We start from the raw sequence: 57,671 nt of genomic DNA, 5'->3' as shown, positions 1-57,671 counted from the left end.
AGCCGGCACCGTGATGCGTACGTTCGGGTTCAAAATAACCAATTCGATGCCTTCGTCCGTCAGCAGTTTCGAAGCCGCGTTCGGCACCGTCAGATCCCATTGCGAGACTTCGTCCGCCGTGTCCGGCAGCACGATCGCCGCCGTTTTCGAACCGGACGTTTTGAGCAGATTGACGATTTCCGTCGCTTTGGCCGGCGTCAATTGAAGAACGTCTTTGGTCGTTCCATCCGTGCTTTTCGTTCGCGTGATCGCTAGCGACGAAACGACCGCGCCGTTCGCCGCTTTATTGTTTTGCACGTTGACGTTGATCGTCGTGGTGTTCGACTGCGGCGCAGGCGTCGATACGATCGGCGTCGAAGAACCGCCTCCGCCCGTCGATGGCGTAGAAGGAGTCGACGGCGTCGGATTTACAGGCGTCGTAGGTTCCGTCGGGTTAGTTGGAATCGTCGGCTCTGCCGTTTGGAAAGCAAGCAGCACCGGATAACCCGCACGTTTCGTATCCTTTGTTTCTTTGGTCCAAATGTTTTGGAAATCCCACTCTTTGAAGCTGAGTTCGTTTTTCATTTCGTCGGCTGTCAGTTCGGAAGCGAACACCGATGCTCCCGCTTTACCGTAAATCGTACTGTCCCAGTAATTCGAAACGCCGCTGACGCCGATGTCCGCTTCATTTTTGCCTTCGAACGGACCCATGCTGCCTTCTTCAACAACGTCCGTAGCTTGAAGATCGCCGTTTTTCATGAAAATGATAGCGGAAGCCACACTGGACGAAGCATAGTTATTGCGGAAAGTCGGCGTGTTCGCCACGATTGGACCCCCGCTGTTGAACTGCTGCTGTTCAGTGCTGACATTGCCTACAAAGCCGCCCGCACGGTAAGGAACGTATTGCGTATTAACGAATGGGCTAGGATAGATGCTCAAGTCGGCCCAAGCGTAGTTATCGGAAATCCGATTGTACTCGGATACGTCCGCTTGCCCGATCAGGCCCCCCAGGTTGGTCGAACCTTGAACCTGGCCTCTGAAGCTGCTTTGTTCGATATTCGTGTCGCTCAAACGACCGATTAATCCGCCAGCGTATTTCGTGCCGAACACGGTGCCTTCGACCGATACTTTTTCGATAGTCGAAGCATAATCCTGAGCCGTCAAACCGCCTGCGGCGTAAGTCGAGCCCAACTTGACGTTCGTAAGACGAAGATTGCGAAGTTCGGCTTTATAGGTCCCTCCGAACAATCCGGCCAATTCGCCTTCGCGGTCTTTCGATTTCACCGTCAAACCGTCGATCGTATGTCCGCCGCCGTCCAAGGTTCCTCCGAAAGGCACTTCATCGTCGCCGATCGGCGTCCATCCGTTGTTGTACGTGTTTTGCTTCGCGCTTTTTTGAGCCAAATAATCGTTTAGCTCGCTCGCCGAAATATCAACCGTCAACCGGTAATTGGTCGCCGAATTTCCGCTGTCGCGCATATGGTCCAGCCCTTCGGCATTCTCGACCAAGTTCCAGACCACACCGTTTTCGTCTTTGACTTGCTTGTAAAAGAACTTATCTTTGATTATTTGCAAGTATTGGCGATCCAAAACAAACACGCTGTCGTTCTGCGGGCTCACGGCCACGCCTCTCGGTTGATTCAGCGAGGTTTGCGCGGCGGGAACGCCCTGGTGGAGCTGCATGTATTCGCCCGTGCCGGCAATCACCTGGACCTGTCCGGTAACGGCATCCACTTTTTTAACCTCGTAATTGTCTGTATCGGCGATATATACGTTGTGCGCCGAGTCGACGTCGATCGATTGCGGGTCGTCCAAATCGCTAGCGACCACTTCAAGCTGCGGGTTCGGCACGGCAAGATTGAGTTTCACGACGCGGTTCGAACCGGCATCGGCCGCGTACAGATAGCCTTGATCGTAAACGACGTCCGTGACGCTCGTGCCGATTTGCGTTGCTCCGTCCGCGTATTCTACCGGTTCCGCCGCATACGGCCAGATCATGCCCTGTACGCTCACGGAATTTGGGTCGTTATCGGAATTTCCGTTAAGCTCATACTGCCGGGTCAATTTCCAGACCTGTCCGTCGCTGCCGCCTGCCACGTAGAGCGTATCGGTTTCGTTTTCGAAATCAATGCCTTTCGGGTCGGAAATGGTTCCCGGCGCGACCAACGTTTCGGAAACCAAATTGCCGTGTTGTTCAAACAATTGATAAACGCCTGACTCGTTTTGCTGCAACTGTTCGCCTGTTCCGAAAAGCTCGGGCATTTCGTCGTTAATCATCGGTCCCATGACCAGATCGCGTATTTCGAGATTTCCGTCATCCACAGTAGACTCTGCAAACGCGCCGGACGCATATTGTTCCGAGTATGAACCAAAGTAAACTTTTTGGCCTGACGGATCGTAGAAAGCAATCAGATCTTTGGGATCGTTTGCGATCGTTCCGCTTTGAACCGTCAATCCTCTGGCTCTTCTGATTTCCGCTTGCGTGACGTTGCCTGCGCCGTCGAACATAAGGATATCGATATTTTGAAGAGCAGGCTGCCATCCGCCTTTCTCAACCAGCGGCTTAACTACTTCGATAGGCGCCGCTTGAGTTAAGCCTGCCAGCCCCGGCAGTGTCCCCAGTACCGTCATTCCAACCAATGAGCCGACTGCCGTCTTTTTCAACAATCCCGCCATGTTGAAGCGATTGGCTCGCAAAAACTTCGAATCTTCCTTAACCATTCACATTCATCCCCTCTGTCTGTGAAATACTTGATTGACAATCATGGTTCACCCATAGAAAGCAATATAGCATTTACCTCTGAACATTTTCTGAACAAGGAACTCCTTTTCGGTCGATGACTCCGTCCTGATGAAAATGAGTTCCCGCGCCAAGCGAAATCTTTTTTTAGAGAGCAACCCTGCTCTCCAAAAAACCAAAGACGTTAGCCAAACAACCGTCTCAAACGTCTTTAATGCTTAATTTTTAATGTTTAATTTTTTCTTTTCCTCTCGATTCTTTTTTCGATTCTTTTTCTCGATTTTCATTCCTTAATTTCTATCTTTCTCCCATAAAAAAAGACCGGGCCGCAGGCCGATCTTTAAAATGAATTCTTTTATCTTTTGAAACTTTTGAATCTTTCAAACCTTCAAACTCCCCAGCCCTTTTATCGCTGCATCGAAGCCGCCCGAATCGCTTCAGACGCCCAATACGCGTCCGACACGTCGCTCCATGCCGCAGCTCCCGGCAGTGCCGTCGAACCGTCCAGCCCCACCAGACGGTTAATCATCGCCACCGCTTCGGCGCGCGTCACGTTTCGCTCCGGCTTGAAGCTGCCGTCCGCGTAACCCGTCACCACGCCTGCCGCTTGCAGCTCCGCCGCTGCCGTCGCTGCCCAGTTGCCGGCCGGCAGATCGTTGAACCCGGACGCCGCTTGGCTGGCGTCCAATCCGCTTTGCGGCAGCAGCTTCGCCAATGCCGCAGCCAATTCGCCGCGCGTGATCGGCGCGTTCGGCTTGAACGTGCCGTCGCTGTAGCCGGTCATCACGCCCGATGCCGCAGCCGGTCCGACGACCTCAGCGGCCCAGCTTCCGCTTTTCACGTCGCTGAACGTCGCCGTGCCTTCCGTCACGCCCGTGATGCGGCCGACGATCGCGGCCAGTTCCGCGCGCGTGATGTTTTTCGCAGGCTGGAAGCTACCGTTCGCGTAGCCCAGAATATACGGCGACACGATCAACGTGCTTCCCCAGTTGCTGACGTTCACGACCGTGAACGTACTGAAATGATTCGTCGTAATCTCAAGCCCCAGCTTGCCGTCTTCCTGCGTCACGACCGTACCTCGCACCAACTGCTTCGTGCCGTCGCTATGTTCGACGTACACGCCCAGCTTTTTCTGCTGCGCCGCCGTGAACGTTTGACCGGACGGAAGCGGCAGCACCAACGTAACCGGACGGTCTTGCAGGTTGGTTTCGATCGTCATCGGACGACCGATGACCGCGATGTTTCCGCCGTTCGCCGCGCTCACGATCGCCGGATTTGCCAATGCCCGTGATTGAATCTCGGCGCTCGTCGCCGAACTTTTCACCGGGATCAGACGGAAGTACAGATCGTCGGTCAGACCCGTCAACGACGAAGCCGGTACCGCGATGCGTACGTTCGGGTTCAAAATAACCAATTCGATGCCTTCGTCCGTCAGCAGCTTCGAAGCCGCGTTCGGCACCGTCAGATCCCATTGCGAGACTTCGTCCGCCGTGTCCGGCAGCACGATCGCCGCCGTTTTGGAACCGGACGTTTTGAGCAGATTGACGATTTCCGTCGCTTTGGCCGGCGTCAATTGCAAAGCGTCTTTCACGATGCCGTCCGTGCCGCGAGTGCGCGTGATCGCCAACGAAGCGACGACCGATCCGTTTGCGGTCTTGGCATTTTGTACGTTTGCGTTAAAGACCGTCGTGCTCGATGTCGGAACGGTCGGCGTCGAAGTCACCGGAGTCGACGTTCCGCCGCCCGTCGACGGGTTCGTCGGCGTCGGATTCGTTGGGTTCGTCGTCTGCTTGATAAAAGCTTTCAGAATCGGATAACCGCTGACCGTATCCATCGCCCACACGTTTTGGAAATCCCAGTCTTTGAAGCTCGCTTGGGTTTTCATTTCGGCCGTCGACAGTTTCTGCGCGAAGTCCGACGTCTGGTGGGAAGGCATCACGTACGTGCCGTCCCAATAGTTCGAAACGCCGCGCGCCGCGTCCGATTCAAGGCTCGGACCTTCGAACGGCCATGCGTCCGCATAGTATCCGATATCGGCAATGCTGATCTCTTGGCTGTCGATTCCCATGATCGCTTTCACTTCGGAAGAACTGTAGTTGTTAGTGAAAATGACCGGCGTGACCGACAGGTTTGCCCCGTTGGACGGCGCCGCTTGGTAATACACTTCACCCGCGAACCCTCCCGACAAGGAAGCGGCGGAGCGAGCGAAGTAACGCGGCGCGTCCGGCGTAACTTTCGCCCATGCGTAGTTGTTCGAAAGCGAATAATTGCCGTTGCCTCCGTTTAATCGGATCGAGCCGACCAGACCGCCCAATACGCCGTACCCTTGCACGGTTCCGCGGAAATAGCTTTCGCTGACCGAGCTGTTATCCACTTGACCGATCAGGCCACCGACATACCCGTTTCCACGAACGGAACCTTCGACGCCGACTTTGTCGATCACAGACCGATATACGGAACCTGCCAAGCCGCCGGAGAGCTGCGAAGGCGCGATATCCACGTTCGTCAGGCTCAGATTACGGATGGTCGCTTTGTACACGTAAGCGAACAATCCGCCGTCGAACGATTTTTCTTGATCGCCGTCCACTTTGAGACCGTCGATCGTATGGCCGCCGCCATCGAAAATGCCGATGAACCGTTCTTTTTCGTTACCGATCGGTTGCCAGGAAACGCGATTTTGCGTCGCTAGGTACAAGGTTAACTGATCTTTGGTAATATCGGCGTCCAGCACGTACAGCGCGCTCAGATCGTCCCGAACATGGTCCAGATCGGCTGCCGTTTTCACGACGTTCCAAACGAAGCCGTCTATCTCTTTTTGTTCATACGTATATTTGTCGGCGCTTTTCGGCGTTACCGCGCTCGAAGCCGCGGACAACTCCGAAGAAGCCGAAGAACCGACCGCTTTCACCGCGAACACATACGGTTTGCCGTTTTCCAAATTAGCGGCCGTATACGTGGTCGAAAGCACGTTTTGCGCGATTTTCACCCATTGGCCGGCTTCTTGGGGAGCGGTCTCGCCTTGGAATTGATACACGTCGTAGCTTTGAGCGTCGAGAACGCCGGTCCAACTGATTACCGCTTTCGCGTCGGAAGCCGTAGCCTGAACGTCGCGCGGTTGCTCGAGCGTCGGAGTCACTTCTTCAACATAAGGTCTCAACGTCGGATACGAAGATTGCGGCGCGTCCATGATCCATACTTTTTCGAAGTCCCAACCGCTGTCGACGAATGCCGCAGCCGAAACGAAGTCTTGTTCGCTCAGGCCGGACGCGACCGGATTCTCGTCGATCAGGAATTTTTTGGATGTATTCCAATAGTTTCCGCCGAAGTTCGAAAAATCGATGCGCTTCGGATCGCTCTGGCCGATAAAACTTCCGATCCGATCGAGCTGCATCGTATCCGCGGCGCTCAGGTCCACGTCGTTGGCGCTGTAGTTGTTGCGGAAAATGAAGCCTGTCATCAGTTCGTCCGTTTCGTTGGTACTGAAAGCCGCTCCGATAAATCCGCCCACGCGGTCCACGTCGGTCTCGTAGAATAGGCTCGAGATCGTAAGCGCTTTGACGTCGCTCCACGTGTAGTTGTCGGAAAGGACGGTGTAACTGCTCAATCCCAACTCCCCGATAAATCCGCCGATCCGGTAGTTGCCTTGAACGGAGCCTTTCACGGCATTCTGCTGGATAGATTGACCGTTATACAAAGAACCCGCCAATCCGCCGATTCCTCTGTTATTCGGATTTGCGGCCACGCTGACTTTGGCATTCACCGTATTGGAAATCAGGAATTCGCCTTGGCTGCTGCCAATCAGTCCGCCGAAATGAAACCCAGGGTATCCGCCGGAAGAAAGACGCGCTTTCACGATTCCCGCTACCTTATTGTTGAGGTACACGCTTCGCAACGAGTCCCCGACCAACAACCCCGTCGTGCGAACGCCCGATGCGGAGCCCTGGATTTGCACGTTTTTGATCTCGGACCGATCGGCGCCGCCGGCCAGTATCCCGACGTAAGCGCCTCCCGCCACATTGGCATCGGACAAGGTCAGATTGCGGATTTCGGACGCGAATACCGCTCCGAACAACCCGACGTATGTCGAAGACTCGTCAAACTGGATATTCAGATCCCGGATCGCATAGCCGTTCCCATCGAATCGGCCGGTAAAAGAAATATCTTGCGTGCCGATCGGCACCCATGCGTTGAGCGACGACATCGACACATCGTTCGCCAAGCGATAATTGCCGCCCAGATCGTCGCGAACATGATCCAGATCGGTCGCGGTTTCGATCAGGTTCCAGATCACTCCGGCTTTGTCGGTGTACGTCTTGTACGTGTGCTCGTCCGCAGGTTTATCCGCGATTTTCAATACTCGGTGATTTCCGGTATCGGAAATGTAAAGCGTTCCGTCCGCAGCGACCGCTACCCCTTCGGGCGCGTTAAGCGCCGTTTGCAACGGATCGCCTCCCGCTTCGCCCATTGCTTGAACGTTCGTTCCGGCAACGACCTGACCGCTTCCGCCCAACATGGCATCTATTTTCAGAATCCGGTTGTTTCCGGTTTCCGCCACGTACAAGTTGCCCTGGCCGTCAGCCGTCAATGCGGTAGGCCGATTGAGTCCCGCAGACAGAGTCGAAACATTACCTGCCGCATCGCTTTGCCATATCTCTCCGTTCGATTCGCTCGAAATATACAAAATGCCGTTCGCAAAAGCGACATCTTTCGGTTCGCTTATTTTTCGGCCGTCCAAAAACACTTCGTTTTCCGATAGGAAAGTACTGCCGCTATCGCGGGTCAGTGTGGACTTCACGATCCGGTTCCCGGCTTTGTCGGCGACATAGACCGTGTTGGAAGATCCGTCGAAAGCGATCCCTTCAGGCTGCTGCACATAGACCGAATCGACCACGGTTTGCGCCCGATACGTCGTGACTCCGGTTTGCGACGACGCTCCTTGCGTAGGAACGAACAGTTTCGCTTCCGGCGCCGACGAAGTCAAAAAAGGAAGGTTGCCCAACTGCACATTCATCGCCGCATCGTTGACCGAAACCACTTGATCGTTTCCGTCGCGAACCTCGAACGAACTTTTCAACGTCTCGATCGAATCTGCGGAAGCCGAATTGTTTTTGCCGAACAACAATACGTTATTTTTTTCTTGATCATTGACGACAAGCATCGCTTTGCCGTTCGATTCCGTGTAATTCAGTTCCGTAGGCTTGCCCAGCAACGAAGAATCGCCCGGAATGTCCGCCCCGTATACTTTAACTAATACTTTTTCCGAAGTATGCACCATTGGGTCCGCTTGGGCGATCTTCGTTCCTACAAATGGCAGCGTGCTCCCCAGCACCATCATGCCGACCAACGCGGCGATGCCGCTTTTTTTCCATCCTATTCTTCCGGCACGTTCATTCGATCCATTTCGTGTCAAATCTTCTCATCCCCTCTGTGTTGATCGTTCAAAACCTGCTCCCGTTTGTATCGAAAACACTATACCAACCCGCCATAAACAAATTCTAAACAAGCAAGGCGGCACGGATCGGAAAAGACGCAACAGTCCCTCCTTTTTTCCGCCACAAAATCTCCATTGAACACCGCTATCCGATCTGCCATAATAACTCATAACTTAACGCGCTAACGCATTACCGAATACCGGAAAGAAACCGTATTCCGCACATGCCAGCGCATATAAACAAGGGGGATTTCGCTGTGAAAGGCATCATTACCGTACTCGGCAAAGACCAGGTGGGCATTATAGCCAAAGTCTGCACCTACCTCGCGGAGCAAAACGTCAACATTCTCGATATCTCGCAAACGATCGTGCAGGACTATTTCAACATGATGATGATCGTGGACATTTCCAGCCCGGCCAAAGCGTTCGAAAATCTGATTACCGACCTGCACGACCTGGGCCTGACGATCGGCGTCGAAATCAAGCTTCAGCACGAAGACATTTTCAACAGCATGCACCGGATTTAGAAAGGAGGCTTAACCCATGATCTCGAAATTCGAAGTCCAAGAAACGAACACCATGATTTCCGAAATGAAGCTCGACGTGCGCACGATCACCATGGGCATCAGTCTGATGGATTGCGGACACCCGGATCTGAAAACATTCAATCAAAAGGTATACGATAAAATCACCCGTTTGGCCGAGCATTTGGTCAAAACGGGCGAGGATCTGGAGCGTCAGTTCGGCATTCCGATCATCAACAAGCGTATCTCCGTCACCCCGATCGCCATCGCGGCGGGACCGACGGAAGCGACCAGCTACGTCAGCGTCGCGGAGACGCTTGACCGCGCGGCGCGCGAAGTCGGCGTCAACTTCCTCGGCGGATTTTCGGCGCTCGTGCAAAAAGGCTACACCAACAGCGACCGCATCCTCATCGACAGCATCCCGGAAGCATTGGCGGTGACCGAACGTGTCTGCTCGTCGGTGAATATCGGCTCGTCGCGCAGCGGCATCAATATGGACGCGGTAAAAAAGATGGGAGAGATCATCCGGCAAACAGCCGAGCTGACCGCCGACCGCGATTCGCTGGGCTGTTCCAAGCTGGTCGTGTTCTGCAACGCGGTCGAAGACAACCCGTTCATGGCGGGCGCGTTCCACGGGCCGGGCGAGCCGGAATGCGAGATCAACGTCGGCGTCAGCGGTCCCGGCGTCGTGAAAAGAGCGCTTGAAGACGTCAAAGACGTCGATTTCGAAACGCTGTGCGAAACGATCAAGCGCACGGCGTTCAAAGTCACGCGAGCGGGTCAACTGGTCGCGCAGGAAGCGGCGAAGCGACTCGGCGTTCCGTTCGGCAGCATCGACCTGTCGCTCGCTCCGACGCCCGCGGTCGGCGACTCCATCGCGGAAATCTTCCGCGTGATGGGTCTGGAAGAAGCGGGTGCGCCGGGCACGACGGCGGCGCTGGCGATCCTCAACGACAACGTGAAAAAAGGCGGCGTCATGGCTTCGTCTTACGTCGGCGGTTTGAGCGGCGCGTTTATCCCGGTCAGCGAAGACCAGGCGATGATCGAAGCGGTGCAGCGCGGCGCGCTGACGCTGGAGAAGCTGGAAGCGATGACGTGCGTCTGCTCCGTCGGTCTTGATATGATCGCGATCCCGGGCGACACCAGCGCGTCGACGATCGCAGGCATTATCGCGGACGAAGCGGCAATCGGCATGGTCAATAACAAAACGACCGCCGTCCGCCTGATCCCGGTTATCGGCAAAGGCGTAGGCGAGATCGCGGAATTCGGCGGCCTGCTCGGCTACGCTCCCGTGATGCCGGTCAACCGGTTCGATTGCGCGCCGTTTATCAATCGCGGCGGGCGCGTTCCGGCTCCGATCCATAGTTTTAAAAACTGAGCACGTCGCGCCGACAAAAACCAAAAGACCTCGTTTTCCGCCGCAAGCCGGAAAACGAGGTCTTTTCGTTAGTCTGTTCGTGGGTCTTTTTCGCTGGTTGTTATCGGAGCGGTTCCGCAAGAAATCGCGCTTATTCGCCTCGCCACGCCGTCAACACGTCCCACACCGAAGCTTCCTGTCCGCATGCCGGACAAGAAGCCCGTCCGTCGAGCGACGGGATCGCCGCCGCCAAACGGTTTGCGCCGAGCCGGAGAGCTTCCTGCTCCAATGCCCGCAGTTCGGGGCGCAGATCGTCCGGCTTGCACGGACGGACTTCCGCCGAAGGCTGGTTCTCCGTTCCGTGCGTTACCGGTTCGTTCACGTAAACCGTTTTGGCGCCCGGCTTCGTATCGGCCGCTTCGCTCGGCCAGACGTACCAATCGGCCGCGCAAAACGGACACGCTCCGGCATATTCGTCGCCTTCCGGAAACTCGAACAACAGTCGGCCGACATGGCTTCGTCCGGCATACATCGTTTGCGCGGCGAGCAAGTAGACGCTCTCGGGATCTTCGTCCGATCCCGCAAGCGCCGCGTCCGAGATCGGCCGCGCCGCGCGTTCATGCAGCGCGGACAGCCGCGCGATACCGTCGCGGTACCCGTCCGCGATACGCCGTACCGCGTCATCTTCCAACTTCTGCTGGCGATCCCGCCCGAACTCTCGGGAGTGCTCTACATCTTCGCCGTCCGCTCCTTCGCGGCTTGCGTGCATCAGCCCGCACATGATGTACAGGTCGACCAGCGCCTTTTGGCCTTGCGTATACTCGGCCATATTCGCCAAATAAGGCATGGCGGCCAGCGTAGCGGTGTAAATCGTGTTTTGATGCAGCAGCAGCTCGATCAGTTCCTGCCTCAGTTCGCTATCCGCCGCGTCCGGTTGCAACCGCAGCAGCAATTCCGCCGCTTCTTCCCCGGTTCCGTAAGCTGTCGTCAGTTTGCTCCATGCCGGATCGTTCAATGCCAACATCTACCTGTTCCTCCTTCGACTTGATCGCTGGAATCACTATAGCACGACTTATGGATGTGAATGATTACGAAGCCGAACGGTAAGGATTCATCGAGCGTTTTTTTCTAAGTATAATCCAGTACGTGATTCCCGCTACGACGGCTTGAAGAACCAGCATCAGAACACTTACAAAAATCAGGGTCTGCTCGGCGGATAACGGTTTGAAAAACGCGTCCAGCGTGTCTCCCTGCATTTTTCCCACAAAATAAAAAGATACGGCGAACGAAGCGATATTGCCGATCAGCAGCGCATAAACGGAACCCAGCTTCATGCTCGCAAAAGCCAGCAGGCCCATAACCGCAACCATCGCGACGTAGCCGATCGGCGATTGATGCCCATAGTCCTGCTGCATACCGAAATAAACGAACGGCAAAGCGTAAACGATAACGATTAATACACTCCACGGATATTTTCCCATATGATAAAGCTCCTCTCTGTGGCTCTTGGGCGAGCACGGCTTATGTATAGAACGCTTGGAAAACACAATAGGTTAACGTATTCATTTGTGTAAGTTGATGATATGATAATATATGCCTGAAAACAGATAAAAAGGCAAATTAATCCGTCGAGTTTTATACATATGCGTGGGCTAATCAGGATGAGTGCAGAAAGGATGAATGTAATCGATGTATTGCGCGAAATGCGGAAGTCTGGCTCAGACGGGCTGGAAGTTCTGCGAAAAATGCGGGGCACCGCTTGAAGTTGCTCCAGCAGCGGCTTCGCAAGTTCGGACGGTGCCACCGATTCAACGCGGCAGCGAAGCTGCTCCGGCATCAACGAGCAAGCCGAAAGTTTCGATGTCCAAAAAGACCAAATTATGGGCAGGCACAATCGCCGGGGTGGCGGTGTTGCTTGTTGCCACGTTTTTGATGCTACGCATGACGTACGGACCTTCTAGCCCGGATTCTTTGGCGGAAAAGCTGAATGCGGCAATCGACAGCAAGGATTCCGCAGCGTTCGCCGGTTATTTGTCCGATCCGGAATCGCCTCTGCTGGGCCAGGACCGGATGCAAGCCTTTCAGACCTCTCTTGAAGCGGAAGACACACGAACTTTTTACAAGCAAAGCATTCTGAACGCAATCGAGCTGGCGAGTGTCGAGGCTCCTGCACAATCGGATAAGGAAACCTTTAGCGATCAACTCAGAAAAGAACTTGAAGGACCTAATGCTGATTTGCCTGCTTCGGTAATGACTTTTGTCGAAGATCGTTCTTGGCGCGGCAGCAAGTGGAGCGTACGCATAGCGCCGGTATCTTTGACAGCCGTAAGCACCGATCCAACATCCGACGTCGATACTTCTCTTCAAGTCGGCGAGCTACACGGAAACGAACAGGCGGCGATCGAGAATATGTGGCCGGGCATTTACGACTACAGCGGAGCGCTCACCAGTGAATACGGCAGTCAGCCTTTCGAAGGCAATTTTCAGGCTTTCGAGTATGCAGAACCGAATATGATCTTGTTCGAAGCTTCGATGATGAACAAAGTGGCTTTGGAATTTCCGGCTTTTGAAGCTACGGTAACGTTGAATGGCAATCCGATTACAGGAACGCCAGGCGAATATGTAACTTTCCGACCCGTTCCCCAACAGTTGGATTTGAAAATCGCAGCGAATGTGTATGGGGTCGATCTGAGTGGAGAAACCACGATTGACGTAACCGAGCACCCGGAATACGTATTAAGCGAGTTGATCCGACAAGAAGCAGCCGAAAAAGTCGCTGATCTAGCCTACTCCACCATGAATGATTGGGTAAAAGCAACCAATACGGGAGATCGCAAGATGCTTACAGGCTTTGATCCAAACGGAGGGTTCGGCGATTACCTGACATGGAGCCTGGATAATCAATCGGATACCCGATACGCGTTAAAAAAAATCATCGTGAATCCTGTGAACATCCGATTTGATCAGAGCGATTTGAACGTGAATGTCGCTTACGAATTCTCCGACTCCGATAATCCGGAACGGGTGACGCAAGAAGTACATCAGCTCGCCATCGCACAAAATACGGAGAAGAACGGCTGGTGGATCAGCAATTACGCTTGGGGGTATATCCCGGATACGGACACCAATATCGAGCGGTTAAATCCCGAATTCGATACGGAACGTGCCGCCTTATCCAAAAGCATCGCCGTCGATTCACCAAGCATCACGAATAGCACCATAGCATCGGGCAATGATAAGATGCAAGCGTCTGCTTCCGGCTCCGTAGCCTTTGCGCAGGATGACATCCAAGCCTTTATGCTGAGTTATCTCAGCTCTTCCGTCACAGCGATTAACGGCCGGGAATTTGCCCAGGTGGCGAATCTGATGGACCCCGCCGGACCCGCAGCTCAGGAGTCCGCCGATTATATCGAGTATCTGGACAGCAAAGGCATTACCGAAAGCTTCGAGGATGCTAGCGTAACCGGATTCGAAGACAACGGGGATTCGACGTACACCGTGAATACCCGCGAATCCTATATCATTTTTAATAAAGATGAAGAAGCCACAGCCAAAAGCTTCAATTCCGTTTATAAGCTGAGCGTGATCGACGGCCAGTTGAAGACGCACACGTTGATCAGCACGAAAGAAATTAAATAATAACGAGTCGACTGTATGCAAAAACCTCTCGATCATCGCTTTTGTGATGGTTGAGAGGTTTTTCGCTTGTTTATAAGGCTATATTCTTTTTTTCACATTTTAAGCTTCGGTGTGGAAAGCCTTCTCCCCTCGACTTTTACGCCGACGCAGACTTTCGATAACGATCAATGCAACAGCTTGTGCAATCAACAAAATGCCCGTGTACAAAAAGAGAGCCTGAAGGGTAGACAGCGGCTCGAAAAAGTCGGCCTTGCCCGTCGTTCCCGCCCAATTCTGAATAAAACGATAAGAAAGAAAAGCCGAGATCACATTGCCGATCAGCACCAGATAGATCGAACCGTAAATTCGGGCTGTGATAGCCAACAAGACCGTGATCCCAACGATCAACAGACCGCCTAAAAGCAGCATCCCCCGATAATGTACTTCCATGAACAACGACGCGTATGGAAAAACGTAAAGCACCAATGCAGCCGCAGCCCATTTTTTCTTGCTCAAAACCTTTTTATCCGTCTGAATAGATCTCTCCTCCGTTCAACTTGTCAAAGCTTCCCAAACCGCTACCTGAACCCCGCATTCCGGGCAAACGGCGTGTCCTTCCTTCTTTGCCGACACAGGATCTTCCGTATATACAACCAGCTCTCCCGTCGTCCCCTCACCTTCCTGCGGCCATACATACCAATCCGTCTCGCAATTCGGGCAAGCTCCGCAATATTCATCACCTTCCAGAAAATTGAATAACAGCCGCGCCACCGCGATCTCTCCGGCATAAGCCGCATGCGCCGCCAGCAGATAGATCGCTTCGGGATTCTCGTCTGCTTCTGGATTATCGGCCGACTCTGAATCGGTGCTGTCAATCAGATCCTTCTTCTCCAAGCCCGGTCCTACAGCTCGTTCCTACAGCTCGTTCCTACAGCCGACTTAGCCGCTCCAGTGCATCTCTATATCCTTCTGAAATTCTGGAAATGACTTCATCCGAAAGCCGAAACTGACGCTCTCTGCGAAACTCGCCCGAGGACGGGATATCCAGACGATCCGCACCCTGCTCCCGGCCACTCTCCATCCAACCGCAAGAGATATACAGATCGACCAAAGTCTCCATATCCTCGGTCCGCTCGGCCATTTTAGCCAGATACGGCATAGCCGCCAACGTAGCACTGTAGGTCGTGTCCTGATGCAGCAATAACTCGAACAGCTCTTGCCTCAGCCCTGCATCTTCCGCATCCGTACTTAGACGACGCAGTAGCTGCGCCGCTTCCTCTCCATCCCCGTAAGCGGTGACTAGACGACTCCAGACCGGATCGTTCAGCTCCAGCATTGCTTGTCCTCCTGATCGTTTATGTCGTATCCTACGCCCGATAATGCGAAATATCCCCATGCAGTTCCACATTCATCCCGCCCGGCCCGTACACCACTTTGCACAGGCAAGTCGATTCCAGAATCGGCGGCTTCCACATTTCGGAGATCGCCTGTCCGTGAAATGCCGTCATAAGCAAGTTCAACACCGCCGCATGCGTCACCACCAAAATGCTGCGCCCGTGGTTTTCGTTCAAAATACGCTCGATCGCCGGAACGACCCGGTTTCCCAGCTGGACAAAAGACTCCCCGCCGTTCGTCGGTTCGTACCGATGCGGTTCCTTCCAAAATGCTTCATATTCCTCCGGCGATCCCGCTTCGATCTCTTTTCCGGTGCGACCTTCCCAATGCCCCATGTCTACTTCTTGCAGATCATCCGCCGCATGGAGCTGAATCGGCCTTTCCCCTCGCAAAATCTCTGCTGTCCGCATCGCGCGGGGGCTTGAGCTGCTGTAGATGGCGTCGAGCGGCACGTCCGCAAGCGATTCGCCGAGCCAACTTGCATGCCGTTCTCCTTTTTCCGTCAATGGCGAGTCTTTGCGTCCTTGCAGCCGGCCTTCCAAATTCCATTCCGTTTGGCCGTGACGCGTTAGATATAATGTAGTGATGCAAGGTTGTTGGTTCATTATGTAGACCTCCTCATTCTTGCCGATAACCGAACATCTCGTCTTCCAGCACGGTTCCGCACTCTGGCTCTGAACGTTCGAATCCTACCATCTGCCCAAGCTTGGCTTGAACGCTGCGTTTGCCTCCAACCAGAATCCGATTGGCGGTATCACGCGGATCATCCGGCGGCAACGCAAATCCTTGCGTGTACGCAAAAGCTTCCGACAGCCCCGCCCATATCGCGTCGACAAAAGAATCTCTTTGCCCCCGACCGAACACGTTCAGCAGAATCACGCCTTGCTCGTTCAGCTTCCGGTCTGCCAGGCTCCAAAATTCCCGCGTAAATAGATGCCAGGGCGTTCCTTTTTCCGTAAAAGCATCCAACACGATATAATCCAGCGATCCATCCGTTTCCCGGTTCAGCAACTGTCGTCCATCGCCTACGTTCACTTCCGGTCCCGCGTAGCCAAAATAAGTCCGGCTAATCGACGCAATCGCCTGGCTGATCTCGGCTGTCCTTATATCATGCTGCGCAAAATATCCGGCTATCGTTCCGATCCCGTGCCCGATAACAAAAGCCCGCTCAAAGCCAGGTTCGTTGTGCTCCATCAGGTGAATGATCGCCCTTGGATATTCAAGCACGATCCGCTGCGGATCATCCAAATCCATCGCTCCCTGCACGTCGCCATTGGCGAAGCCCAGCACCCTGAACCTCCCTTTTTCTTCATATAAAATATTCGTATCCGTTACTATGATTTCGCTACCGTTTTCTTGGATTCGCGTTAAAATTTCTTCCTGTATATTCATTGCTTCGAGACTCACCTACTTAGAAACGCATTTTTATTCATTATAAGCGATGCGGACAATGTAGCTCAAACCGGCTGTGCCCTTCGTTTCGTATCGCGTAATACTCTAATCATTGCGATTCCTGCCGGGATTTGATAAGATATTGACCGAACGTTCAGTATAGAACCGACGTTTCTCGCAATGAAAACAATCAAGCGCCTGTCCGGGAAAAGGTAGAAAATATTCCGGGGTGGGGGCTTTTTATAAGGAAGTCAGGGTGATGACATGTGAATAAGAAACAAATCCAAAGCGGGCAGACTCGCAGAAAAATCGCGGACGCGGCTCGCCATTTGTTTGTGCAAAAAGGCTATAAAGCGACGTCGATCGAAGAGATCACGGCCGCGACGGGCAGCAGCAAAGGCAATCTGTATTACCATTTCAAAAGCAAAGAAGGCCTGTTCCTGTATCTGCTGGACGAGTGGGACCGGGATTGGATCGCCAAATGGCGGGAAAAAGAACATCTGTATACGACCGCCGCGGAAAAAATGTACGGCTTTGCGGAGCAGATGGTACGCGAAGACCTGAACCATCCGTTAACCAAAGCGGCCGACGAATTTTTTATCGGCGACGACAAAACATGCGAGGTCGAAGACCGCTTGGCCGAGATGGTCTCCGAACATCTGTCTTTTAACCGCACGCTCATTCAGCAAGGGATCGACAGCGGCGAGTTTCGCGAGAACGATATTCAAGGTTTGGCTCTTGTGCTGGAAGCTTTGGTCATCGGGCTTAGCCAGGTATCGCGACGCGCCGATCTGACGCAGGCGCTTCAGACGTACCGTTTGGCGATCGAAGTATTTTTGCACGGCATCGCGGCAAGGCCGGAGACATAGCGGAAATCCGGTAGATGCCGGGCCATCGTCTTCACGCGTTAATACAAACCGAACATTCAGTATGTAAAATAAACAAAAACGAATAACGAAAGAACCCTGGAGGATGTCCTTATGTCTTTGATGCTTCGCAACCGGGCGGCGCTCTTGCTGCTTATGTTCAATATTTTCCTTGTCTTCACCGGCATCGGGCTGGTCGTTCCGATCATGCCGACCTATATGAACACGCTGCATATCGGCGGCAGCGTCGTTGGTCTGCTGACCGCTACTTTTTCCGTATCGCAATTGATCTGTTCGCCGATCGGCGGCCGGGTATCGGACCGTCTGGGACGCAAAAAAGTAATTATCGTCGGCATGGCGATTTTCGCCGTGTCGGAATTTCTGTTCGGCGTCGCCGACGCGCCGTGGCTGCTGTTCGTGTCGCGGATCTTGGGCGGCATCGGGGCCGCTCTGATCATGCCCGCCGTTATGGCGTATACCGCGGACATCACAACGAACGAAGAACGGGCCAAAGGCATGGGCTTTATCAACGCGGCGATCACGACCGGCTTTATCATCGGTCCCGGAATCGGCGGCTTTCTCGCCGAATTCGGTATTCGCGTACCGTTCTTCGCCGCCGGCATCGCGGCCTTGATCTCCGGCGTGATCACCTTGCTCGTCTTACCGGAGTCGCTCAGCGTCGAGCGGCGTGCCGAGATCGCGGCAGCCAACGTCGGCAAGCGCGACAGTCTGTTCAAGCAGCTTATGACTTCGTACCGGACGCCGTATTTCCTCAGTTTAGTGATTGTATTCGTCAGCGCGTTCGGCCTGGCTAACTATGAGACGGTATTCGGACTGTTCGTCGATCACAAATTCGGCTTCACGGCACGGGATATCGCAATTATTATCACTTTCGGTTCCATCGCCGGGGCTGTCGTGCAAGCGACGATCTTCGGTTGGCTGCTGAACCGTTTCGGCGAGCAAAAAGTGATCTCGATCTGTCTGGCGGCAGCGGCGATCTTTGTATTGATGACGCTGTTCGTACACGAATATTGGATGATCGTGACGGTAACGTTCATCGTCTTCCTGTCCATCGACATCCTGCGTCCGGCGATCGGTACGCAAATCTCCCGCCGCGCGGGCGAGCAGCAGGGCTTTGCGGCCGGACTCAACTCTGCCTACAGCAGTCTGGGCAATATCGCGGGGCCGATTGTGGCCGGAGCGTTGTTCGACGTTAACATCAACTATCCATATGTCTCGGCCTCTATCGTATTGTTCTTGTGCTTCCTGTTGGTGCTTGGGGTTGGACGTAGCGATCAAAAGCGCGCGGACAAACTGACCGGCGCGCAACCCGTCGAGCACTCGTAAATCAATAAACGGCATTCGAAAAAGACTTGGCTTTTCCGCTTGAAGGCGGAGGCGCCAAGTCTTGTTTTGATTTCAGGCATACTGGGGTTGGCAATACGTCGAGCGATACCGACAGCTTTGCGTTTGGCTATGCTCGGGACATCGGACATGCTTCAGCTTTCGGTTTGGGCCACCCGGATCTCCGGAAGCTGCTGCTGGGTCCGCGCGACATGCCCGATACGGGACGCGATTTTGCGCAGCGGCCCGAAGCTGGCGATGCGAATTACGGTCCGAATCGTGCCAACGCCCATTTTCGTTTGCGGATAAAACAGATCGGGCGTGCCGGGCGGCAGCTTTTGCGCGTCGTCGACGATCGGCCGCATCCACTTTTCGTAGCGTTCCAGCGCTTCGCTGATATTGAGATTGTCGGCTTTTTGCGTTAGCGTCGAAGATCCGTGCGAAGACTGCGACAGGAAAGCCGCCAGCACGTATCCGCCGATCAGCGCGAGCGACGATCCGCCTCCGCCTAGCGGCGTCACGCACCAGGCCGCGTCGCCGGTGACGCAGACTCTTTTTTTCGACCAGCCCGGCATCTTGATCTGGGTCAGATAGTCGAAATACACGTCCTGCGAAGTCGAAAAGCCTTCGATTACGCGATCCGTTTGCCATCCGGCGCCCGCGAAAATATCGCGCAGTTCGGAGCGCGCCTGATCGGTCGACAGGTCGGCGATGCTGCGCTCGCTGCCGTAAGCGAGCATCGCGCGGATCGTCCCCTGATTGTCGGGACGCAAGCAGACTTGGCGTTTTTCCGTCGCGGTGTACCAGCGCCACCAATCGTCGTCTTCCGGCTTCCGCTCGATCGTGCCGTAAGCGATATTGAGCTGAAGCTCGCGCCGCGACACTTCGTTCGCGAAAACCATCTCGCGCGTTTTGGATCGCACGCCTTCCGCGATAATCAACAGATCATAGGTTTCCGTCGCTCCCGAGCGCAAAGCGACCTGCACATAATCGCCCGGATCGGACACGCTTTCGATCCGTTCGCCGTACCGGATCTCGACGCCAGACGGCAGCGCGTCCAGCACGATGCGCGCCAGTTCGTCGCGCAAAATTTCCAACTCCGCCGTCAAGCCGTCGGAACCTTCCACCGGGAAAGCGCCGACGACCTCTCCTTGATCGTTCACGAAGGCGGTGCCTTTTTCGGTCGTCGTCTGGGCGCGAACCTGATCTTCCAGCCCCATTTTACGAAGCACTTCCCGCGCTGCGCCGCGTACGTCGATATTTTGCCCGCCGTCGCGAAAAGCCTCTGCGCGTTCGATTACGGTCACATCCCAACCTGCTTTTCCCAACCAGAACGCGGTGCTCAGACCTGCTATGCTCGCACCGGAAATCAGCGCTTTCGGATTCTCCATCATCTGTGCTCCTTTTCGAAATCGGGGATTGTTTGCTGCTTCTTTTTACCCGAAGATCGAAGGCGGCAACCGCAATGCGAAAGACATATTTATTCTTTCGGTTCCACGTGGACGCTGACAAAATAAATGGAATGGTTCTCTTTCATTTCATGCTCGACCCGATCCGCGATGTCATGGCCTTCCACGATACTCAAATCGCGCGGAACTTCGATCGTCACGTCCAATACCGTCTGACTACCGTTAACCCGGGCTTTCAGTTCGCGAACCTCTTCCACGCCTTCCACCTGCGCAATCGCTTCGCGAATTTCGGTCAATTCTTTTTCGTCAAATCCATCCGTCAAACGGTGCAGCGATTCGCGTAAAATATCCCAGGCTGTTTTGCAAATGATTAAGCCTACGATAAACGCTGTCACCACATCCAACCACGGCATGCCGAACTGCGAACCCAGAATGCCGACGGCGGCGCCGATACTGACGAGGGAGTCGGACAGGTTATCTTTGGCCGCAGCCATCAGTGCCTGACTGCCCGTTTTGATCGACAGGTCGCGGTTGTACCGATAGACGCCGTACATCGCGACCGCACACACGAAGGCCACCGCCGCTACCCAGGCCTGCGGCGCTTCTTCGGTGCCGCTCGCAAGCGATTGCGCCGCGCCGACCAAGACTTCGAGACCCACAAAAGCCATAATGACGGACGCCACGAGCGCCGCTACCGTTTCCGCGCGAAAATGGCCGTAGGCATGGTCTTTATCCGGCGGTTTTTGCGAAATGCGCAGCCCGATCAATACCGCAATCGAGGCCACGATATCCGTCAAGTTATTCAATCCGTCCGCTTGAAGCGCGCTGGACAGGAATACATATCCGACCGTTAGCTTAAGCGCGGACAAGATCAGATACGCAATAATGCTGACCCAGGCTCCACGCTCGCCTTCTTTGATTTTTTCGTAAACGTCAACCATTTCCGCTGCCCCCAAAACCTTTATTTCCTGAACGTTGTCCATCATAACAAGCCGGTTTGCAGTGGGTCTACAGAAACATTATAGCCGCGGGGGAACGTTGTAAGCCCTGTGAAATAGTCTGATAGCAGCCAAACTTTGTTGACCTTGGGCAAGAGTAAGATCATCCCGCTTCCTGTCTGGGTTGAGACGAGTATGGGGAAAGGAAAGGCTAATGTTTACCTGTAGTTTGAAAAATGCTTAAGCGGAAACTTTTTTAAAATAAAAAGACTCGCCCGCGGAATCGCGGAGCGAGTAAGGAAACAGAGATAGAACACAAACCGAAAACAAAGACTCCAAATTGCGATAAATTTTTGCGTTTTAGCAATACGCAATATCGAGTGAGCCACATGCACAACTCGAACGTTTTAAATCACAGCGATGCCACTTTGCCGATCATCGGCACTTCCGCAAGCCCTGTCGGGAATTGCTTGAGCGGCAGATAGTGCATGCTGCGAATATAGCGCACAGTACGACTGCTGGCGCGCATAATGACGGAGTGAGTCTCAGCGCGGTCTTTGCCGATCATGCGAACGCCATCCAGGAATTCGCCGCTTGTCACGCCGGTAGCTGCGAACAGGACGTCGCCCGTGCCTGCCATGTCCTCCAGCGTCAACACGCGGGAAGGATCTTCGATGCCCATCGAGATGCAGCGCTGCTTCTCGAACGGGCCATCCGGCAGCAGGCGTCCTTGCATATCGCCGCCGAGGCAGCGCATAGCAGCGGCAGCCAACACGCCTTCCGGCGCTCCGCCGGAACCGAGGTACAGATCGACGCCGCTGTCCGGCAACGCTGCCGCGATCGCGCCCGCCACGTCGCCGTGACCGAGCAACTTGATGCGTACGCCCGCTCCGCGCAGACGGGCGATCAAATCTTCGTGTCGCTCGCGCTCCAGCACCATGACAGTCAGATCGGAAAGCGCACGGCCTGTGTAATGTGCAGCCTTTTGCAGAGTCAGCTCGACCGGATCGTTCAGACTCAGCTTGCCCGCGAGTTCCGGGCCGCAGGCCAGTTTTTCCATATAAATATCCGGCGCGTGCAGCAGACTGCCTTTTTCCGCGATCGCAATGACGGCCTGGGCATTATGCAAACCAGCCGCGACGACTTCGGTTCCTTCGAGCGGATCGACCGCTACATCGACTTCCGGGCCTTCTTTGGTTCCGACCTTTTCGCCGATGTACAGCATCGGAGCGTCGTCCATCTCGCCTTCTCCGATCACAACCGTACCGTTAATCGATACGGAATCGAACATGGAGCGGATCGCAGTCGTGGCCGCACCGTCCGCCGCATTTTTGTCCCCTCTGCCGATCCATTTCGCTGCTGCCAATGCACCTAACTCCGTTACTCGCACAATCTCCAGGGTCAATTCGCGTTCCATGGTCAATTCCTCCATTCGATTTGTCGGCTCTTTTTGAACCAATCCGCGTTAAAGTTACAATCCGTTCAAGATCAAGCTGGACGTCTCTTCGATCGCCCGATCCGTGATATCCACTACCAGACAGCCAAGCCTTGCATACAGCGTCTCGGCATAATCCAGTTCTTCCTTGATCCGCTCCAAGCTGTCATACTGCGAACCGACGGGAAGCCCCAGGGAGCGAAGCCGTTCGGAACGGATCTTGAGCATCGCCTCCGGCGCGATCGTCAAGCCGACCAGACGTTCTTTCGGCAGGCTGAGCAATTGCTGCGGCGGCGCGATCTCCGGGACGACGGGATAATTGACGACCTTTTTGCCCCGGTGGGCGAGAAAAATGCCCAGCGGCGTTTTGGACGTGCGCGAAATGCCCATCAAAACGATGTCCGCTTTGAGCATCGCGCCCAGATCGCGGCCGTCGTCGCTGGCGACGGTGAACTCGATCGCTTCCATGCGGCGGAAATAGTTCTCGTCCATCTTGCGCAGCACGCCGGGCCTGCGCGTTGGCGGCGCTCCGCTAAACGTGTCGATAAACGCCTGCATCATGGGGCCCATGATATCGACGACCCGTACATCCAACCGCACCGCTTCCTCCCGTATCGTCTCGCGCAGTTCGGGTTGAACGAGCGTGTAGGCCACGAAGCCTTTATGCTCGGCGGCTTCTTCCATCAGCTTGCGCAGCTCGTCCTCATGCCGGACATTGCCGTAACGCTTAATCGAAACTTCCCGATGCTCGAATTGGTGAATCATGGCTTGCACGACCGCTTCCGCCGTATCGCCGACCGAATCCGAGCAAATGGTAATGAATGGCGTGCCTTGTTCCATCGTCTGCGTGTCCCCCTGTTATCCTGTCGTTTCGATGTCGAGGAGAAGCTGAACGATGGCCGTCTTCGTCAATCGTCCCACGATAGCCGGCTTGCCTCCCGTTTCTTCGGGATCGGCATCGATCACCGGCAAACTGTCTACCTCGTGCATAATCATCTTGTGGGCGGCTTCCAATACCGGTTCGTCGGGCGATGTCGTGATGACCTTCGGAATACGGGTCATCACCATGCTGACGGGCATCGAAGCCGAACCCGGATTGCCCAATGTTACTTTCAAAAAGTCTTTGCGTGAAGCGACTCCGGCAAGCTTGCCTTCGCCGTCGCAAATGATCAACGTGCCGACATCCTGTAAAAAGAGTGTCACCACTGCATCCTGAATGGTCGTCGTTTCGCGGATAATAATCGGCACATTCTGAACATCCCGTACCTTCGCTTCGCGCATTCGATCACTGCCGTTGCTTCCGCCCGCTGTTTTGCGTCCGGGGAAATATCCGACTTTCGGCTTGGCGTCGACGTATTCCAGCATAACCAGCAGCGACAGATCCGAACGGATCGTCGGCCTGGACAGTCCCAGGTTCTCCGCAATCTGCTCTCCGGTGATCGGCGCCTGCTTTTTCACGATATCCACGATCTTCAATTGTCTTGCCGTTAATTCGATCAAGGTTACCCTCCGATTTCCTGCTTGCGCCCAAAAAGAAGAGATCGTCGCATTCCTTCGCATCTGATTTCTTCTTTTGCGTAAACATATAATACGACACTAATCATAAAATTGAAACATATATGACGTATTATTTCGCTATTATTTTTACTTATAGACATGTTAAGCCGAAATTATAAGCGAAAAATCGCCGTTTTATGTCTTCACGACTTTCATTATGACATACTTTATAACGTTTTCGTTTTTTATTTTAGAGTTTTGCTTTGAAAAATACATAGCGTGCCGCGAATGGAAATGTTACCCTAATAATCGACAGCTTCCCGGGGCGCAAGCGCAACTCCCTGGCGGAAGCGGATTTTGCGCCTATGCGCCATACATAAGCGTCAAGCGATTTTATAACGGAGTACAGGAGGGATTCAAACATGGCTTATTGCACAAACTGCGGGGCCGAAATCCAGGCGGGAGAAATCCATGTCTGCCCGCTCGAACCGAAAGAAGCGGGTACCCCGCAACCGATCAGTAGCGGGGTATCGCTGGAAAAAAACAGTTCCGGCACGCCGCAGGCTTCGCCGGAACCAACGTCGCCGTCTATCCCGGCACAGCCCGACATCCCGTCTGCGGCTCAAGCGTCTTCAACCGTTCCGGGATCTGTTCCCCCGCCTTCGAATGTCCCGGTGCCGGTTCCACCGCCTTCGCGCGAAGAGTCGGCCGATCAGGCGAGGCACAACGAACAGGCCGGACAGCCCGGTCAACCCGGAGCCGCATCGGCGACCGCTTCCCGTTTGGCGGACGCCGCCAAAAGCGAATGGAGCAAGTTGGATACGGGTAAGCTGTTGGGACTGCTGAAAAACCCGCTTTCCGCTCTGCATTTGCGCGGCGATCGCGATCTTCTGCTGGGCATCTTCGGTTTACTTTCGCCGCTGCTCGGTTTTCTGATCTGGGCTTGGGCGTTCAAACGCAACCTGATCAACGGCCTGACCGACGGATTTACGGACACCGGCTTTTTCGACGGCGATCTGGATTCGTTGTCCGGCTCGCTCAACGATCGCATCATCATTGTCGGCCCGATGTTTATGGCTTCGCTTATCTCGGTGCTGGTGCTGCTGGCCGCCGCTTATCTGCTGGGCAACTGGCGCGGCCAGGACAAACAAAGCCTGCGCGAAGGATGGATTCGTTTGAGCGGCGTTCAATTTTTCGCGGGCGCTTTGTTCCTGGTCAGCGCCGTGCTGGTGTTCATGTCGACATCGGCTTCGCTGCTGTTGGTAGGCGCCACGTTGCTGTTGGCTTTCGTGCTGACCCAATACGCGGCGATTCGGATGTTCCGTATCGCCGAAGAACGCGTCTCGCTGTTTCTGGCTTTGACAGTAGCGATTCAAACGGTAGCGATCGCTTTGATTCTGAACGGCTTCTCGACTCAATTGGCCGAAGGATTCCAGGACCTGCTGCGCGGGTTTTAGCCGCTTGCCCCGCTTCGTCGAAAGACCCCGTTTTCCGCGTGCGTAACCGCGGAAAACGGGGTCTTTTTTTGTATACTCGCGCTTTACAGCTTGAACTTTTCGACCGAACGCGCCAGCGTTTCGATTCCTTCTTTGGACGATTGCACGCCGCCCAGCACGTCCGACGCGTTTTCGGCGGCCAGACCCGCTTTTTCCGCGATCGTGCCGGTTCCGCTCGCGCCTTCGCTGGCGGACATGGCGATCTCGTCCGTCGCTTTGACCAGGCTTTCCATCGAAGCCAACAGTTCTTCCGTCGTCGCGCTCAGATCGGTCGACAACGCTTCGGTATCGTCCGCTCCGGCGGCGTATTCTTCCGAAGCGCGCAGCATCAGGGCGTAATCGCTTTGCACGCTGCTCGCGAAAAAGTCCAGCAAATCTTCGGAGTTGCTTTTCAGGCTGCCGACCGAACGAAGCACCGCTCCGGTCACCTCCTGGATCTCGTCGGCCGCTTCTTTGGAATCTTCGGCCAGTTTGCGGATTTCGGCCGCGACGACCGCAAAGCCGCGCCCGGCTTCGCCCGCTCTCGCCGCTTCGATCGACGCATTCAGCGAAAGCAGGTTGGTTTGCGCCGTGATTTGGAGAATCGACTCCGCCAGCAACGTGATCCGTTCGACCGCGCGCGATTCTTCCATCGCCTGTTCCAGATTGCTTTTGACCGTCTCGTACGAAGCCGTTCCGTCGCGGTAAGACTGCTGGAACGTGGATTTCAGTTCGGTCGCCCGCGTGCTGAGTTTTTCCGACGAGCGGGCGCCTTCCTGCGCTTTGAGCGCGATCGACTCCAGCGCCCGGCCGATCTCGGACGACGTCTCGCTCATGCCGCGAGTCGACGAAGACGTCTGCTCCATGCCCGCCGACAATTGCTGCGTCGTCGCCGAGATGTCCTGCACGCTGTCGTCGAGCGTCGCCATGCGACCGGCCACGTCATCCATCACGTGTTCGATCTCGCGGCTTTCGCGCTGCACGTCTTCGATGATTTCCCGGAACGCTTTGCGCGCGGCCGCTTCCGAACGGATCAACAGCGCGAATTCGTCTTTTTCGTTCAAAAAGCGCTCGTACGTATTGTCGTATTTCAGATCCAGCTCGGCTGTTTTGCGAATCAGGCCGACCGCGATATTCGTACGCTTGCGCACGTTGCGGATCACGATCGTGCCGACCGCTGCGGAAACCAGCAACGCCGCCGCCAGACCGATCCAGATGGTGCGCTGAAGCTGCTCTTGGTAAGCTTGGCTATCGGCGATCACGTCGGTGCTGTAAGCATCCAGAATTTCTTCGATCTGATTGATGTCTTCCCGCGCCGCATCAAACTGCTCCGCCGTGCCGCCCGTTTTCCAGGCCGCGAATTTGGTTTTGAAGTCGTCGAACAACTGGAACGCCGTTTTGCCGGAGTCGGGATGGGTGTAGCTTTCAAAACGTTCAGGGTGCGCTTTCATAATCGTTTCCGCTTTCAGCACGCGTTCTTCCGTCTGGCCGACGTTTTCGTCGTAATCGGCTTTCAGGTCGGTCAAAGCCTGCCCGGATGCACCGTCCATGCTTTGTTGAGCCGACAACGCCTGGTAAAAATCGCGGTCCGCGTTCAGCAGCCAGGCCGCGCTTTGATGCGCTTCGTTGTACAGACGCTCGATCAGACGGTCCGACAATTGCGACACGAGATTCACCGACAAAGCCGACAACAAAACCAAAGCAAGCAGGGGAGGCGCCAAAGGAAACAACATTTTGAAACGCAGCGGGATATTGTTGAAGCGCAGCCATTTGAACATTTGAAAACCACCTTTCTACGGAAAAAAGATCTTTTCCTATTTATCGGCAATTTCCGACAAACGTGAATAAGATCTTTTTCCCAGTTTTTTCAGTTATTTGATCAGAACTTTATGGTATGATTCAGGCTCATTGCGATGCGCTGTCGACTATATTTAGGGCATGTACGCAAACTCGGGCCATGTACGCGCCCTAATTGCTCGTCCACCCTCCGTCGACGACCAGTTCGATGCCGGTCACGAATTTGGATTCGTCCGATGCCAGGTACAGGTAAGCGTTGGCGATATCCATCGCTTCTCCGGCGTGCGGAGGCAACGGAGCGTACGACGTGTAGTTTTCGCCCATCGCCTGCTGGGACGGGATGCCGGCTTTCTCAACCATGCCGGTGAAGACCGCGCCCGGATGCACCGAGTTGACGCGGATATTTTCCCGGCCGAACCATTGCGCCGTATGCTTCGTCAGCGAGCGCACCGCGCCTTTGGACGCGCTGTAAGCCGCTCCCTGCGCGTCCGCGAACCCGCCGATGATGCCCGCGATCGAAGAGGTGTTCACGATCGACCCGCCGCCTTGCGCCTGCATATGCGGAATGACGTGCTTCATGCCGAGCCATACGCCTGTCATGTTGATCGCCAGCACTTTGTTCCAATCGTCCAGTTCCGCTTCCAGAATGCCTTTCGCCATATGGATGCCGGCGTTATTGACCAGGACATCGACGCGCCCGTAACGGGAGATCGTCTCGTCCACGACCGTTTTCCACGATTCCGGGCTTGCGACGTCCAGCTTCAGCGCGATCGCTTCGCCGCCTTCCGCCGCTTCGATCTTGCCAACCTCGCGCTCCAATTCCTCGGTCACGATATCCGTCGCCACGACTTTCGCGCCTTCTTTGGCGAACAACTGCGCGCCGGCCAAGCCCATGCCGCTGGCCGCCCCCGTGATGATCGCCACTTTTCCCGACAGTCTACCCATATTCGTTCGACCTCCTCGATTTTATATGCGTCGTTGAAATGGTAACGTTCTCAACGATTTATAGTATAATGTGGCTAAAAAAGCGCTTCAACCGTTGAAAACAGCGGGTTCCGGCTTGTCTGCGACATCGGAAAAGCCGTTTGTTCACCGACGCGACGTTTATCGACAAAGGAGGAACGATCTGTTGGAAAACTTTTTTGAACCGGACCGCCGCACCTTGCAATCCAAAGCGGCTTTCAAAGACGCCCTGCTCCGTTTGATGCTGCAAAAAAGCTTCGATGCCGTCACCGTGACCGAATTGAGCGCCTCCGCCGGACTGAACCGGGGCACCTTTTACAAGCATTACCGCGAAACGGCGGACCTGCTGTCCGAGATCGAATCGGACGTGGAAAACGATCTGGTCGCCGCTTTCCGGGAGCCTTACCGCGATCGCGATATTTTGGCCGTGCGCGAGATGTCGGCTTCCGCGATCGGCATTTTCGATCACGTGCTGCGGTACCGGAATTTCTATACTTGCTTGATCCGGCGGGAAAAAGCGGCTTTTTCCCGCGACCGGATCTGCCATCTGTTCAAGCGCCAGCTTCTGAGCGACCTTAGCACCTGCGGACCTTCGGCAAATATCGACGACGAACTGCTGGCCGGTTACCGGGCGCACGCTTCGTTCGGCCTGATCGTCGAATGGGTCAACAGCGACTTCAAATACAGCTCCGCGTACATGGCCGAACAGTTGGTGCGCATCCTGATCGCAAGCGGGGAGCGGGACGAATACCGGGTGCATATCGGGTAGGGCGCGCACCGATTCGATTTAGCGCATCTTTTGGGTCTTTTTTCTCGGTCTTTTTTCGACGACAAAAAGCGGAACCGGCGATGCCGCGCGGTTCCGCTTTTTTGTTTTTTTGCACGTATCCGGTCTGTCGATGCTTACTCGGAAGAACCCACGTGCGTATTCGGCGTTTTTTTGCCGATGCCGAACAGATAGTACGCCGCGAACATGATCGCGATAAACGCCGCGCCCACGCCGAGCGGGATACGGGTATCGGTGTTGATGACCATGCCGACGAGCACCAGCAGCAGGAACACGATCACGAAATAATTCGCCGCCGGGAAAAATAGCGATTTGAACGGATGGTCCGCCATCTCGCTCGCATGTTCGCGCCGGAACCGGAACTGCCCGATCGCCATCGCGAACCACGGCACCATGCCCGGCAGGATGCTGGCGCTGTAGATGTACAGGAACAGCTTGGAATCCGGCATCAGGTAGTTCAGCAGCACGCCGATCAGCAGCAAAGCGATGGTCGTCATGATACTGTTGCGCGGCACGCCGCTTTTGGAGATTTTGCCGAAAAACTTCGGCGCCTGGCCGTTCTCCGCCAGCGTGAACAGCATGCGTCCCGCGCTGTAAATGCCGCTGTTGCAGCCGGACATCGCCGCCGTCAGCACGACGAAGTTAATGATGCCCGCTGCCGCGACGATGCCGACTTTGGCGAACGTCAGCACGAACGGACTGCCCGTCACGCCGACTTCGTTCCACGGATAGATGGTTACGATCACGAAGATCGCGCCGACGTAAAACACGAGAATGCGCCAGACGATGTTTTTGATCGCGCGCTTGAGCGTCACTTTCGGATTTTCCGCTTCGCCCGCCGTGATGCCGATCATCTCGATCCCCTGGTACGCGGCGGTGACGATACAGAGCGCGAACAGGAACCCTTTTAACCCACCCGCGAAAAATCCGCCGTGCTGATACAGATTGCCGAACCCGATCGGAACCCCGCCGTTGCCCCATCCGAAAAAGATCAGGCCCGTGCCCAGAATCAGCATGGCGACGATCGCGACGACTTTGATCATGGCGAACCAGAACTCGAACTCGCCGTAGAATTTCACCGCCGCCATATTGGCCGCCGCGATAATGCCGACCCCGACCAGCGCCGGAATCCATTGCGGGATGTCCGGGTACCAGTATCCGAAATAGATCCCGATCGCCGTCACTTCGGACATGCCGACCGTTACCCACAGGAACCAATAGCTCCAGGCCGTCAAATACCCCGCGACCGGATGGATGTATTTATGCGCGAAAGTGGCGAAAGACCCCGTTACCGGCTCGGCAATCAGCATCTCTCCCATGATTCGCATGACAAGGAACATGACCAGTCCCGCCAGCATGTACGCCAGCAGCACCGACGGTCCCGCCCACTGTATCGTGCTAGAGGACCCCATGAACAGGCCGACGCCTATCGTTCCTCCCAGCGCGATCAATTCGATATGCCGGGCTTTCAGCCCCCGGCTCAATTGTTTCTCTTCCACAACCAACGCCCCCAAATTTCTCACGGTTTCTTGTTTTTCGCTTGAATCGGCTTTGCCGCGCTTCTGTTTGCGACTGCATTGTACGTTAAAGCGTCGCAGAATCGCACCAGCAAATTCTATGCCAAGTGCTTTGAAAAAACAACAGGAAATCTCACGCTTCTGACACCGCTACGGAATGTATCGAGGACTAAAGTCCGTTACAGGAGGACAAACATTCAATGAAAAAGAAAAAGGATCAAGCTTGAAGAGGAAAGCGTTCAAACAAAGTGTCCGATGAAAAAAGACAAAAAAAGATTGTGAATTTTTGTGGAAAAGTCTGATTGGGAGGGAATAGGCGAATGAGGCGCTGCGGGAAGGATTACCAGCATATGCTTCCGAAGTGGATCTCTTCGAAATGCTTCACAAGACGCTGTCTCACTCGGAAAACCGGATTAAAATTTTAAAAGGTGGTTTTTCGAGTTCAAAGGCGTCTTTCACTGAATCCCTCCCTCCGCTGGTGCGCCTAAAAGCCAAAACAAATTTTTGGGGGAAGGTAGAAGTGAAATACCTAAAGGGAGTATTAGAGAGCAATCTCGGAAGCAGACCAAAAATCCTCCGCCCGCTCAATCCACTCGTCCGGACGGTGCACGCTGAGTTCGCCGTGGACGTAGCCGGGAAGTTCGGCGCATTCCGATCGCGGAACAAGGCTGCATAGCAGACGCGCCGATTCTCGGATCGCTTTGTGTTCTTTTCCGGCATAGAAGCACAATACGCGCGTTTTGCAATTGCGGATACTGTCTTTCAACGCATAAGCGAAATAAGAATCGAAAATAGCGAGCGACGTGCGGCGGCGGAACGTTTTGATTTGTTGCAGGTACAGGCGCAGCATAGGCTCCGGCATGCGATGTTCGGGCGCGATGCCGCGATTGCCGAGCCGGCCGGGCAAACCGGTGCGCTCAAGCGCCCAGTGCAGCGGAAGCAGCGGACGGGCGTATCGGAGCATCTGCGGCTGCGGAATCCAGCACGAGCCGTCGGTGATCGCGAAGTCGGCTATGCGCTCGCGGCGGCTGAGCAGTTCGGCCACGATCTGCCCGCCCAGCGAGACGCCGCAAAGCGCGAATATTTTTCCGGCATGACGCTCGTCGATATACGCCAGCAGATCGTCGGCCGAGCGCTCACTGGAGGCGTAGATCGTCGGCTCGCCGCCGTGCCCGTCCAGAATCGGCAAAATGACATGGTAGCGGTGTTGCAACCGTTCGGCTTGCAGCAGATACGCTCCGGCCCAGGTTGCTCCGTGGATCAGCAGGATAGCGGGTAACGTCGGATCGCCGTACGTTCGAAATTTCATGGTTGAGCCTCCTTCGTTTGGTGGTTGCTTTATCGTTAGCGAAGACGCAATTTCCGTATAAACAAACAAAACTTCTGCCCGGACGAAAGTCCGTGCAGAAGTTGCGGATTTGTTCTAACTGTACGGCGGTACGCCGCTTTTTTCAATACCGAATATGACAGGACGCCTAAGACGGACCGGCTTCTTCCCGATCGGGACGCGTCATGACGAAAAACGCCGCCGCCCCCAGCACCGCCGTCACGAACAAGATCGCGCCCATCGGGACCGGCGTCGTCTCGTCCAATCCGACCAGCGGCGAGACGATCGAACCGATCAGCAGCGGGAACAATCCCAGCACCGCGCTGGCGCTGCCCGCCCGATGCCCTTGACGCGCGATCGCCAGCGTGAACGTGCTCGTCGCGGTGATTCCGATCGTGATCATATAAATGAAAAGCGGCACGACGATCGTGTACAACGGCCCTTGAATGATCGAAGCCAGCAGCAGCACGAGCGTGGCGCTCGCCGCCGTAATCACGCCGATCCGCAGCAGATTGCGCTCGGGCACGAAGCTGCTGAAGCGCCCGATGATAAAGCTGCCCGCGATGATCGCGATGCCGTTGATGCCGAACAGGATACTGAACGTTTGCGGCGATACGCCGTAAATGTCCTGGTAGACGAACGGCGTGCCGGATACATACGCGAAGCTGCCGCCGTGGATAAATCCGAGCGTCAGCGCGTAGCCCATGAACGAACGGTCTTTCATCAGGCTGCCCATCGTGCGAAGCGAATGCCCGATCGAGCTGGGTTGTCTTTTTTCAGGCGGCAACGTTTCTTTGAGCTTGAAGCCGACAGTCAGCAAAATGCCGAATCCCAGCAAGCCGAGCACGTAAAAAATAGTATGCCAACTCGATCCCGGCAACAGCAGCACGGCTCCGCCGATGATCGGCGCAAGCAACGGCGCGACGGCGTTGATCACCATCAGCAGTGAGAAAAACTGCGTCAGTTCGCGGCCGCTGAACACGTCGCGGACGACCGCCCGGGACAGCACGATGCCGCCCGAAGCGGTCAGCCCTTGCAGAAAACGGGCCGCGATCAGCATCTCGATACTGGTCGATAGCGCGCACATGACCGAAGAAGCGGCGAACAACAGCAACGAGATCAGCAGCGGCCCTCGCCGCCCGCGCGCGTCGCTGATCGGACCGACGATGATCTGGCCGACCGCAAGGCCGATCAGGCAGGCGGTGAGACTAAGCTGAACCAGCGACGCCTGCGCGCCGAGATCGGCCGATATGCCGGGAAAGCTCGGCAAATACATGTCGATGTTAAGCGGTCCGAGAATGCCGAGCGTGGACAGCAACAACGCAAGTCCGAGCCTCTCGCGACCCGTGGGGTTATGCAGCATGATTGAATGGTTCTCCTTTTCCGTACAAGCGATGTATATTCATAGAAGAAATTGTATAAGCCACGCAAAAGGGTGTCAACGACGCATGTCCTTTTTCGACAAAAAAGTTACGCCCGTCCGCAAAATAGATACCTCGGCCACCGAACAAACGAATCCCTATATCCCTGCTCCTCCGCCTCCGCGTCAATCGTGTACGACACAATCAGCAAATCCCTTTTCGCCGCTCAGATCTTTCCCCTATCGTCCTTCCATAAAAAAAGACCTCTCTATAAAAAAGAAAGGTCTACAGATCCATCAACTCTACCCTACCTGGAAGCGAGAAGACGGAGAGAGAAATTCAGGTCAAGACGCCTTTGAACTCGGAAAATTCCTTATTCAAATCCCATCCATTTTCCGAGTGAGACAGCGGCTTTACCGAATTTATCTCGGAGTCTTCTCGCTTCCCCCCTCATTTTACCGCCCCCTCCGTCACCCCTTTGATAAAGTACTTTTGCAGGAACAGATACAGCACGACGATCGGAATAATCGACACCAGCACCGCCGGGAAGATCAGCTCCCACGGATTGCTGAATTGGCCGGACAGCATTTTGGCGTAATACAGTTCCAGCGTCAGCGTTTTGTATTCGGCGTTGCCCAGCACGAGAAACGGCAGCAGGTAATCGTTCCAGATCCACAGCGAATTCAAAATAATGACGGTGACCGTGATCGGCTTGACGAGCGGGAAAACCACTTTGAAAAACAGTCCCAGAATGCCCGATCCGTCGATCAACGCCGCTTCTTCAAGCGCCAGCGGAACGCCGCGGAAAAAGCCGTGGTACAAAAATACCGACATGCCGAGTCCGAAACCGCCGTACATCAAGATCAGTCCCGGCAGGTTTTTAAGCCCCAGCGTCTCGAACTCGTGGATCAGCGGATACATGACCGATTGAAACGGAACGAGCATGGCCGCGGTCAGTCCCAGCAGCACGATCCGGCTCGCCGGGGAATCGTTGCGTACCAACATCCACGACAGCATGGAGGCGCAAAACACGATCAACGCGACGGACAGCACCGTAATGCCCGCCGTGATGAACACCGCCTGCCCGAAATGAATCTGCCGCATCGCGTCGGATACGTAAGCGGCGGACCAGCTTCGCGGCAGCGCCATCGGCTCGGCGACGATCGTCCCCTGGTCTTTGAACGAGTTGACGAACAAAAACAGGAGCGGGAACAGCGTAGCCAACGCCGAGAGAACCAGAATGACGAACACGGCGATTTTGCCGGGACGCAGCTTGAACGAAGACTGCCGGGCTGCGTTCGTTGCGGCGGCGCGGGTCATGCGTCCACCTCCTTTTTCTTCGTGATATACACTTGCGCAAGTCCGATGATCGCGACCAGTACGAAGAACACGACGGCTTGCGCCTGCGCTTGCCCGTAATCCGGCGGCTGCGTGTAACGGACGGTCCGCAGAATTTGCAGCGACAGCATAGACGTGTTGAACGAACCGTTGGTGAGGGCCACGTTCTGGTCAAGCAGCTTAAGGCAGCCCGCCAGCGTCAGGAACAATACGATCGTGACGGAAGGCATGAGCATGGGCAGCGTGATGTAACGGAATCTTTTCCATCCTCCCGCTCCGTCGAGCGCTCCGGCTTCGTACAGGTCGCGCGGGATATTGTTAAGTCCGGCCACGAAAATGATCATCATGTACCCCGCCATCTGCCAAGTGACCATGATGACGAGCGCAAACAGGTTTTTGGTCGTATCCTGCGTCATGTTGGTGAGAAACGGAAGATTCAGCCCATTTTCGCCGAACAACAATGTGAACACGTTTTGGAAAATGAACTGCCACACGAAGCCCAGCGCAAGACCGCCGAGCAGGTTGGGCAGGAAAAAGACCGTGCGGAACGCTCCGACGCGTTTGCCCGCGAAATCGAGCATCAACGCCAGTAATAGCGCGGAGACGCTGACGACAACGACGGCGATCGCGGTGAATTTCAGCGTATAGACGAGCGCGTGCACAAATTGCCAGCTTTGAAAAATACGCGCGTAATTGTCCAGCCCGACGAACGACGTCCAGACGCTGCCGCCGACGAAATACGTACCGCGCCAAGCCGTGAACGAGTACAGCAGGCCGATCAGGAACGGTACCAGCACCACGGCGGCGAACAGGATCAAGCCGGGCAAAGCCAGCGGCCAAAACCATTTTTTATAATAACCCCTCATCCTTAACAGCCTCCCGTAAACTCAAGCTTCGAAACCGACCGCCGATCAATACATCACGTCTTTCCAGCCTTGCACCGCTTCGCGCGCGATCGTCTCGTAATCGTCCGCCGTCCAAGCGCCCGCGCGGTTGTAGTACCGTTCCTGAAGGATCGAGCCGAGCACTTCCTGCCCCCAGTAACCGCCTCCGGCGGGCGAACCGTTGAACGGATTCGACAGCGTGTCGCCGTCCAGCTTGTATTGAATCAGCGAATTGTTCAGCGCGTTGTCAAACTTCACCGTGTCGTCGACGTTGTACGGAATAAACTGAAAGTCTTCGACGATCGCTTGGCGCCCTTTTTCGCTGGTATTGAGCCATACGAGAAACTGCTGCGCCAACTCTTGCTCGCGCGGCGTCACTTTGGCATTGATCGCGTAATACGACGGTACGAACTCCGGCACGGAGCGGTTGAACTTCTCGACCGTCAGGCCGTCGACTTGAATATCGCTTTGCTCCAGCGGTAGCTTGATCGGCAAGAACGTCAGCGTCGGCAAAATGTCCGTGTTCAGCTTGGCGATATTCGGATACACCCAGTTGCCTTGCTTGATAAAAAGGGCTTTGCCGCTCGAAAACAACTGCACCGACACGTCGTAGCTGGCCGTCGTCGAGTTGATGTAGGACGGGCCGCGCTCCATCGGTCCGTCCGGTCCGGCGGCGTGCGTCGAATACAGGTCCAGCGTCCGCGCCAGTTTCGCAAGCGGCGCCTGCAGTTCGTCGACCTGTTCTTCCGTCGCGGTTCGGGCCACCACGGCGCTGCCGAATACCGCGTTCAGCGCCATATTGCCCATATGGTCGCCGTACGTCCATTTTTCCGCGCCCGCTTCGGCGAACACGCCGGTGAGCCGCGAAGTGAGTTCGGTTTTGCGGGACGCGAACGCGTAAGATCGGCCGTTCAGCTTGACGCTCGGCGCCGTTCCGGCCGCGATATAATCGCCGACCGCGTTTACCAAAGTCTCGAACTCGTCGTACGTGGCCGCTTGGAAATCGTCGAGAAACGGCTGCGTCTGATCGTCGCCGAACAGATCGCGCACCATGCGCGTATCGACGATCAGCCCGTAGCCTTCGATATTGTACGGGATACCGTAATTTTGCGTCCCGTCCACGCTAAGGCGTAGTGCTTCCGGCACGTCTTCTGCAAGCGCCTTCAATTCCGGGTCCGAAGCGTCGTTCAGATCGAGGATCGCGCCGCTTTCGGCCCATTCCGTCACGCCGCCGATATTGGTGGAAAAAATGGCCGGCTTCCCGCTCGAATTCATTTCCGCCCGCAGCGTTTCGGCGCTGTCGGTCGTGCCGAGCGAGAACACTTTGACCGTCAAGCCGGTTTCCTGTTCGTAACGGTCGACGACTTTGTCCAACGCTTCCGCGTTTTCCGTTTTGCCGTTGAAAATATAAAAGTCGTAATCGGTCGGCGCTTTCGCTTCGCGGCTGCCGCAGCCCGAAAGCAGCGAAGCGCCGAGCGTCAACACAGCGGCGACGACGGTCCATTTTTTGCGGGCGTAGTGCCGGTTTCGGCTGTTTACGTTCATGCCTATTCTCCTTTTTCCGGGCCGCCTGCTTCGAAAGCCGACGCCCGAATCTCGATTCGTGCGAAACCGCGATAAGAATCTATCTGCTGGGGGTACGAAGCGGGAACGCAGGCGGTAGTCATATTCGGCGCATGCGTTCGCTTGTATCTGCCGCTTCCCGTTTCAAGATGTTGCCGGATTTACGATCTCGCCGGATTTTACGATTCGGCCAGCACGACCGAACGGTACGGCGGAAGCTTCAACTCGCCGCCCGGCGTCCATTCGGCTTCCCCGTTCGCGAACACGACGCGGCGATCGGTCGACGCGCCGAAATCGAGCACCAGCTCGCCGCCGAAGTTGTTCAGCACCAGCAACGTCTGTCCGTCCAAACGGCGCCGGTACGCGATCAAACCGGGATATTTTTCATACGCCGGTTCGAAACTTCCGAACGCCAGCGTATCGCCCCATGCGCCTTTTTTTCGAAACGCGATCAGTTGTTTGTAAAACGTCCAGACCGATTCTTCGTCCGCTTGCGCCTGCTCCGCGTTCACGTTCGGATAATCGGGGTGCAGCGGCATCCACGGCGTTCCCGTCGTGAATCCTCCGTTCGGTTCGGCGTTCCACGGGAACGGCGTGCGCGCGTTGTCTCGGCCGTACGCGTTCAGTTCTTGCAGCATCTCTTCCGCCGAACGGCCTTGTTCCAATCCTTCATGCCATTGATTGAGCGCGGACACGTCGTAAAATTCGTCGATGCCGCCGCGGAATCCGTTGGTCATGCCCAGCTCTTGCCCCTGATACACGAACGGCGAACCTTGCAGCAGCATATACGTCGTCGCCAAGCAGGTCACGCCGTCGCGATGATGGTTGGCTTTGTCCAAAAATTTGTCCGGTCCCCGCGCTTGATCGTGGTTTTCCAAAAAGATCGCGCTCCATCCGTATTTTTGCGTATGCAGCAGACTGTCGAACATGCGCTTGCGCCACGACGCGATAGATTCCGGTTCGTTTTTGAGCGGCACGTCTTTGTTGTGGTCCCAGTTGAAATCGAAAATCATCGAGAAGTGGCCGTCCGGTCCTGCGTATTCGGCAAACGTGTCCGGCGATACGCCGGGCGCTTCCGCTACCGTCACGCAATCGTACCGGGCGAACGTTTCGCGCTTCAACTCGTCCAAAAACTCGTGAATGCCCGGGTAGTTTTGGAAATGGTCGATCGGGTACAGCTTGCCGGGTTCCGCGGGGCGCGAAGCGAACGTCAGGTCTTTTTTGATAAACGTGATCGCATCGACCCGGAAACCGCCTACCCCTTTGTCCAGCCAGTCATTGACCATATCGTACAGTTGGCGGCGAAGCTTCGGATTTTCCCAGTTGAGGTCCGGTTGTTCTTTGGCAAAGGTGTGCAGATACCAGCGGCCGTCTTGCGTTCGGGTCCAGGCCGGTCCGCCGAAAATGGAACGCCAATTGTTCGGCGGCCGATTATTGTCGGTAGCGCGGAAATAAAAGTACCCGGCTTCTTCGCTGTCCGGATGTTCAAGCGCGGTTTGGAACCACCGATGCTGATCCGAGCAGTGGTTGATCACGAGATCGAGCAAAATTTTCATCCCGCGCTTGTCCGCTTCGGCGATCAGTTCGTCCAGATCGGCGTCGGTGCCGAAAATCGGGTTGACGCTGCGGTAATCGGCTACGTCGTACCCGTTATCAATCATCGGCGAGTCGAAGATCGGGCAGATCCACAGCACGTCCACGCCGAGTTCGGCCAGATAGTCCAGTTTGGTTGTAATCCCTTTCAAATCTCCGATGCCGTCGCCGTTCTCGTCGTTGAAGCTTTGCGGATAGATCTGGTAAAAGACCGCGCGCTTCCACCACTGCCGCTGCGAAGCCGCAAGCAAAGACTCCCGTTGTTCCGATTGTTTGTTTAACGTATTCATCGTTTCAACCGCCACCTCCGTGGAACCGTTCCATATTTGCGCAAAAAAATAATTCGCGATGCACCCATCCTCATTAGTGGAACTGTTCCACAAAGCTCCAAAAAAATCGGCCCCGCCGACTTTCGCGATCATCATTCTCGACCGTATTGTGGAACAGTTCCATTGGAAATCAGAATACGCTTTTTTTCGGGAAAGGTCAATGGATTTATGGAACTGTTTCTCAAAAAATAAAACGGCGGGCGTCAACGATCAGGTCGTCGCGCCTCGCCGCAGCGTAACGGGCACCGTGATCGGCTCGTCGCCGACCGCTTGTCCGTTGATTTTTTTGAGCAGCACCGCCACCGTCTGGCGCGCAATCGTCCGCACGTCCTGTACGATCACCGTCGGCGCGGCCGCGTTGAAATCGGTCACGAACGTGCCGTCATACGCGATAAGCTTCAGGCGGCCCGGCACGTCGATGCCCAGCGAAGACGCGGCTTTGAAAAAAGCGGACGCCTGAAGATCGGACGCCAGCACGCCGTCAACGTCGGGATGCGCGGCCAGCAGCTTTTTGGACAGCTTGAAGCACTTGGCGTAATCGGTCGTATCGTCCCACGATACTTCCCGCCGCAGCGTTTCCGCGCCGCCCGCTTGCAAATGCCGTTCCAACGCAAGGTCGCCTTCGTGCGATTGCAGCCGGTGCCGCTGATCGCCGACGGTAAGCAGCACTTTGCGGCAGCCCGCTTCCAGAAACGTCCGCGCCGCGAGTTCGCCGCCTTGCCGATGGTCCGAACTGACGACAGGAATGCCCGGCAGCACCCGGTCCAAAAACACGATCGGCTTTTCCAGCTTCGCGTAGCTTTCGTCCGGCAGCATCGCCGCGCCGTCGATCACGCCGTCGAACAGATTGCGTTCCAGCGTATCGAGATATTCGCGTTCCCGCTGATGTTCGCCGCCCGTGCTGCACAGCATCATGTTATAGCCGAATTTGCGCAGTTCCAGCTCCAGATGATTCCACAGCGACGAGAAAAACGGATGGATCAAGCCCGGCGCGATCACGCCGATAATGCCCGTGCTTTGGCGGTACAGATTGCGGATCCATTGGTTGGGGACGTAATCCAGCTCCGCTACCGCCGCTTTGATTTTTTCCCGCGTCTCGTCGGCCACGTACCCGCTGTTGTTCAGCGCTCTCGACACCGTGCTCGGCGCGACCTGCGCCAGCCTTGCCACTTCCCGTATGCTTGCCATGATCTTGCTCCTTCCGCTTCCCGGCCTGCGTTTTCCGCAATCGGGAACCAGTATAGCAGTTGGGGAACCGTTGCACAAGGCGGACGGCCGAACGCGCAAAAACCCCGCTTCTCCAAGAAGAAGCGGGGTTTCGCTTAGGCATAGCGGACCGATTACAGCAGTTCCAACTCCGTCAGCAATCGACGGATCAGAAGCGTCATTTCCGCGCGGGTAACCGGAGCTTTCGGCTCCAATTTGCCCGCCGACTTGCCTTGGATCAAGCCAAGCTTGACCGCTTGCGCGGCGCTGGTTTTGGCCCAATCGGACAAGCTTGCGGCGTCCGTATAGCCGTTTAGCGCGGATGCCGCTGTAGCCGGACATCAGGCCGTATTGCGTCGCGGCGCCGACTTTCCCTCTCATGTTCCAACCCCCGTTTTTCCGTGATTGTATGCCGATGTATCCAGTTGCCTCCGGCATCGCAATAAACAAGCAATAAACAAACGATTCCGAGAAAGAGGATTGCGCCGCCGAAACATTATCCGCTACAATGCCCATATCACGTCAGACACCCGATTCCCTCTGGCAAAGGAGCTTGATTCGTGCTTTTAAAACTATCCGGCGTTCTTCTGACTGTCCTGCTCGCCGCTACCGTCCTGCTTTTGTCCACCTTCGACGAGCCGCAACCGGCAGCGCTGCACGCTCAACAGGGCGTTATGGATTTATCCGCCTGGAACCCCGAACTCGATCCGCGTATCCGTTTGGACGGGGAATGGGCTTTTTATTGGGAGCGTCTGCTTCCTTACGAGACTCCGGCGCGCGCAGGCACGCTTCCCGAGCCGGACGCGTACGTCGACGTCCCCGGTACGTGGGGCAGTCTGCAACCCGACGGCCGATCGCTGCCCGCGCACGGATTCGCGACGTACCGCCTCGTGCTCAAGAATGCGCCTTTTCACGGGATGCTGGCTTTGAAAAAAATGAATATCCGGTTCGCCAGCGAGGTCTACGTGAACGGCATCCGATTGTTCGAAGACGGGCAGGTGGCGGGTTCGGCTGCCGGCTACCTGCCGGGCAACACGCCGCAGATCGGCTTTTTCCCGTACGAAGGCGGCGATATCGAGATTTTGATCCGCGTAGCCAATTACGATTACACCAATTCCGGGATTCCCGGTCCGCTGTTTTTCGGGGAGCAAGGCGCGATGCTGGCTCACGATCAAGCCCGCAAAGTTACCGAATTCGGCGTGTTGGCGGTACTGACCACCATCTCGATCATTTTCCTCATCAGCTATATCGGTTCGGCCGTGTACCGCAACCGCGACGATTCGCTGCTGCTGCTCGGGCTGATTTGTTTGTTTTACGCGCTCTACAGCGGCATGATCAGCGAACGCGTGTTGTCGCTGATCGACGGCGGACTGTCGTTCGGCACCTTTTACAAACTCAAAGATATGTTCTCCGTCGCCTGCTTGGGGCTGTTGACGCTGTACTTTTACAAATTCAGGACCGGCATTTTGTCGAAGCCGTTTACGGTCTTCGTTCTGGCAATCTTCGGCGCTTATATCGCTTCGGTGGCGCTGTTGCCGATTCCCGTCTATAACCTGGCCGCGCCGTTCGTGATCGGGCTGTACACGTTCATGCTGCTGTGGCTGCTGTACAAATGCGCGCTTCAGTTTATCGTCAGCAAGCCCGGCGGCCAGTTTTCGGCTTTTCTGTGGTACGCGTCGATCTTGTGCATGACGGCGTACTGCCTGGATGTCAATCTGTTCTCCGTTTCGCTCAAAGAAAACATGAACATCGGACAATTCAGCATCGTGCTGTTCAGCGTCCTGATGCTTTTCCTGGCCGTGCTGCGCTTTTTCGAAGCTTATCTGACCGTCCGCACGCTCAAAGACCAGCTCCTGCTGCTCGACAAAGTGAAAGACGATTTCCTGTCCAGCACTTCGCACGAGTTGAAAACGCCGCTGAACGCGATCGTCAATATCGGCGAAAGTCTGTTAAAAGGCGCCGAAGGTTCGCTGACCGACCAGCAGGCGCACAATCTGGAGATCGTGACGGGTAGCGGACGGCGTTTGACGTATCTGGTGGACGAATTGCTCGATTATTCCAAAATGAAGCACGGCGATATTTCGATTCACCGCTCCGCCGTCAATCTGTCTTCGTTCGTCGAATCGGTGGTGCGGATGCACGCGTTCCTGCTCGGTTCCAAACAAATCGAGCTGCAAAACCGCGTTCCGTCCGACTTCCCGGCGATTCAGGCGGACGGCAACCGGTTGATTCAAATTCTGCACAATCTGGTCGGCAACGCGATCAAATTCACGGAACGCGGCACGGTCGGCGTCGAAGCGTCGGTCGTCGCGGGCCGGGCCGAGATCCGCGTATCCGACACGGGACGGGGCATCGCCGCCGACAAGTTGGAGCTTATCTTCCTGCCGTTCGAACAAGAAGGAACCGCCGCGCCGACCGGAGGAACGGGACTGGGACTGAGCATCACGCGCAAGCTGATCGAACTGCACGGCGGAACGATCCACGCGGAGTCCGAGCCGGGACAAGGAGCGACGTTCGTGTTGACGATTCCTTTGGCGGAAACCAAAGGAGAACTGTCGGCCAAAGCGTCTTCACTGCCTGCGGCGTTGGCGGATTCGCCGGAACGCACGCGGCGCTACGCGGAACCTGGGATCACGGCCGGAAAGCGCGACGAATGGATCGTGGTCGTGGACGACGATCCCGCGAATCTGCAAACGATCGTCAATCTGCTCAAGCTCGAAGGCTATAGTTACGCCGTCACGTCCCGCTCTCCGTCGGTGCTGGAACTGCTGGATCAGCTTCCGACCGTTCATCTCGTCGTGGCCGATATCATGATGCCGGACATGTCGGGCTACGAGCTGCTGGAGCGCATTCGCGCGCGGTATTCGCCTTCCGAGCTGCCCGTGCTGATGCTGACGGCCGGCAACAAGGCGCATCAATTGAAGCTGGCTTTGGAAAAAGGAGCCAACGACTTCGTCGCCAAACCGTTCGAGTCCGAAGAACTACTGGCCCGAATCGGCAGCCTGACGCGGATGAAAACGTCCGTACAGGCGGCACGGGCCGCGGAGATTTCTTTTTTGCGCTCGCAGATCAATCCGCATTTTCTGTACAACGCGTTGAACGCGATCGCGGAACTGTGCGTCGACGCGCCCGATCAAGCGGAGCAGTTGATCCTTCAGCTATCGAGCTATTTGCGGCGCAGCGTGCATTTCAAGCATCTGGATTCGCTCACCAGCCTGCATAACGAGCTGGAGCTGATTCACGCTTACGTGGCGATCGAGCAGGCCCGGTTCGGCTCGCGCCTGGAAGTGTCGATCGAGGTGGACGACGATGTCGAGCGCGGCATGAATCTCCCTCCGTTGACGTTGCAACCGCTGATCGAAAATTCGATTCGCCACGGCCTGATGTCGAGAATCAGCGGCGGACGCGTGACGTTGTCCATTCGCAATCTGAACGAAAACGAAACGCGCTTCACGATCGAAGACAACGGAAGCGGCATGACGCAGCAGCGAATCGAAGAAGTGCTCGGCAGCGTCGACGGCGTGCGCGGAGTCGGATTGTGGAATATTTCCAGTCGCCTGAAGCTGCTGTACGATCGTCAATTGCTTCTGGAAAGCACCGACGGAGCCGGCACGCGGATCACGTTCGACCTGCCTCGTTAAGGCGTATACAAGCAAAAAAGGAGGTCTATCATGAGAGTGTTGATCGTGGACGATGAAGATTTGTCGCTCAAGCGGCTGAACCGTATTTTGACGGAAAGCGGGGAAGTCGAGGTCTGCGGCGCTTTTCATGATCCCGAAGCCGCTCAGGCGTATGCCCGAACCCATCGGTTCGATGCCGCTTTTCTCGATATTACGATGCCGCGCATCTCGGGGATGACCTTGATCGGCGAACTGCGCAAATTCCATCCTGCCTTGCCGATCGTGCTGGTGACGGGATACGAAGAATACGCGGTGCAGGCTTTCGACCACGAAGTGATCGATTACGTCATCAAGCCGGTCACGGCGGAGCGGTTGAATCGCAGCATCTCGCGCCTCAAGCAAAAACTGGCGGAATCGCCGACCCCGGCGCGCGAGCCGGAGCTTGAACAACAACCTTCGGCCGAAGCCGTTCCCGAGGTCGCCATTCCCCGATTGACGGTAAGCCTATTCGGCGGGTTTTCGGTGCGCGGCGGCAGCGGAACGGACGGGCCGCTCAAGCTTCGCACGCCGAAAACGGAAGAACTGCTCGCCTTTTTGCTTTGCAACCGCTCGACGACGCGCGACGCGCTGACCGACACGCTGTGGAAAGAACTGAGTCCGCAAAAAGCTTCGACCAATCTCAATTCCACGCTCTACTATGTCAGACGCGCGATCGGAGACGGCGGCGACACGCCGATCATTCTCAAAGACCGCAGCGGCATCCGCGTGAATCGCGAAGTGGTCGACTGCGACCTGTACGAGTTCGAAGAATTGTTCCGCCAAATGCGCCGCACGCCGGAGCATCGCCACGACCCGGAGCGGTTCGAGCGCATGGATGCGCTGTACGCGGGCGAGTTGTTGAAAGGCCGGCATTACGAATGGGCGTTGACGCGCGCGCGGCAATTGGAGATTGATTTTATCGCGGTGCTGGACACCGCCTCCCGGTACCACGCGAAAATGCAGCAGCCGCTGCGGGCGTTGTATTATTTCGAACGGATTTTGCAGCTTGATCCGATTCGCGAAGACGTGCACCGGGAGATCATTTTGCTGTACTTGGCGCTCGGGCGCAAGTCCGATGCGAAACGGCAGTATTTGACGTTGGAAACCGTACTGGACGAAGAACTCGGCGCGCGCCCTTCCGCGGAACTTGAACGGCTGATGCGGGAACAATAACGCGCGTACCGGGCGAAAATCACGAGCATAACGAAGGAGTTTACCGAAGTGGACATTATTCTGGATATGATGAAAGACAAAGTGGAATGCTTGCAAGCCTACGATTTCCGCGAGTTGGAACGCGAGATCGAGCAACGCATGGAGATCAACAAAGCGCTGGCGCTGCGGGTGAAGCAGGTTCAGCACCAAGTGACGTTCGATCCGGTGCGCAACAAGATGCTGTACAGCGCGGTCGTGCATTTTACAGGTGATTGAAAAGATTCTGTTCGGGGGAACAAGCCAGGGCGCTGCGGGCGAAATTCGTTCAAGCCGCTGTCTCACCCGAAAATGGGGGATCGGCGTATGCGCCGATCCCCCATTTTCGGGTTAAAAGGCGTCTTTCACTGAATTTTGCCCTTCGCTATGCTTGAGGAAGAATAGGAGCTTTTTGGGGGGAGGATTTGGGATGTCTACTAAAAAGGCAGTTAGCGGATATGGTTTGTTGACGTTTTGTGCACATTTGGAGCGTTTTGGCAGCTGTTTTTAAAAAATGCTGATGAAACGTCAACAATTTTCCGAGTTTGCTCCTGTTTGGAGGCATATGGAGGAGAAATGTTGACGAAACATCAGCATCTTACGAAAAAAGCGATGAATCGGAGTGGAATTGTTGACGTTTTGCACACATTGAAAAGGAAATTAGCAGGGACGCGATGCCACTAGCAACTGTAGCGGATTATAGCAAGATTCAGCGATGTTTAGAGACATTCAGTGAAATTCAGAGACATTAAGCGATACTTAGAGAGATAGAGAGATGTACCGATATACATTTTTTCGAAATCCGCATGCGACTGCTTCGATCCTCCCGGCTCACAGTTATCTTTCTTCGCCTTTTCCCGTGTCCGCTTTCCCTTCGCTTTCTTTGTCGCGCATGGATCGCTTTTGTTTCCGCAGTTCTTTTACCGTTGCCAATGTGGTGCCTTCCGGAACGGTCAGTAGGCGGCTTTTGGACACGCCGATGCGTTGCGACGTGTAGATGCCGCTGTGGCCGGAGAACAGATAGCTGACCAGGCAAGCGATGAACAGATACACCGCGGCATCCGAGCCGAACAATTCGATGCCCATGATGAAACAAGCGATCGGGGTGTTCGTGGCTCCGCAAAAAACGGCGATAAAGCCGAGCGCGGCCAAAAACGGGGCGTATAGGCCGAGAAGATCGGCCAAGCTGTGTCCCATCGTCGCGCCGATCGCGAACAGAGGGGTCACTTCTCCGCCTTGAAAGCCCGCGCCGAGCGTGACGGAAGTGAACAACAGCTTCCACAAGAACGCGAACGGCGAGACTTCGCTTTCGAACGACTGTTGGATCAGCGGGAGACCCAAGCCTAGGTAGTCGCGGGTTCCGACGATAGCGACCAAAGCGATCACCAGAAAGCCGCCGACGGCGCTTTTGAGCATCGGATTTTGAAAGATCGCCGTGAAGCCGCGTTTGAGCGCATGCGTCAACTCGCTGAACAACAAACTGACCAGACCGAACAAGATCGAAGCAATCACGACTTTGAGCACGATCGACATTTCGACCGCAGGCACAGTACCGATCCGATAATGCAGATGGTGGACGTTCCACAGCCGCGTGGCGATCAGATCTCCGACGAAGCTGGACGTAAAGCAAGGCAGCAGCGCCCGATGGCTGATCAGCCCGATCGCGATTACCTCCAATCCGAAAATTGTACCCGCGAGCGGCGTGCCGAAGATCGATCCAAAGCCGCCGCTGATCCCGCACATGAGCAAAATTTTGCGGTCGTCCGCGTCGATGCGAATTGTTTTCCCGAACCATTCCGCCAGGCTTCCGCCCATTTGCACCGCTGTTCCTTCCCGCCCGGCCGAACCGCCGAACAGATGCGTCACCAATGTGCCGAACAGGACCAAAGGCGCCATGCGCAGCGGAATGGTTTCTTGACCCTCGTTGATTTGTTCCAAGATCAGATTATTGCCTTTGGCGCTGTTTTGTCCGAATTTCAGGTACAGATAGCTGACCAGCGCGCCGCCGAGCGGCAGCAGGAACAGTAGCCACCCGTGATTTGTACGAAGATTCGTGACGTAATCCAGGCTATGCAGGAAAAAAGCCGACGCCGTTCCCGATAACACGCCGACCACACCGCCTAACGCGATCCATTTCAAAAACGTGCTCCACAACGCCAAATGGCTGGTGCGTTGCGCGAAGTCTGTCCATTTTCCCGACCCTTTTCGCATTCCCTATATCTCCTCTTCTCCCGATTGCGGTCCCCGAAACAAAACAGACTCCTACCCATAATAAATTATGAGTAGGAGTCATTAGCCTCGCAAGGCGGTTATGGCGAACTCCATCGCCGTATTGAACTGTTGCCATCATAAGGCGAATAGAGCGCGGATGTCAAGAATCTGGCGTAACGTTCAAAAAGTACCGAATCTTTTTCGTGGATGTTTTGCCGCTGGGCGAGTCGCTCAAGATTCGGAACCGGTATTCGGGAATCGAAATCATCGCTTGGCATACTATAGGCATACTGTTTTTAAAATTCAGTACGCGATGAATGTCTCCGGAGATCAGGTCGCAATACGCGTCTCCGTTACTTTTAGCGGTTCTCAATTGTTCCCGGATATAGATTCTGGCTCTTTCTGTCGCCCCTGGAAGCGCCGCAGCAATCACGGGTTCCGGTGCGACGACTTCCGGCGCAGTAGCTGGGGGAGCTACATCTACATCCGCAGACAAGCCGTTAGACGTAATCGAAACAAGCAGTCTTCTCATAGCAAATGCCGCAGTCTCGAAGGTGCTGTAATCCTGCCATCGCATCGGATAACTGCCCTGCAACGAGATAGGTTCCGTTCGTCCTTTCATCGTACCTGCTCCGGTCAAGTCGCTCCATCTCATTTGCCCCGTGAGCATCCGCCCTTCATGAATACGAAAATCCCGGTCGGCCGTGAACTTCTCGACGCCCGGATGACGGTAATAGGCCGCATCGTTGGTTACCAGAATCAGCATCCCTTTGTGAATCCGGCCAAGCCTGACCATCTGCTCCAATCGTTGCACGTCTTTGACAATATCGTAACGCCCGATATCGTGCGCGCTCTGATTCAGAAAAGAAAACGTTTCTTCTTCATGCACGTATTCGGCTCCGCGTATTTTGTATTTCAGTTCGATACCGTAAGTTTGCCCTTCATGCTCGATCCATATGTCCAAGTAAGTACGTTTGCCTGCTTGAATATCAATCCGTTTCTCCAAACGAATCTTGCAGTCATACATTTCGCGTATTTCCCAAGCCAGCGCATGTTGAAAATCGGCTTCGTTATGAAAAAGCGGACGTTTGTGTGCAAGCGAACTCAGCACCGTATCCATATCAAAAGAAGATGGATTTCCCAGATCTTTATGGATCACTCAAATACCTCCAAATCGCGTTTTATCATCAGTATATGCGGAATAAGTCATAAAAAAAGCACAAGCCAGCTTGCGCCTTTTTTATGCAATTGAATGGTATGACGAACACTACGCGTCCCGCCGCAATTCATAAAAATACTGCACGATCGGATGCTTCAGCTTGATCTGCTCGGACATGTTCAGGATACGCTTTTTGCCGACGCGGCGGTCGACCAGGGCGAGAATATTCAGCAGGATATCGTCGCTTTCCAGACTGGTCTCGATCGGGGTGGTCAGAAATTTGTTTGCGTCTTTGGTGAAGTTGGATTTGGCCAGCGCGGCTTGGGCGTTCATCATGTTTTTGGCATGCTCGCCCGCTTTGCGGCTTCGGGCCATGATCTTGAGACGGTCTTCCGGAATCGGGCCTTTGGCGGACTTGCGCACGGCTTCGATGTCTTCGGGCTTGACCGGAATGTACAGCTCGGGATCGTTTTTGATCTCTATCTCGCTTTGGAACCAGCGGATCGGATTGGTTTTATCGCTCATATTGAGGATGTTCTTTTTATCGACGGAAATATGGCAGGTGCCGGATTTATCGAGCAGATAGCGGTAGCTGGTGGCTTGGTATTCGACTTTGCCGATCAATGACGGGGAGAGAAAGCTCTCCAGTTGTTGTTGCAGTTTGCTCCAGGACATGAGGGTCCTCCTATGTTTGGCTTATTCTTAGGGCGGTTACGCGCCCGAAAACTGTTGAGAGAGTGACGTTAGCGTGGGAAGCGAGAAGGCTCCAAGAGAAATTGTCAGCATAGGCTTCCGAAGTGCATTTCTTCGAAATGCTTCACAAGACGCTGTCTCACTTGGAAAACTGGATTGGAATTTTAGTTGTAGGTTTTCCAAGTTCAAAGGCGTCTTTCACTGAATTTCTCTCTACGCCTTCTCACTTCTAGCTACGTTTCACTTTCTCAACAGCTTAGGTCGTTTTTTCGTTTACGCTCTGGTTTTCTTTGTTTAAAGGAATTTCGAAAGTCGCGCTCAAGCGGTGAGGTTCCAATGCGCTTTTTCGGGATAGGATATTGATTTTTAAGTTCAAATGATTTGGCAGGTCGGAGACTTCGTCGGTGTCCGCGGTCAAGTAATAATGTTGGTCTCCTAATTGACGCATCGTGCCGCTAACGGAGGAAGCGAACAGATCCCCGTCGTTGTAGAATTCGTAGCCCAGATCGTTTTCGACTTGTCCGCCGCCTTTCACTTCGATTCCGAGCGATATGCGGCCTTCGGTGTATACTGCGTTTCGGAGCGAAAAGGTCAGACCGTCGAATGTTCGGGTTTGAACCGAAATATCGGGAGCAGACATTTGCCATACTGGTTGCTTTTGATGGGAGTAAAGGAAGTGGATCGCTGACAGGGAAAGTATAGAAGCAAGCAGGATCATCGACGATAGCATTAAGTTTTTTTTGCTCATGATAACCTCCAAAACAAAAGACATGCAAAGACGCATCTTTTTATTATACGTTATTTTGACCCTTTCCATAACAAAAGACCGTTCATCCTTGATTGAGATAAACGGTCTTTCTGGTGTTTTTAATTCGGCTTTTTTATAAACGCTCGTACACCCTCGGCGATTTCTTGCGGATGCGATCGGTACAGATAGTGATTCGCGTCCAATAACACCACCTCGGCCCGCTCGGAATTCGCGATCTGTTTCTCATGTTCGGGAATCCATTCTGCTACCGCGGGATGATTGGCTTGGAGGAAAAATAATACCGGCAGATCGACGGGAAAAGACTGCTGTTGCCCGGTTTGAAAATTGCTATACATGCTCACGACTTCGTTCAATTGCGTGTCGTTGTACATATTGCGTCTCATCATGATGTGCAACTGCTCGACCACCTTCTCGTCATAAGCGAGTCCCTCATAGGGATCGGCGCTCAGCTTCAGTTGCAAGCGGTCGAAGCCCAAGTCGCGGAACCACCGGATCGGCGCGACGTCCGAAGCTTCGATCTGCTGCTCGCTGAGCGACGGCACGCTGCTGTCCAGTCCGACGAACGCGGTCACTTCCTGCGGGTACCGGTTCACGTAATCCAGACTGTACAGACCGGAGATCGAATGCGCCATTAGCGTGTATCGGTCGATGCCCAAGCTGTGCACCGCCGCATGAATTTCATGGACGATGTTCTCCGTACTGCGTTCGGCATCTGTCGGATCGCTGAGTCCATAGCCGAACGGCTCGACTACGACAACGCGATAATCCGTTGCCAACGCGTCGATCAGCGGCTGGAAATCAAGTCCGGGCGCGGCATTGCCGTAACCGGGCAGCAGCACGATCGTGTCCTCGCCGTCACCTTGAAGTAGCACGTTCATCTGCTTGCCGTCTACCGTCACGTGCTGGCCGTACGGCTGCAATCTTTTCTGTTCGGAAGCGCTGCTGATACCATCGACGGCAAAAACGGTCGCGACGCACAGCAAAACGAAGATCACGAGCGCGGCAACGATTTTCAACAAGACGAACCAGATTTTGCGGGTTTTGCTTGCATTCGGGGTCAAAATATTCAGCTCCTTTGGCGATCTGCGAAACGGCTTTGCGGCCTGCTTTTTCCCAGTCTAACGAACCGAAATGTCCCCCGAATGAAGACAATATGAACTGCGTATGAACGATGAAACTCGGATACCCGATTTGGATGCGCGTTGATTACCGGTTGATACTTGTCTCCGATTGACGATTTTCCTCCATGCTCTGCACGGCTTCTTTTAAAATTTCGAACGAACGCTTCAGCTTCTCTTCGTCGTAAATGAACGAATTCACGATCAGTTCGTCGGCGGCATAGCGGTTTTGGAAAAGGGCAAGCTGCTGCGCGATCGTGTCTTTGCTTCCTTTGAACGTAACACTGGACATTGCTGCGAGTATTTCTTTTTCTTGCATGGTGATGTCCGAACCGAGATTCTCGGCAGGCGGCTGCATAAGCTGTTGCCCGCTCCGCAGAATGTTCAGGAATACCTGATTCATCGTCGTCGACAGAAAATCGGCTTCCTCGTCCGAGTCGGCCGCGACCACATTGGCAGACACCATCACATAAGGCTCGGACAGATGCGCGGAAGGATTGAAACTTGCCCGGTACGCCGCAAGCGCCGCTTCCAGATGAGCCGGAGCGAAGTGGGCGCCGAACGCGTAAGGCAAGCCGAGCGCGCCAGCCAAATACGCGGAATCCGTCGAAGAACCCAGGATATACAGCGGAACTTTCGTGCCGATACCGGGATAGGCCCGGACGGCTGCTTGTTCTTCCGGCGCGCCGAGATAAGCAAGAAGCGATTGAATATCGTCCGGGAAAGAAGGAGCGGAATCGCCCGAAAAACGCCGGATTGCCGCCGCTGCCGCTTCGTTCGTTCCCGGCGCGCGGCCGAGTCCCAGATCGACGCGGTCCGGGTGAATAGTGGCGATCGTGCCGAACTGTTCCGCTACGATCAACGGCGAGTGGTTCGGCAGCATGACACCGCCGGAACCCGCGCGGATGATTTCGGTATGATCCAAAACGTGCTTCACTAAGATTGAAGTCGCGGAGCTGATCAGCGTCGGGGTATTGTGGTGTTCGGCAATCCAATATCGGGTGTAGCCCAGTTGTTCGACGGTTTGCGCCAGACCGACCATCTGCTTGATAGCCGCTGCGGCGTCTTTACCCTCGCGGATCGGAAGCAAGTCCAATACGGAAAGGGCGAGGTTAGAGTGTGACATAAGATAAGGTGCCTCCTTGCGTAGAGTTTTGAAAAAAGTGCTTGGGTTCGTACGGGGTCTATTGTATGTCATAGAAACCATATATACAAGTTAAGTTAATAAAGGTGGATACTTACAGTTAACTCGTAAACATAATTTGATTTTTTGAGCGAACCTTTCGCATGCAACGATGGTCTCCTGTTTCCGTTTGAACAGCGGATCAAGTTGACAGTTATTTTTATATATCGTATTATTCGAATATAACGATACAGGAGTGATAGTGATGAGTATTCCCGCTTTTGATAAACAAGACCTGAGCCAATTCGACGAACCGGCGGAGCTGCTGAAAGCTTTGTCCCATCCGATCCGCTTGTGCATCGTACGCGGCTTGATGCGCAAAAAGAAGTGCAATGTCTCTTATATGCAGGAGTGTCTGGACATTCCGCAATCGACGATCTCCCAGCATCTGCAAAAACTCCGCGGCGCGGGCGTCGTCACCACCGAACGCAAAGGTCTGGAAGTCAATTATATTCTGGCTGACCAACGGGTCGAAGCCATTGTGAAAGCTTTATTCGGAGAGGAAGAGTGCGAAGCATGAGCAAAAAAGTACTGATCGTCGGCGGCGTGGCAGGCGGAGCATCTGCAGCGGCCCGTTTGCGTCGACTGGACGAACATGCCGAAATCATCATGTTCGAAAAAGGCCCGTATATCTCGTTCGCCAATTGCGGATTGCCTTACTATATCGGAGGCTCGATCGCCGAGCGCGAGCGCCTGCTCGTTCAGACGCCGCAAGGCATGAACGACCGTTTCCGGATCGACGTCCGCGTCCATAGCGAAGTGGTCTCGGTCGATCCGCATCAGCGGACCGTTCAAGTACGGAGCGCCGAACGCGGGTTGTACGAAGAAAGTTATGACGAACTGGTCTTGTCTCCGGGCGCCCGTCCCGTCGTGCCCGATCTGCCGGGCAACGACCATCCGCTGATTTACACGGTTCGCAATATTCCCGACATCGACCGCATCAAGGAAAAAGTAACGGCGGGCGGCGGACGGTCCGCGATCGTGATCGGCGGCGGATTTATCGGCGTCGAAATGGCGGAAAACCTCAAAGAAGCCGGGCTGGACGTCATGCTTGTCGAAGGCAATGCCCAACTGCTTGCGCCTTTCGATCCCGAACTGGCGGCAGCGCTGGCGCAGGAAATGCAGCATAAAGGCGTAAAGTTGCTTTTTTCGCAGCGCGTGCAAGGCTTCCGTTCGACGGACTCCGGTATCGGCGTACAGTTGGGCGGCGAACGGCTGCTACATGCCGATCTGGTCATTCTCGCGATCGGCGTCACCCCGGATACCGCGTTCCTGCAAAGCAGCGGAATCAAGTTGGGCGCGCGAGGCCATATCGCGGTCAACGAAGCGCTGGAGACTAATCTTCCGCATGTGTACGCCGTCGGTGACGCGATCGAAGTGCGCAATTATATCCACGGCGGCAAAGCGGCGATTCCGCTGGCGGGACCGGCCAATAAACAAGGCCGCATCGTCGCGAACCGCATCGCCGGCCTGGACTCCGTGTACAAAGGCACGATGGGCACGTCTGTGATCAAAGTGTTCGACATGACGGCCGCTTCCACCGGCAGCAACGAAAAAACGCTGCAGCGGCTTGGTATCGACTACCGCAGCGTCATCGTGCATCCTTCTTCCCATGCGTCCTATTATCCGGGGTCCAGCGCGATCACGCTCAAGCTGCTGTTCGCGCCGGACGGCAAAGTGCTGGGCGCGCAAGCCGTCGGTTACGAAGGCGTGGAAAAGCGGATCGACGATATCGCGGTCGCGATTCATTTCGGAGGCCATGTGAGCGATCTGGCCGAGCTTGAACTGAGCTACGCACCGCCGTTTTCTTCCGCGAAAGATCCCGTGAATATGGTAGGCTATGCAGCGGAAAATATCGTCGCAGGGCGCGTTCAATCGTTTACGTACGATCAGCTCGATACGCGCGTTCCCGACGATTCCATCCTGCTGGACGTACGCAGCGATCTGGAGCATCGCGGCGGCCATATTCCCGGCTCGCTCTCTATCCCGGTCGACGAGCTTCGGGCAAGGTTGAACGAGCTGGACCCTGCCAAAGCAATCTGGGTCTACTGCCAGGTCGGCTTGCGCGGGTATACGGCTTCACAGATTTTGCGGCAGCATGGATACGATGTGAGGAACTTGAGCGGCGGTTATAAAACGTATCGGCAAGCGCTGTTTGTTGCGTCGGGTTTCGTAGACGGTGACGGCGGGGAAAACGGTGATGAAGCGCAGAGCAAAGATAAAGGACAAAGCGAACATCAAGGACAACATGCAAAAGTTAAAGAGACTTCTACGCTTGCTTTTGCTCCTGCACAAGAAACGGCTCCGGCACCTCTCGTTCTCGCAGCCGACCAACCGCTGACCGTCGATCATGAACTGGACGCGCGCGGCTTGAGCTGCCCGGGGCCGCTGATGCAGGTCAAGAAAAGCATGGATGCGCTGAAAAACGGACAAATCTTGCGCGTGCAAGCTTCCGACCCCGGTTTTTACGAAGACATTAAAGCCTGGGCCAACATGAACGGTTCGGACTTGCTGAAGTTGGAGCGTGTGGGCGGCGGCGCGATCGAAGCGATATTGAGCAAAAAGGCGGCGATTCCGCAGTCTTCGTTATATTCAGACGCGACGTCGACTGCTACCCCTGCAGACCCTGCCAGCACGATGGTCGTATTCAGCGGAGATTTGGACAAAGCGATCGCTTCCTTCATCATCGCTAACGGAGCGGCGGCCAGCGGACGCAAAGTGACGATGTTCTTCACTTTTTGGGGACTGAACGTTATCCGCAAACCGGAACGGCAATCCGTGGCGAAAAGCAAAATGGGCCGCATGTTCGACCTGATGCTGCCCCGCAGCAGCCGCAAGCTGGGCCTGTCCCGCATGAACATGCTGGGCATGGGCCCGAAAATGATCCGCGGTTTGATGCAAAGCAACAACGTGGATTCGCTGGAATCCCTGATCCAAAGCGCCGCCGACCAGGGCGTCGAACTGGTCGCCTGCCAGATGTCTATGGACCTGATGGGCATCCAGCAGGAAGAACTGATGGACTCGGTGCAAATTGGCGGTGTCGGTTACTATTTAGGGCAGGCTTCGCAGGCGAATCATAATTTGTTTATTTAGAAGTCGATGAAAACTAAGCCTTTAAAAAACGACCTCGAATCCGCAATTAAGCGAAAAGCGAGGTCGTTTTGGATTTGGGGAAGTATTTGAGTTTAATACGGAGATTTCTACAAAAATCCAAATCTGACTGTGCAGAAACGTATAACCTCGATTGACTGACAGTCAGTTTTTGTACAAGTCATTTCAATAAAGCCACGTCCTCGACATGTATTGTCTTTAGGAATATATCTAACTGTCCGCACTTTCATCGTCTTGAACTCGCTGTCTTATAACAGGCGAGAATGGCGAACTATCCATGAGATTGCACCATCATATACATATATTATTCAAAAGATACTTCTATTTTTTGCAATAAGTACTCGAATTCTTTAGATATTGTAGGAATCCATTCTAATCGCAATCTTGAAATTAAATTATCCAAGTTCCCTATTACATTTCCATTTTTTAAATCCGAATTTTTTTCAGCTTCGTTTTTTAACATTAAAGGCAAAGAACTACATATAGTTTTTCCTTTTATATAGTATTTAAATATATCTAACGAATTTTTCGAATCAAAAAAAGAAAAATTGGGGCAATGCTCCTGTAAAATACTTTCTACTTTTTCTATACTGAGCTCTACTCGGCCTAATTCTTTTTGAATATATTCTAAAATTCTATCTAAGGGGTCGTTTGCCGCTAAATTGGACATTTGCATCATCGAAGCAGGTTTTTTTTTAATAATATTTAAAACATTTTCGAGCTTATCAGAATCTAAAATACTTTTTCTGTAATTAACTTCACGTAATAAGCATAACAAAATATAAGGATACAGTGCATACTCTACTTTTGACAAAGAAACTAAAAACATATCATAAGTCTCTTGATCCTCATAATTAAAAATATTTTTCACAACTACCTTGAAAATAGAACTCTCAAATAAATAGTTTTCAAGTTCAAAGTAGTCATAATAAATGATTTTGGGGTCAGTGATATCCTCGTTCAGAAAGAAATCATAATCTCTATCTAAAAGGCTTACTACATTATGTCCTTGAGTTCTTAAATTCTCATGTTGCACTATAGAATTCTTTTTTCCTGCAAAATTTAATGGCTCTTCTAAATTAGGATCATTCGCTAACACTAATTTAAAAATTAACTTCTGATTTTTGTGAATATAAAAATCTCGAATAACATTAATGTCTTCTATTCCTTCAACTAACAACATTTTATGTTTAGGAGCCTTTTTCATAAAATATCTTTCATTTATTATAGCTCTTGCGTTTTCATTAAAAGAGCTACCTTTTTTAATATTCATCTATATCACCTAATTGCCAAATGCTATCTTGGTAGTCTTCATGAGCTATATAAGGGGAATGCGTAGCAAGCAAAATATTAATGTTAGGAATTTTCAAAAGCGTACTTAAAAGATTCATCTGCCAAGAAATGTGCAAAGATAATTCAGGCTCATCTATTATAATTAAAGGTTTATAAACACTGCTGTTTAGTGATAAGGCAGCATAGGATAACAAAGTGATTAATTGCTTTTCTCCAGTTGATAAGGTCTTGAAAGCTGTTGTCAACTCCACTTTATAGTTATTTAATTCAATTTTTATTTTATCTTTAAAGAACTTTTCAAAAGCTTCTTTTAAATATTCGAAAGACTGTAACTTCTCATTAACTCCTCTAATATGTTGATCGTATAGATCAATAAGTCTCATCAACAAATTATTATTTGAACCTAAAGAGGATAAGCTGAATAATAAAAGTTCTTGTAAATCTTGACTTATTTCTCTTTTCTCTTTTTGATCATTAGGTTTTGTTTGTTTATGAGCATTTGACCTTTCTGCTAATTTTTTTTGTTTTTTAAAGTAATCTTTTACCTCTAATTCGTTTATATCTTCTATATTTAGCTGGCGAGATAATTCTATAAGTTGTTCAGGAGCTTTATCATAAAGAGTAATTGGTGGTTTTTTTCGACTTTCTAGATTGTTTTTGTAAGTACTTTTGATCATTTCTTCAATAAACGAACGCAAAACCTTATTCAATCCTTCAGAATTAAATTTTCTTAACTGTTCCGTGTAATTCCCGTAAAGTTTATCAATATCCATATCATTTACTCCGATTACTCTTCGATCTTCTGGAAAGCTACTTGCGAACCTTCTTATTTGATTAAACTCATCATCACTATCGAATTGTAAACTATTGTTTTCCAAAAACTGAATCATGTCACTATCGACTCGTCTATATGTAGGAAAATAAAGAACACTATTTTTTATTTTATCAATAAATTTCAAACTAGTATTGTCCTTGATTAAGTCATCCAGTTCCCTGTACTCCGAGGAGTACGAAAATATATCTTTCATCTCTTCTTGTTCTTTAGGAGAAACTAACTCGTACACTAATTGATCTCTACCAAAAAAACTATTTTTGGTTAATTTTATTACAATTTTTTTCCTCTGCATCAAAATGTATGTTATTTCTAGTATATCAAATTTCTTTATAACTTTTATCGAAGTAACTATTTCATTTAGTTTAATTTTATTATTTTCCATTTTAT

At 54.0% G+C, this 57,671-nt stretch carries 44 protein-coding genes, 1 pseudogene and 1 riboswitch (1 of these 46 running past the window's edge); of the genes and pseudogenes, 12 read left to right on the top strand and 33 right to left on the bottom strand.

The annotated features are described in order from the left end of the window. Both WKI47_RS06485 and WKI47_RS06480 read right to left on the bottom strand, forming a co-directional pair. Positions 1-2,700, bottom strand: the 5' portion of a protein-coding gene (locus WKI47_RS06485) for an S-layer homology domain-containing protein (RefSeq protein WP_340226359.1). It extends 966 nt beyond the left edge of the window; the window shows 2,700 of its 3,666 coding nt (coding positions 1-2,700); its start codon is at positions 2,698-2,700; its stop codon lies off the left edge, out of view. Between the two features lie 425 nt (positions 2,701-3,125). Beyond that, positions 3,126-8,129, bottom strand: coding sequence for an S-layer homology domain-containing protein (locus tag WKI47_RS06480; RefSeq protein ID WP_340226358.1), 5,004 nt, complete (start codon positions 8,127-8,129; stop codon positions 3,126-3,128). Between the two features lie 278 nt (positions 8,130-8,407). Between WKI47_RS06480 and WKI47_RS06475 the strand changes: the two genes are divergently transcribed. Beyond that, positions 8,408-8,677 carry an ACT domain-containing protein gene (locus WKI47_RS06475; protein WP_340226357.1) on the top strand — a complete coding sequence of 90 codons (270 nt, stop codon included), beginning with the start codon at positions 8,408-8,410 and terminating at the stop codon, positions 8,675-8,677. A gap of 16 nt (positions 8,678-8,693) precedes the next feature. Next, the gene (locus tag WKI47_RS06470; protein WP_425355439.1) at positions 8,694-10,052 is read left to right on the top strand and encodes a PFL family protein; all 1,359 of its coding nucleotides are present in this window, start codon (positions 8,694-8,696) and stop codon (positions 10,050-10,052) included. 130 nt (positions 10,053-10,182) lie between these two features. Here WKI47_RS06470 and WKI47_RS06465 read toward each other — a convergent pair whose 3' ends face one another. Both WKI47_RS06465 and WKI47_RS06460 read right to left on the bottom strand, forming a co-directional pair. Further along, positions 10,183-11,055, bottom strand: a complete 873-nt coding sequence (locus tag WKI47_RS06465; protein ID WP_340226356.1) for a hypothetical protein — start codon at positions 11,053-11,055, stop codon at positions 10,183-10,185. Between the two features lie 64 nt (positions 11,056-11,119). Then, positions 11,120-11,512 carry a hypothetical protein gene (locus WKI47_RS06460; protein WP_340226355.1) on the bottom strand — a complete coding sequence of 131 codons (393 nt, stop codon included), beginning with the start codon at positions 11,510-11,512 and terminating at the stop codon, positions 11,120-11,122. A gap of 208 nt (positions 11,513-11,720) precedes the next feature. Here WKI47_RS06460 and WKI47_RS06455 point away from each other — a divergent pair, with 208 nt between their 5' ends. Continuing rightward, a complete protein-coding gene (locus WKI47_RS06455; protein ID WP_340226354.1) occupies positions 11,721-13,670 on the top strand; it encodes a TcaA NTF2-like domain-containing protein in 1,950 nt (649 codons plus the stop codon). Positions 13,671-13,769: 99 nt separating this feature from the next. On the opposite strand, the gene WKI47_RS06450 is transcribed toward WKI47_RS06455, so the two are convergent. From WKI47_RS06450 to WKI47_RS06430, 5 genes are read right to left on the bottom strand one after another with little or no spacing between them, the layout of a single operon-like run. Beyond that, positions 13,770-14,165 (bottom strand): hypothetical protein, encoded by a 396-nt coding sequence (locus WKI47_RS06450; protein ID WP_340226353.1) that lies wholly within the window; start codon positions 14,163-14,165, stop codon positions 13,770-13,772. Between the two features lie 36 nt (positions 14,166-14,201). Continuing rightward, a complete protein-coding gene (locus tag WKI47_RS06445; RefSeq protein WP_340226352.1) occupies positions 14,202-14,543 on the bottom strand; it encodes a hypothetical protein in 342 nt (113 codons plus the stop codon). 34 nt (positions 14,544-14,577) lie between these two features. Next, positions 14,578-14,985 (bottom strand): hypothetical protein, encoded by a 408-nt coding sequence (locus WKI47_RS06440; protein ID WP_340226351.1) that lies wholly within the window; start codon positions 14,983-14,985, stop codon positions 14,578-14,580. 31 nt (positions 14,986-15,016) lie between these two features. Next, positions 15,017-15,649: a histidine phosphatase family protein gene (locus WKI47_RS06435; RefSeq protein ID WP_340226350.1), complete on the bottom strand. Its 633-nt coding sequence runs from the start codon at positions 15,647-15,649 to the stop codon at positions 15,017-15,019. A gap of 13 nt (positions 15,650-15,662) precedes the next feature. Further along, on the bottom strand, positions 15,663-16,436 hold the full coding sequence (locus WKI47_RS06430; RefSeq protein WP_340226349.1) for a fused MFS/spermidine synthase: 774 nt from the start codon (positions 16,434-16,436) through the stop codon (positions 15,663-15,665). Positions 16,437-16,702: 266 nt separating this feature from the next. Between WKI47_RS06430 and WKI47_RS06425 the strand changes: the two genes are divergently transcribed. Then, positions 16,703-17,305 carry a TetR/AcrR family transcriptional regulator gene (locus tag WKI47_RS06425; protein ID WP_340226348.1) on the top strand — a complete coding sequence of 201 codons (603 nt, stop codon included), beginning with the start codon at positions 16,703-16,705 and terminating at the stop codon, positions 17,303-17,305. Between the two features lie 111 nt (positions 17,306-17,416). Further along, positions 17,417-18,649, top strand: coding sequence for an MFS transporter (locus WKI47_RS06420; protein ID WP_340226347.1), 1,233 nt, complete (start codon positions 17,417-17,419; stop codon positions 18,647-18,649). Positions 18,650-18,801: 152 nt separating this feature from the next. Here the strand turns inward: WKI47_RS06420 and WKI47_RS06415 are convergent, their stop codons facing one another. The 5 genes from WKI47_RS06415 to WKI47_RS06395 form a co-directional block, all read right to left on the bottom strand. After that, positions 18,802-20,037 (bottom strand): FAD-dependent monooxygenase, encoded by a 1,236-nt coding sequence (locus tag WKI47_RS06415; RefSeq protein ID WP_340226346.1) that lies wholly within the window; start codon positions 20,035-20,037, stop codon positions 18,802-18,804. An 89-nt stretch (positions 20,038-20,126) separates the two neighbouring features. Further along, positions 20,127-20,996 carry a cation diffusion facilitator family transporter gene (locus WKI47_RS06410; RefSeq protein ID WP_340226345.1) on the bottom strand — a complete coding sequence of 290 codons (870 nt, stop codon included), beginning with the start codon at positions 20,994-20,996 and terminating at the stop codon, positions 20,127-20,129. Between the two features lie 409 nt (positions 20,997-21,405). After that, positions 21,406-22,410 carry a class II fructose-bisphosphatase gene (gene glpX, locus WKI47_RS06405; protein ID WP_340226344.1) on the bottom strand — a complete coding sequence of 335 codons (1,005 nt, stop codon included), beginning with the start codon at positions 22,408-22,410 and terminating at the stop codon, positions 21,406-21,408. A gap of 54 nt (positions 22,411-22,464) precedes the next feature. After that, positions 22,465-23,268 (bottom strand): pyruvate, water dikinase regulatory protein, encoded by an 804-nt coding sequence (locus WKI47_RS06400; protein WP_340226343.1) that lies wholly within the window; start codon positions 23,266-23,268, stop codon positions 22,465-22,467. A gap of 18 nt (positions 23,269-23,286) precedes the next feature. Next, positions 23,287-23,928 carry a helix-turn-helix transcriptional regulator gene (locus WKI47_RS06395; RefSeq protein WP_340226342.1) on the bottom strand — a complete coding sequence of 214 codons (642 nt, stop codon included), beginning with the start codon at positions 23,926-23,928 and terminating at the stop codon, positions 23,287-23,289. A gap of 419 nt (positions 23,929-24,347) precedes the next feature. On the opposite strand from WKI47_RS06395, the gene WKI47_RS06390 reads away from it, so the two are divergent. Further along, positions 24,348-25,382: a hypothetical protein gene (locus WKI47_RS06390; RefSeq protein WP_340226341.1), complete on the top strand. Its 1,035-nt coding sequence runs from the start codon at positions 24,348-24,350 to the stop codon at positions 25,380-25,382. 83 nt (positions 25,383-25,465) lie between these two features. Here the strand turns inward: WKI47_RS06390 and WKI47_RS06385 are convergent, their stop codons facing one another. Together WKI47_RS06385 and WKI47_RS06380 are read right to left on the bottom strand one after the other, a co-directional pair. Next, entirely contained in the window at positions 25,466-27,178 is a 1,713-nt protein-coding gene (locus WKI47_RS06385) for a methyl-accepting chemotaxis protein (RefSeq protein WP_340226340.1), read from the bottom strand. 190 nt (positions 27,179-27,368) lie between these two features. Continuing rightward, positions 27,369-28,142, bottom strand: a complete 774-nt coding sequence (locus tag WKI47_RS06380) for a glucose 1-dehydrogenase (RefSeq protein WP_340226339.1) — start codon at positions 28,140-28,142, stop codon at positions 27,369-27,371. 184 nt (positions 28,143-28,326) lie between these two features. Here WKI47_RS06380 and WKI47_RS06375 point away from each other — a divergent pair, with 184 nt between their 5' ends. Continuing rightward, a complete protein-coding gene (locus tag WKI47_RS06375; RefSeq protein ID WP_340226338.1) occupies positions 28,327-28,929 on the top strand; it encodes a TetR/AcrR family transcriptional regulator in 603 nt (200 codons plus the stop codon). A gap of 134 nt (positions 28,930-29,063) precedes the next feature. On the opposite strand, the gene WKI47_RS06370 is transcribed toward WKI47_RS06375, so the two are convergent. The 9 genes and pseudogenes from WKI47_RS06370 to WKI47_RS06330 all read right to left on the bottom strand — a co-directional run. After that, positions 29,064-30,446, bottom strand: coding sequence for an amino acid permease (locus WKI47_RS06370; protein WP_340226337.1), 1,383 nt, complete (start codon positions 30,444-30,446; stop codon positions 29,064-29,066). A gap of 559 nt (positions 30,447-31,005) precedes the next feature. After that, positions 31,006-31,773, bottom strand: a complete 768-nt coding sequence (locus tag WKI47_RS06365) for an alpha/beta hydrolase (RefSeq protein WP_340226336.1) — start codon at positions 31,771-31,773, stop codon at positions 31,006-31,008. A gap of 166 nt (positions 31,774-31,939) precedes the next feature. Further along, positions 31,940-33,154 (bottom strand): Bcr/CflA family efflux MFS transporter, encoded by a 1,215-nt coding sequence (locus WKI47_RS06360; RefSeq protein ID WP_340226335.1) that lies wholly within the window; start codon positions 33,152-33,154, stop codon positions 31,940-31,942. A gap of 448 nt (positions 33,155-33,602) precedes the next feature. Beyond that, a complete protein-coding gene (locus tag WKI47_RS06355; protein ID WP_340226334.1) occupies positions 33,603-34,472 on the bottom strand; it encodes a carbohydrate ABC transporter permease in 870 nt (289 codons plus the stop codon). Next, the gene (locus tag WKI47_RS06350; protein ID WP_340226333.1) at positions 34,469-35,356 is read right to left on the bottom strand and encodes a sugar ABC transporter permease; all 888 of its coding nucleotides are present in this window, start codon (positions 35,354-35,356) and stop codon (positions 34,469-34,471) included. Before WKI47_RS06350 ends, WKI47_RS06355 begins: the two co-directional genes overlap by 4 nt. Before the next feature lie 45 nt (positions 35,357-35,401). Beyond that, the gene (locus tag WKI47_RS06345; protein WP_340226332.1) at positions 35,402-36,919 is read right to left on the bottom strand and encodes an ABC transporter substrate-binding protein; all 1,518 of its coding nucleotides are present in this window, start codon (positions 36,917-36,919) and stop codon (positions 35,402-35,404) included. Positions 36,920-37,116: 197 nt separating this feature from the next. Beyond that, positions 37,117-38,820: an alpha-glucosidase gene (locus tag WKI47_RS06340; protein WP_340226331.1), complete on the bottom strand. Its 1,704-nt coding sequence runs from the start codon at positions 38,818-38,820 to the stop codon at positions 37,117-37,119. Between the two features lie 249 nt (positions 38,821-39,069). Beyond that, positions 39,070-40,047, bottom strand: a complete 978-nt coding sequence (locus WKI47_RS06335) for a LacI family DNA-binding transcriptional regulator (RefSeq protein ID WP_340226330.1) — start codon at positions 40,045-40,047, stop codon at positions 39,070-39,072. A 152-nt stretch (positions 40,048-40,199) separates the two neighbouring features. Beyond that, a pseudogene (locus WKI47_RS06330) lies at positions 40,200-40,361 on the bottom strand (S-layer homology domain-containing protein); the annotation flags it as partial. A 264-nt stretch (positions 40,362-40,625) separates the two neighbouring features. Between WKI47_RS06330 and WKI47_RS06325 the strand changes: the two are divergent. From WKI47_RS06325 to WKI47_RS06315, 3 genes are read left to right on the top strand one after another with little or no spacing between them, the layout of a single operon-like run. Then, a complete protein-coding gene (locus WKI47_RS06325) occupies positions 40,626-43,706 on the top strand; it encodes an ATP-binding response regulator (RefSeq protein WP_340226329.1) in 3,081 nt (1,026 codons plus the stop codon). 30 nt (positions 43,707-43,736) lie between these two features. Next, the gene (locus tag WKI47_RS06320; protein ID WP_340226328.1) at positions 43,737-44,897 is read left to right on the top strand and encodes a response regulator; all 1,161 of its coding nucleotides are present in this window, start codon (positions 43,737-43,739) and stop codon (positions 44,895-44,897) included. Positions 44,898-44,945: 48 nt separating this feature from the next. Further along, complete coding sequence (locus tag WKI47_RS06315; protein ID WP_340226327.1) at positions 44,946-45,152, top strand: DUF2536 family protein; 207 nt, start codon at positions 44,946-44,948, stop codon at positions 45,150-45,152. 597 nt (positions 45,153-45,749) lie between these two features. On the opposite strand, the gene WKI47_RS06310 is transcribed toward WKI47_RS06315, so the two are convergent. From WKI47_RS06310 to WKI47_RS06285, 6 genes are all read right to left on the bottom strand, one after another. Continuing rightward, a complete protein-coding gene (locus WKI47_RS06310; RefSeq protein ID WP_340226326.1) occupies positions 45,750-47,123 on the bottom strand; it encodes a voltage-gated chloride channel family protein in 1,374 nt (457 codons plus the stop codon). Positions 47,124-47,188: 65 nt separating this feature from the next. Then, positions 47,189-47,250: riboswitch (Fluoride riboswitch) on the bottom strand. A gap of 33 nt (positions 47,251-47,283) precedes the next feature. Further along, positions 47,284-48,282, bottom strand: coding sequence for a hypothetical protein (locus tag WKI47_RS06305; RefSeq protein WP_340226325.1), 999 nt, complete (start codon positions 48,280-48,282; stop codon positions 47,284-47,286). Positions 48,283-48,390: 108 nt separating this feature from the next. Further along, positions 48,391-48,957: an SF0329 family protein gene (locus WKI47_RS06300; protein ID WP_340226324.1), complete on the bottom strand. Its 567-nt coding sequence runs from the start codon at positions 48,955-48,957 to the stop codon at positions 48,391-48,393. Between the two features lie 274 nt (positions 48,958-49,231). Beyond that, on the bottom strand, positions 49,232-49,723 hold the full coding sequence (locus WKI47_RS06295) for a hypothetical protein (RefSeq protein ID WP_340226323.1): 492 nt from the start codon (positions 49,721-49,723) through the stop codon (positions 49,232-49,234). Positions 49,724-49,842: 119 nt separating this feature from the next. Beyond that, positions 49,843-50,805, bottom strand: coding sequence for an alpha/beta hydrolase (locus tag WKI47_RS06290; protein WP_340226322.1), 963 nt, complete (start codon positions 50,803-50,805; stop codon positions 49,843-49,845). Between the two features lie 145 nt (positions 50,806-50,950). Continuing rightward, positions 50,951-51,988, bottom strand: a complete 1,038-nt coding sequence (locus WKI47_RS06285) for an LLM class flavin-dependent oxidoreductase (protein WP_340226321.1) — start codon at positions 51,986-51,988, stop codon at positions 50,951-50,953. 262 nt (positions 51,989-52,250) lie between these two features. On the opposite strand from WKI47_RS06285, the gene WKI47_RS06280 reads away from it, so the two are divergent. Both WKI47_RS06280 and WKI47_RS06275 read left to right on the top strand, forming a co-directional pair. After that, on the top strand, positions 52,251-52,565 hold the full coding sequence (locus WKI47_RS06280) for a metalloregulator ArsR/SmtB family transcription factor (protein ID WP_340226320.1): 315 nt from the start codon (positions 52,251-52,253) through the stop codon (positions 52,563-52,565). Then, positions 52,562-55,138 carry a DsrE/DsrF/DrsH-like family protein gene (locus tag WKI47_RS06275; protein WP_340226319.1) on the top strand — a complete coding sequence of 859 codons (2,577 nt, stop codon included), beginning with the start codon at positions 52,562-52,564 and terminating at the stop codon, positions 55,136-55,138. The genes WKI47_RS06280 and WKI47_RS06275 overlap by 4 nt, the downstream gene beginning before the upstream one ends. Positions 55,139-55,460: 322 nt before the next feature. Here WKI47_RS06275 and WKI47_RS06270 read toward each other — a convergent pair whose 3' ends face one another. Together WKI47_RS06270 and WKI47_RS06265 are read right to left on the bottom strand one after the other, a co-directional pair. Beyond that, a complete protein-coding gene (locus WKI47_RS06270) occupies positions 55,461-56,429 on the bottom strand; it encodes a DUF4435 domain-containing protein (RefSeq protein ID WP_340226318.1) in 969 nt (322 codons plus the stop codon). Further along, positions 56,419-57,671: AAA family ATPase (locus WKI47_RS06265; RefSeq protein ID WP_340226317.1), on the bottom strand; the 1,253-nt coding region annotated here is incomplete at its 5' end. The genes WKI47_RS06270 and WKI47_RS06265, both read right to left, overlap by 11 nt.

The sequence above is a fragment of the Saccharibacillus sacchari genome (assembly GCF_037722395.1).
In the GTDB taxonomy this organism is placed as follows: Bacteria; Bacillota; Bacilli; order Paenibacillales; family Paenibacillaceae; genus Saccharibacillus; species Saccharibacillus sacchari_A.
Note: the sequence above shows the minus strand (reverse complement) of the source record. Positions and strands in the feature narration are given on the sequence as shown.

Coding starts and splice junctions, on each gene's coding strand:
- WKI47_RS06435 (WP_340226350.1), bottom strand. CDS start 15,649: ATGAACCAACAACCTTGCATCACTACATTATATCTAACGCGTCACGGC.
- WKI47_RS06310 (WP_340226326.1), bottom strand. CDS start 47,123: ATGCGAAAAGGGTCGGGAAAATGGACAGACTTCGCGCAACGCACCAGC.
- WKI47_RS06365 (WP_340226336.1), bottom strand. CDS start 31,773: ATGAAATTTCGAACGTACGGCGATCCGACGTTACCCGCTATCCTGCTG.
- WKI47_RS06270 (WP_340226318.1), bottom strand. CDS start 56,429: ATGAATATTAAAAAAGGTAGCTCTTTTAATGAAAACGCAAGAGCTATA.
- WKI47_RS06280 (WP_340226320.1), top strand. CDS start 52,251: ATGAGTATTCCCGCTTTTGATAAACAAGACCTGAGCCAATTCGACGAA.
- WKI47_RS06350 (WP_340226333.1), bottom strand. CDS start 35,356: ATGAGGGGTTATTATAAAAAATGGTTTTGGCCGCTGGCTTTGCCCGGC.
- WKI47_RS06295 (WP_340226323.1), bottom strand. CDS start 49,723: ATGAGCAAAAAAAACTTAATGCTATCGTCGATGATCCTGCTTGCTTCT.
- WKI47_RS06340 (WP_340226331.1), bottom strand. CDS start 38,820: ATGAATACGTTAAACAAACAATCGGAACAACGGGAGTCTTTGCTTGCG.
- WKI47_RS06415 (WP_340226346.1), bottom strand. CDS start 20,037: ATGGAGAATCCGAAAGCGCTGATTTCCGGTGCGAGCATAGCAGGTCTG.
- WKI47_RS06400 (WP_340226343.1), bottom strand. CDS start 23,268: ATGGAACAAGGCACGCCATTCATTACCATTTGCTCGGATTCGGTCGGC.
- WKI47_RS06470 (WP_425355439.1), top strand. CDS start 8,694: ATGATCTCGAAATTCGAAGTCCAAGAAACGAACACCATGATTTCCGAA.
- WKI47_RS06355 (WP_340226334.1), bottom strand. CDS start 34,472: ATGACCCGCGCCGCCGCAACGAACGCAGCCCGGCAGTCTTCGTTCAAG.
- WKI47_RS06390 (WP_340226341.1), top strand. CDS start 24,348: ATGGCTTATTGCACAAACTGCGGGGCCGAAATCCAGGCGGGAGAAATC.
- WKI47_RS06275 (WP_340226319.1), top strand. CDS start 52,562: ATGAGCAAAAAAGTACTGATCGTCGGCGGCGTGGCAGGCGGAGCATCT.
- WKI47_RS06335 (WP_340226330.1), bottom strand. CDS start 40,047: ATGGCAAGCATACGGGAAGTGGCAAGGCTGGCGCAGGTCGCGCCGAGC.
- WKI47_RS06320 (WP_340226328.1), top strand. CDS start 43,737: ATGAGAGTGTTGATCGTGGACGATGAAGATTTGTCGCTCAAGCGGCTG.
- WKI47_RS06460 (WP_340226355.1), bottom strand. CDS start 11,512: ATGGGAAAATATCCGTGGAGTGTATTAATCGTTATCGTTTACGCTTTG.
- WKI47_RS06345 (WP_340226332.1), bottom strand. CDS start 36,919: ATGAACGTAAACAGCCGAAACCGGCACTACGCCCGCAAAAAATGGACC.
- WKI47_RS06285 (WP_340226321.1), bottom strand. CDS start 51,988: ATGTCACACTCTAACCTCGCCCTTTCCGTATTGGACTTGCTTCCGATC.
- WKI47_RS06440 (WP_340226351.1), bottom strand. CDS start 14,985: ATGCTGGAGCTGAACGATCCGGTCTGGAGTCGTCTAGTCACCGCTTAC.
- WKI47_RS06360 (WP_340226335.1), bottom strand. CDS start 33,154: ATGCTGCATAACCCCACGGGTCGCGAGAGGCTCGGACTTGCGTTGTTG.
- WKI47_RS06410 (WP_340226345.1), bottom strand. CDS start 20,996: ATGGTTGACGTTTACGAAAAAATCAAAGAAGGCGAGCGTGGAGCCTGG.
- WKI47_RS06385 (WP_340226340.1), bottom strand. CDS start 27,178: ATGTTCAAATGGCTGCGCTTCAACAATATCCCGCTGCGTTTCAAAATG.
- WKI47_RS06420 (WP_340226347.1), top strand. CDS start 17,417: ATGTCTTTGATGCTTCGCAACCGGGCGGCGCTCTTGCTGCTTATGTTC.
- WKI47_RS06465 (WP_340226356.1), bottom strand. CDS start 11,055: ATGTTGGCATTGAACGATCCGGCATGGAGCAAACTGACGACAGCTTAC.
- WKI47_RS06300 (WP_340226324.1), bottom strand. CDS start 48,957: ATGTCCTGGAGCAAACTGCAACAACAACTGGAGAGCTTTCTCTCCCCG.
- WKI47_RS06380 (WP_340226339.1), bottom strand. CDS start 28,142: ATGGGTAGACTGTCGGGAAAAGTGGCGATCATCACGGGGGCGGCCAGC.
- WKI47_RS06430 (WP_340226349.1), bottom strand. CDS start 16,436: ATGAATATACAGGAAGAAATTTTAACGCGAATCCAAGAAAACGGTAGC.
- WKI47_RS06455 (WP_340226354.1), top strand. CDS start 11,721: ATGTATTGCGCGAAATGCGGAAGTCTGGCTCAGACGGGCTGGAAGTTC.
- glpX (WP_340226344.1), bottom strand. CDS start 22,410: ATGGAACGCGAATTGACCCTGGAGATTGTGCGAGTAACGGAGTTAGGT.